At 63.4% G+C, this 55453-nt stretch carries 58 protein-coding genes (1 of these 58 cut by a window edge); 28 read left to right on the top strand and 30 right to left on the bottom strand.

What is annotated here, in order from left to right; translation table 11 throughout:
• Positions 1-4: 4 nt before the first annotated feature.
• On the bottom strand, positions 5-781 hold the full coding sequence (locus AB7008_RS24255; protein WP_304494073.1) for a class I SAM-dependent methyltransferase: 777 nt from the start codon (positions 779-781) through the stop codon (positions 5-7).
• A 348-nt stretch (positions 782-1129) separates the two neighbouring features.
• Between AB7008_RS24255 and AB7008_RS24250 the strand changes: the two genes are divergently transcribed.
• Entirely contained in the window at positions 1130-3346 is a 2217-nt protein-coding gene (locus AB7008_RS24250) for an alkaline phosphatase family protein (RefSeq protein WP_304494185.1), read from the top strand.
• A 118-nt stretch (positions 3347-3464) separates the two neighbouring features.
• Entirely contained in the window at positions 3465-3998 is a 534-nt protein-coding gene (locus AB7008_RS24245; protein ID WP_304494072.1) for an REP-associated tyrosine transposase, read from the top strand.
• A 166-nt stretch (positions 3999-4164) separates the two neighbouring features.
• Here AB7008_RS24245 and AB7008_RS24240 read toward each other — a convergent pair whose 3' ends face one another.
• Positions 4165-5787, bottom strand: coding sequence for an ABC-F family ATP-binding cassette domain-containing protein (locus AB7008_RS24240; protein ID WP_304494071.1), 1623 nt, complete (start codon positions 5785-5787; stop codon positions 4165-4167).
• Between the two features lie 393 nt (positions 5788-6180).
• Here AB7008_RS24240 and AB7008_RS24235 point away from each other — a divergent pair, with 393 nt between their 5' ends.
• Positions 6181-7164 (top strand): hypothetical protein, encoded by a 984-nt coding sequence (locus AB7008_RS24235; RefSeq protein ID WP_304494070.1) that lies wholly within the window; start codon positions 6181-6183, stop codon positions 7162-7164.
• Positions 7165-7344: 180 nt separating this feature from the next.
• Positions 7345-8694 carry an IS701 family transposase gene (locus AB7008_RS24230; protein ID WP_212477373.1) on the top strand — a complete coding sequence of 450 codons (1350 nt, stop codon included), beginning with the start codon at positions 7345-7347 and terminating at the stop codon, positions 8692-8694.
• Positions 8695-8831: 137 nt separating this feature from the next.
• Here the strand turns inward: AB7008_RS24230 and AB7008_RS24225 are convergent, their stop codons facing one another.
• A complete protein-coding gene (locus AB7008_RS24225; protein WP_028157469.1) occupies positions 8832-9209 on the bottom strand; it encodes a hypothetical protein in 378 nt (125 codons plus the stop codon).
• Between the two features lie 116 nt (positions 9210-9325).
• A complete protein-coding gene (locus AB7008_RS24220; protein ID WP_028157470.1) occupies positions 9326-9535 on the bottom strand; it encodes a hypothetical protein in 210 nt (69 codons plus the stop codon).
• Between the two features lie 186 nt (positions 9536-9721).
• On the opposite strand from AB7008_RS24220, the gene AB7008_RS24215 reads away from it, so the two are divergent.
• A complete protein-coding gene (locus tag AB7008_RS24215; protein WP_028157471.1) occupies positions 9722-10144 on the top strand; it encodes a hypothetical protein in 423 nt (140 codons plus the stop codon).
• Positions 10145-11024: 880 nt separating this feature from the next.
• Here the strand turns inward: AB7008_RS24215 and AB7008_RS24210 are convergent.
• Positions 11025-11405 carry a hypothetical protein gene (locus AB7008_RS24210; protein WP_304494069.1) on the bottom strand — a complete coding sequence of 127 codons (381 nt, stop codon included), beginning with the start codon at positions 11403-11405 and terminating at the stop codon, positions 11025-11027.
• A 445-nt stretch (positions 11406-11850) separates the two neighbouring features.
• Complete coding sequence (locus AB7008_RS24205; protein ID WP_231142003.1) at positions 11851-12276, bottom strand: hypothetical protein; 426 nt, start codon at positions 12274-12276, stop codon at positions 11851-11853.
• A gap of 353 nt (positions 12277-12629) precedes the next feature.
• On the opposite strand from AB7008_RS24205, the gene AB7008_RS24200 reads away from it, so the two are divergent.
• Positions 12630-12899, top strand: coding sequence for a DUF6894 family protein (locus tag AB7008_RS24200; RefSeq protein ID WP_439711313.1), 270 nt, complete (start codon positions 12630-12632; stop codon positions 12897-12899).
• A gap of 192 nt (positions 12900-13091) precedes the next feature.
• Here AB7008_RS24200 and AB7008_RS24195 read toward each other — a convergent pair whose 3' ends face one another.
• Entirely contained in the window at positions 13092-13796 is a 705-nt protein-coding gene (locus AB7008_RS24195) for a GrlR family regulatory protein (protein ID WP_441259655.1), read from the bottom strand.
• Positions 13797-13998: 202 nt separating this feature from the next.
• Between AB7008_RS24195 and AB7008_RS24190 the strand changes: the two genes are divergently transcribed.
• Positions 13999-14637, top strand: coding sequence for a hypothetical protein (locus AB7008_RS24190; RefSeq protein WP_304494068.1), 639 nt, complete (start codon positions 13999-14001; stop codon positions 14635-14637).
• A gap of 1 nt (position 14638) precedes the next feature.
• Here the strand turns inward: AB7008_RS24190 and AB7008_RS24185 are convergent, their stop codons facing one another.
• The 4 genes from AB7008_RS24185 to AB7008_RS24170 all read right to left on the bottom strand — a co-directional run bounded on the left by AB7008_RS24185 (position 14639) and on the right by AB7008_RS24170 (position 18126).
• On the bottom strand, positions 14639-15460 hold the full coding sequence (locus AB7008_RS24185; RefSeq protein WP_038931803.1) for a tetratricopeptide repeat protein: 822 nt from the start codon (positions 15458-15460) through the stop codon (positions 14639-14641).
• Between the two features lie 32 nt (positions 15461-15492).
• On the bottom strand, positions 15493-16176 hold the full coding sequence (locus tag AB7008_RS24180) for a substrate-binding domain-containing protein (RefSeq protein WP_304494067.1): 684 nt from the start codon (positions 16174-16176) through the stop codon (positions 15493-15495).
• An 18-nt stretch (positions 16177-16194) separates the two neighbouring features.
• Entirely contained in the window at positions 16195-16896 is a 702-nt protein-coding gene (locus AB7008_RS24175; protein ID WP_441259654.1) for a GrlR family regulatory protein, read from the bottom strand.
• Between the two features lie 195 nt (positions 16897-17091).
• A complete protein-coding gene (locus AB7008_RS24170; protein WP_014495704.1) occupies positions 17092-18126 on the bottom strand; it encodes a glutamine synthetase beta-grasp domain-containing protein in 1035 nt (344 codons plus the stop codon).
• Positions 18127-18662: 536 nt separating this feature from the next.
• Between AB7008_RS24170 and AB7008_RS24165 the strand changes: the two genes are divergently transcribed.
• On the top strand, positions 18663-18866 hold the full coding sequence (locus tag AB7008_RS24165) for a DUF2735 domain-containing protein (protein ID WP_028147811.1): 204 nt from the start codon (positions 18663-18665) through the stop codon (positions 18864-18866).
• 111 nt (positions 18867-18977) lie between these two features.
• On the opposite strand, the gene AB7008_RS24160 is transcribed toward AB7008_RS24165, so the two are convergent.
• Positions 18978-19304 (bottom strand): MliC family protein, encoded by a 327-nt coding sequence (locus AB7008_RS24160; RefSeq protein ID WP_041957874.1) that lies wholly within the window; start codon positions 19302-19304, stop codon positions 18978-18980.
• Between the two features lie 68 nt (positions 19305-19372).
• Here AB7008_RS24160 and AB7008_RS24155 point away from each other — a divergent pair, with 68 nt between their 5' ends.
• The 5 genes from AB7008_RS24155 (at position 19373) to AB7008_RS24135 (ending at position 22315) form a co-directional block, all read left to right on the top strand.
• Positions 19373-20116 (top strand): tyrosine-protein phosphatase, encoded by a 744-nt coding sequence (locus AB7008_RS24155; RefSeq protein ID WP_304494066.1) that lies wholly within the window; start codon positions 19373-19375, stop codon positions 20114-20116.
• Between the two features lie 23 nt (positions 20117-20139).
• Positions 20140-20820, top strand: a complete 681-nt coding sequence (locus tag AB7008_RS24150; RefSeq protein WP_304494065.1) for an SDR family oxidoreductase — start codon at positions 20140-20142, stop codon at positions 20818-20820.
• 92 nt (positions 20821-20912) lie between these two features.
• Complete coding sequence (locus tag AB7008_RS24145; protein ID WP_441259653.1) at positions 20913-21599, top strand: DUF2161 domain-containing phosphodiesterase; 687 nt, start codon at positions 20913-20915, stop codon at positions 21597-21599.
• Positions 21600-21624: 25 nt separating this feature from the next.
• Positions 21625-21924: a putative quinol monooxygenase gene (locus AB7008_RS24140; RefSeq protein ID WP_038931808.1), complete on the top strand. Its 300-nt coding sequence runs from the start codon at positions 21625-21627 to the stop codon at positions 21922-21924.
• 85 nt (positions 21925-22009) lie between these two features.
• Positions 22010-22315, top strand: coding sequence for a hypothetical protein (locus AB7008_RS24135; RefSeq protein ID WP_014495712.1), 306 nt, complete (start codon positions 22010-22012; stop codon positions 22313-22315).
• 78 nt (positions 22316-22393) lie between these two features.
• On the opposite strand, the gene AB7008_RS24130 is transcribed toward AB7008_RS24135, so the two are convergent.
• Positions 22394-23005 (bottom strand): GNAT family N-acetyltransferase, encoded by a 612-nt coding sequence (locus tag AB7008_RS24130; protein ID WP_028157490.1) that lies wholly within the window; start codon positions 23003-23005, stop codon positions 22394-22396.
• 150 nt (positions 23006-23155) lie between these two features.
• On the bottom strand, positions 23156-23557 hold the full coding sequence (locus AB7008_RS24125; protein WP_028157491.1) for a PaaI family thioesterase: 402 nt from the start codon (positions 23555-23557) through the stop codon (positions 23156-23158).
• Between the two features lie 119 nt (positions 23558-23676).
• Here AB7008_RS24125 and AB7008_RS24120 point away from each other — a divergent pair, with 119 nt between their 5' ends.
• Positions 23677-24489: a cobalamin-binding protein gene (locus AB7008_RS24120; RefSeq protein ID WP_441259652.1), complete on the top strand. Its 813-nt coding sequence runs from the start codon at positions 23677-23679 to the stop codon at positions 24487-24489.
• Between the two features lie 84 nt (positions 24490-24573).
• Here AB7008_RS24120 and kynU read toward each other — a convergent pair whose 3' ends face one another.
• The 5 genes from kynU to AB7008_RS24095 form a co-directional block, all read right to left on the bottom strand.
• Positions 24574-25776 (bottom strand): kynureninase, encoded by a 1203-nt coding sequence (kynU, locus tag AB7008_RS24115; RefSeq protein ID WP_441259651.1) that lies wholly within the window; start codon positions 25774-25776, stop codon positions 24574-24576.
• Positions 25777-25784: 8 nt separating this feature from the next.
• Positions 25785-26624: a tryptophan 2,3-dioxygenase gene (gene kynA, locus AB7008_RS24110; RefSeq protein ID WP_441259650.1), complete on the bottom strand. Its 840-nt coding sequence runs from the start codon at positions 26622-26624 to the stop codon at positions 25785-25787.
• 34 nt (positions 26625-26658) lie between these two features.
• Positions 26659-27468: an alpha/beta hydrolase gene (locus tag AB7008_RS24105; protein ID WP_441261242.1), complete on the bottom strand. Its 810-nt coding sequence runs from the start codon at positions 27466-27468 to the stop codon at positions 26659-26661.
• Positions 27469-27743: 275 nt separating this feature from the next.
• On the bottom strand, positions 27744-29021 hold the full coding sequence (locus AB7008_RS24100) for an ArgE/DapE family deacylase (protein ID WP_248883103.1): 1278 nt from the start codon (positions 29019-29021) through the stop codon (positions 27744-27746).
• A gap of 52 nt (positions 29022-29073) precedes the next feature.
• Positions 29074-29799 (bottom strand): pyridoxamine 5'-phosphate oxidase family protein, encoded by a 726-nt coding sequence (locus AB7008_RS24095; RefSeq protein WP_441259649.1) that lies wholly within the window; start codon positions 29797-29799, stop codon positions 29074-29076.
• Between the two features lie 75 nt (positions 29800-29874).
• Here AB7008_RS24095 and pdxR point away from each other — a divergent pair, with 75 nt between their 5' ends.
• On the top strand, positions 29875-31347 hold the full coding sequence (pdxR, locus tag AB7008_RS24090) for a MocR-like pyridoxine biosynthesis transcription factor PdxR (RefSeq protein ID WP_441259648.1): 1473 nt from the start codon (positions 29875-29877) through the stop codon (positions 31345-31347).
• A gap of 64 nt (positions 31348-31411) precedes the next feature.
• Positions 31412-31657 carry a DUF6719 family protein gene (locus AB7008_RS24085; RefSeq protein WP_028157498.1) on the top strand — a complete coding sequence of 82 codons (246 nt, stop codon included), beginning with the start codon at positions 31412-31414 and terminating at the stop codon, positions 31655-31657.
• Positions 31658-31660: 3 nt separating this feature from the next.
• Here AB7008_RS24085 and AB7008_RS24080 read toward each other — a convergent pair whose 3' ends face one another.
• Together AB7008_RS24080 and AB7008_RS24075 are read right to left on the bottom strand one after the other, a co-directional pair.
• The gene (locus AB7008_RS24080) at positions 31661-32026 is read right to left on the bottom strand and encodes a hypothetical protein (protein ID WP_014495723.1); all 366 of its coding nucleotides are present in this window, start codon (positions 32024-32026) and stop codon (positions 31661-31663) included.
• 48 nt (positions 32027-32074) lie between these two features.
• Positions 32075-32239: a hypothetical protein gene (locus tag AB7008_RS24075; protein ID WP_014495724.1), complete on the bottom strand. Its 165-nt coding sequence runs from the start codon at positions 32237-32239 to the stop codon at positions 32075-32077.
• Positions 32240-32656: 417 nt separating this feature from the next.
• On the opposite strand from AB7008_RS24075, the gene AB7008_RS24070 reads away from it, so the two are divergent.
• Positions 32657-32860: a hypothetical protein gene (locus AB7008_RS24070; RefSeq protein WP_441259647.1), complete on the top strand. Its 204-nt coding sequence runs from the start codon at positions 32657-32659 to the stop codon at positions 32858-32860.
• 33 nt (positions 32861-32893) lie between these two features.
• Here AB7008_RS24070 and AB7008_RS24065 read toward each other — a convergent pair whose 3' ends face one another.
• The gene (locus AB7008_RS24065) at positions 32894-33442 is read right to left on the bottom strand and encodes a CreA family protein (RefSeq protein WP_028157500.1); all 549 of its coding nucleotides are present in this window, start codon (positions 33440-33442) and stop codon (positions 32894-32896) included.
• Between the two features lie 208 nt (positions 33443-33650).
• On the opposite strand from AB7008_RS24065, the gene AB7008_RS24060 reads away from it, so the two are divergent.
• The 4 genes from AB7008_RS24060 to AB7008_RS24045 all read left to right on the top strand — a co-directional run bounded on the left by AB7008_RS24060 (position 33651) and on the right by AB7008_RS24045 (position 37667).
• A complete protein-coding gene (locus AB7008_RS24060; RefSeq protein WP_441259646.1) occupies positions 33651-35252 on the top strand; it encodes a L,D-transpeptidase in 1602 nt (533 codons plus the stop codon).
• A 110-nt stretch (positions 35253-35362) separates the two neighbouring features.
• Positions 35363-35929 (top strand): glutathione peroxidase, encoded by a 567-nt coding sequence (locus tag AB7008_RS24055; RefSeq protein WP_441259645.1) that lies wholly within the window; start codon positions 35363-35365, stop codon positions 35927-35929.
• A gap of 165 nt (positions 35930-36094) precedes the next feature.
• Complete coding sequence (locus tag AB7008_RS24050; protein WP_248883097.1) at positions 36095-37108, top strand: polysaccharide deacetylase family protein; 1014 nt, start codon at positions 36095-36097, stop codon at positions 37106-37108.
• 7 nt (positions 37109-37115) lie between these two features.
• Positions 37116-37667 (top strand): dihydrofolate reductase, encoded by a 552-nt coding sequence (locus AB7008_RS24045; protein WP_304494051.1) that lies wholly within the window; start codon positions 37116-37118, stop codon positions 37665-37667.
• Positions 37668-37682: 15 nt separating this feature from the next.
• Here AB7008_RS24045 and AB7008_RS24040 read toward each other — a convergent pair whose 3' ends face one another.
• The 3 genes from AB7008_RS24040 to AB7008_RS24030 all read right to left on the bottom strand — a co-directional run bounded on the left by AB7008_RS24040 (position 37683) and on the right by AB7008_RS24030 (position 40927).
• Positions 37683-37841, bottom strand: coding sequence for a hypothetical protein (locus AB7008_RS24040; RefSeq protein ID WP_304494050.1), 159 nt, complete (start codon positions 37839-37841; stop codon positions 37683-37685).
• Positions 37842-37876: 35 nt separating this feature from the next.
• Positions 37877-38329 carry a DoxX family protein gene (locus AB7008_RS24035; protein WP_248883095.1) on the bottom strand — a complete coding sequence of 151 codons (453 nt, stop codon included), beginning with the start codon at positions 38327-38329 and terminating at the stop codon, positions 37877-37879.
• Positions 38330-38617: 288 nt separating this feature from the next.
• Positions 38618-40927 carry an NADP-dependent malic enzyme gene (locus tag AB7008_RS24030; protein WP_028157506.1) on the bottom strand — a complete coding sequence of 770 codons (2310 nt, stop codon included), beginning with the start codon at positions 40925-40927 and terminating at the stop codon, positions 38618-38620.
• Positions 40928-41173: 246 nt separating this feature from the next.
• On the opposite strand from AB7008_RS24030, the gene AB7008_RS24025 reads away from it, so the two are divergent.
• Positions 41174-43144, top strand: coding sequence for a hypothetical protein (locus tag AB7008_RS24025; protein ID WP_304494049.1), 1971 nt, complete (start codon positions 41174-41176; stop codon positions 43142-43144).
• 167 nt (positions 43145-43311) lie between these two features.
• Here AB7008_RS24025 and aspS read toward each other — a convergent pair whose 3' ends face one another.
• Positions 43312-45084, bottom strand: a complete 1773-nt coding sequence (gene aspS, locus AB7008_RS24020; protein ID WP_304494048.1) for an aspartate--tRNA ligase — start codon at positions 45082-45084, stop codon at positions 43312-43314.
• A gap of 197 nt (positions 45085-45281) precedes the next feature.
• Between aspS and AB7008_RS24015 the strand changes: the two genes are divergently transcribed.
• The 5 genes from AB7008_RS24015 to AB7008_RS23995 all read left to right on the top strand — a co-directional run bounded on the left by AB7008_RS24015 (position 45282) and on the right by AB7008_RS23995 (position 51127).
• The gene (locus AB7008_RS24015; protein WP_304494047.1) at positions 45282-46754 is read left to right on the top strand and encodes a protein adenylyltransferase SelO; all 1473 of its coding nucleotides are present in this window, start codon (positions 45282-45284) and stop codon (positions 46752-46754) included.
• 360 nt (positions 46755-47114) lie between these two features.
• Positions 47115-47966 (top strand): phosphodiesterase, encoded by an 852-nt coding sequence (locus tag AB7008_RS24010; RefSeq protein ID WP_304494046.1) that lies wholly within the window; start codon positions 47115-47117, stop codon positions 47964-47966.
• Position 47967: 1 nt separating this feature from the next.
• Entirely contained in the window at positions 47968-48918 is a 951-nt protein-coding gene (locus tag AB7008_RS24005) for a carbohydrate ABC transporter permease (protein WP_304494045.1), read from the top strand.
• The gene (locus AB7008_RS24000) at positions 48915-49784 is read left to right on the top strand and encodes a carbohydrate ABC transporter permease (RefSeq protein WP_304494044.1); all 870 of its coding nucleotides are present in this window, start codon (positions 48915-48917) and stop codon (positions 49782-49784) included. Before AB7008_RS24005 ends, AB7008_RS24000 begins: the two co-directional genes overlap by 4 nt.
• An 11-nt stretch (positions 49785-49795) precedes the next feature.
• Positions 49796-51127 carry an ABC transporter substrate-binding protein gene (locus AB7008_RS23995; protein ID WP_304494043.1) on the top strand — a complete coding sequence of 444 codons (1332 nt, stop codon included), beginning with the start codon at positions 49796-49798 and terminating at the stop codon, positions 51125-51127.
• Positions 51128-51202: 75 nt separating this feature from the next.
• Here the strand turns inward: AB7008_RS23995 and AB7008_RS23990 are convergent, their stop codons facing one another.
• The 4 genes from AB7008_RS23990 to AB7008_RS23975 form a co-directional block, all read right to left on the bottom strand.
• Positions 51203-52024, bottom strand: a complete 822-nt coding sequence (locus AB7008_RS23990) for an ABC transporter permease (protein WP_014495741.1) — start codon at positions 52022-52024, stop codon at positions 51203-51205.
• A gap of 10 nt (positions 52025-52034) precedes the next feature.
• Positions 52035-52919: an ABC transporter permease gene (locus tag AB7008_RS23985; protein WP_041957855.1), complete on the bottom strand. Its 885-nt coding sequence runs from the start codon at positions 52917-52919 to the stop codon at positions 52035-52037.
• A 12-nt stretch (positions 52920-52931) separates the two neighbouring features.
• Positions 52932-53996, bottom strand: a complete 1065-nt coding sequence (locus AB7008_RS23980; protein WP_304494042.1) for an ABC transporter ATP-binding protein — start codon at positions 53994-53996, stop codon at positions 52932-52934.
• Between the two features lie 66 nt (positions 53997-54062).
• Positions 54063-55202 carry an ABC transporter substrate-binding protein gene (locus AB7008_RS23975; RefSeq protein ID WP_304494041.1) on the bottom strand — a complete coding sequence of 380 codons (1140 nt, stop codon included), beginning with the start codon at positions 55200-55202 and terminating at the stop codon, positions 54063-54065.
• Between AB7008_RS23975 and AB7008_RS23970 the strand changes: the two genes are divergently transcribed.
• Positions 55184-55453, top strand: partial view of a FadR/GntR family transcriptional regulator gene (locus AB7008_RS23970; RefSeq protein WP_304494040.1) — the beginning only. It continues 678 nt past the right edge of the window; only the first 270 of its 948 coding nucleotides appear in the window; its start codon is at positions 55184-55186; its stop codon lies beyond the right edge, outside the window. The two genes, AB7008_RS23975 and AB7008_RS23970, sit on opposite strands and share 19 nt — an antisense overlap.

Genomic DNA, 55453 nt, shown 5'->3' with positions numbered 1-55453 from the left:
CTGCTCAGGCCTGCTTCAGCAGATGCCGGGCAAACCCGGGCAGCGAGCGGAAGGCCATGTGCAGATTGTCGTTGAAGGAGGCAGTCAGATAGCCGTGGTTCTGCCAGGCACGGACAAGCGCTGCACGGCTGAAGATCGAGACGTGACCGTTGCGCGGGCCGACATACCACCAATTGACGCCGTGCGCCTCGAAATCAGGCGGCTGCAGCAGCGTGGAGAACAGCACGAGTCCGGACTCCTTTGTGCTCGAGACGATGGCGGCGATGCCGGCCGTCGGATCGGGCATGTGCTCCAGCGTCTCGAAGCAGGTGACGATATCGAATTTCCCCTGCGGCGGCCGCGAGAAATCGGCCACGAAGGGATCGAAGGTCTGCGCCTCCAGGAAGCCGGAACTGCGCAACGTCGTGCTCAGCAGGCCGCCCCCGCCGCCATAGTCAAGCACGCGCAACTCGGCCTTGCTGGCTCCAAACAGGTCTTGCACCAGTTTTGCGCAGCTGGTCGGCCGAGCCTCCCTGTAGTCGGGATCGACCTCGATGTAATCGTCGTTGTAGATCTCGGTCTTGAAGTTCGCCTCGCTCCAGTCGTCGAATGCATCGGTGAACAGGAATCCGCAGCCCTGGCAGCGGTGGTAATAGACAGGCTTCCCCAGCAGCGGCAGCCGCCTGCCGCGCGCTTCATTACAATGTTTGGCGAAGTCGACCACGCCGAACAGTGCGGCCTCTGCGCTGCAGATCTTGCACGGCAGAGGTGCCGTGGAAATCTCTTTCAGTTTGGTGATCATGCCCCGTTCCGCGACCTTCGCCCTGGAGCGGACCATCGCCCGTGAGGGTTGCGCGAAGCTTGCGCGGTCGCGACCGTTTCACAGTTGCGGATCGGTCACTTGCAATATCGGCAACCGATCGGGGCAATGCCGATTTCGCAGTGCTCAAGGCTCATATGCGCATGCATGTGCGGCCGGGACCTTGATTTCGGTGTGACGTGACCACAGCCACGCCGCGTTATCTCAACGACGCACACACGTCGCCGAGGCGTCACACGCGCGTCGTGGGCCACGCTCGATAATCCCCGCGTCATTCCAGGTCAAACCCGCGCAGGTTGCGCAGCAAGAAACATGGGGCACCACGTGGACATGAAAGCGTTCTTCTCCCTGATCTCGTCGATATCGCTCGCCGCATCGCTGGCCGGCACCGCAATTCCGGCGCACGCCGACCAGGACGACAACGGCCGCGACCGCGGCTTCGACAATTCCAGGGCTCGCGACCATGATCGGGACCAACATCACGGACACCGCTCACCGCCGGTAGTCGTCATCTCGCTCGACGGTGCAAAGCCCGATTTCATCCAGCAATTTATCGACGAAGGCGTACTGCCGCGCGACGGCGCTCTGGCGCGGCTGAGTCGCCATGGCGCGGTGGCGCAGCAAAACATCACGGCGTCGCCGTCACTTACCGCCGTCTCGCATATCGAGATCGCCACCGGCTCGACCGCCGTCCACAACGACATTCCCTCGAACACCTACCAGGCGATCGTCGGGCCGGTTACGTCGAGCCTCAGCGGTTTCGCCGCGCCGATCGGCGGCTATCGCGAGAGCCCGCTCGGGCCCTCGCCGCGTCCGACGGCATTGCCGCTGTGGGTGCAACTGCGCCAGCAAGGCCGGAAAGTCGTCACCGCGACGTGGCCGGGCGGCGACGGCGCCGACATCTCGATCAACGGCACGGTGGTGCAACCGGCCCAGCCGATCCGCATCACCGATTACACTGTGCCGTTCGGCGCATTCGGCGGCATCGGCGCCCAGGGCTTTTCGCTCACATCGGCGGACTTCGCCGCCGATCCGGCCGTGGCCACGGCCCTCCAGGCGGCTGGCCGCTTCTCGTTCAGCCCGGTGCTGGCAACCTCCGCGCCGATCGAGACATTCTCATGCGCATCCGCTCCGACCGCAACCTGCACCAATGCGGCTACCCAGGACATCAAATACGCGATCCGGGTTGCGGCGCTCGACACCACCAATGACAACCAGGTGAACTACGACACGCTCGTGTTCTTCGACGTCACGCGCGGCATCGCGGCTGGACCGTTCAAGCCCCCGGCGACCGGACCAGCCTATGCGAGGTTCGGTGGCGAGAACGCGCCGTTCTTCTTCGACGGCAGCGGCGCCAAGGTCGGTGCGGCCTACTTCGTCTCGCAGCTTGCGCCCGATCTCTCGGTGGTGCGCTTCGCCCGTTACGGCGCCAACTTCATTCCGCGCAACGCACCGGTCCTGACCGACGTCGACGACATCAACAACAATATCGGCTTCTGGCGTCCGCAGGCCGACTTCCGCATTCCGGAGCGGCTGAGCCCGGGCTTCACCAATTTCCCGGACATCGAGATCGAGGCGATGTTCGAGGACATGGTCAAGACATTCGTGCGCTATCAGGCGGATATCGGCGAGCGCGCCATCCTGAACAATCCCGACGCCGATCTCGTGATGGTCTATATCGAGCAACCCGACGGCTCCGAGCATCAGTTCCTGCTCACCGACCCGCGCCAGGGCACCAACCCGAAGGACCCGAACTCGATCGGGGCCAACCAGGACGCAGCCAAGGTCGCCCGCTACAAGTCCTACATTCGCTTCGCCTATCAGACCGCGGACAAGGCGGTGAAGCGGATCGCCGATGCCGCAGGGCCGGACAGCAACGTCATCGTCGTGTCGGACCACGGCTTTGCGCCGTTCCACACCTCGGTCAGCATGACCAATATCCTGAAGAACGCCGGCATCGACACCACCAAGGTGGCGATCCGCACCTCCGGTCCGGCGGCCAACATCTACGTCAACCTGCAACAGCGCGAACAGGGCGGCACCGTCGATCCTGCCACCTACAAGGCGCTGGTGACGCAGATCACCGAGGCCGTGAGGAATGCCGTCGATCCCAACCCCAAATTCAACAGTTCGCTCGAGGATGGGCGGCTGTTCACGGTGGTCGAGACCCGCCCGCTACAATGCGAGGCCGGGCTCGGACAGTGCACCAGCAAGACCATCGGTCAGGACTTTGGCGACGTGTTCGCGCTGATGGCCCCGGGGTACAATTTCGACGGCATCCAGAGCCCCGGCGTCGCCCGGCTCGGCGATGCTCCGTTCAATGCGGCGACGACCACGCTGTCGATGCCCAATTTCTACGGTGCCCACGGCCACGATCCCAAGCTGCCGGTGATGAGCGCGACCTTCATCGCCGCCGGCCCGCAGATCCGCAACAACGCCACGATCCGGCGCATGCACAATCTCGACGTCGCGCCGACCATCATGCAGATCCTGGGCGTCCGGCCGCACCAGGTCGATGGCGAGGTGCTGCGCGAGATCTTGCGATAGCGATTGACGGCCACAACGGATGAGCGCCGGCCGGCACCCATCCCGCGAGTTCATTGCAACTCTCTCGATTTAGTTGTAGCCCGGATGAAGCGAAGCGAAATCCGGGAAAGCCTATCGCATGGTGCGCTATCGGAGAAATTTCGTTCCCGGCGGCGCCTACTTCTTCACCGCGACGCTGGACGATCGAAGATCGTCCGCGTTGGTCGAACACGTCACGCAGCTGCGCGCAGCATTCAGGACCACCCGGATCGAAAAACCGTTCACGATCGACGCGATCGTGGTCCTGCCCGACCACCTGCACGTCATCATGACACTGCCGGATCATGACGCGGACTTCTCCGGCCGATGGCGTCGGATCAAGAGCATCTTCACGCATCGGCTCGTTGCTTCCGGCGTACCGGTCGTCCGCAATCATCGCGGCGAGTTCGGCCTGTGGCAGAGGCGTTTTTGGGAGCACACCCTACGAGACGACGCGGACTTCGAACGATGCGCGAACTACATCCACTTCAACCCGGTCAAGCACGGCTTGGTCGTGTCAGCCGCTGACTGGCCATACTCGTCGCTGCATCGCTACATTCATGCCGGCATCCTGCCCGCCGATTGGGGCGGCAGCGGCGAGATCACCGGCAATTTCGGTGAACGCGGAGAGTAATCCCGGATTACGCTTACGCTCCATCCGGGCTACGGAATCCCGTTGGCGCTCCTGTAGCCCGGATGAAGCGGAGCGTAATCCGGGGGCGGACCACCCACATCGCACGACCACTCCTGTGGCACGAATCCCGGATTGCGCTACGCTCCATCCGGGCTACGGATTGCGGCTACGACCGCAGCCCCGGCGCTTCCTGCCCGGTACGCGCGACATATTCCGTGTAGCCGCCGCCGAACTGATGGATGCCCTCCGGCGTCAGCTCCAGCACGCGGTTCGACAGCGTCGCCAGGAAGTGGCGGTCATGCGAGACGAACAGCATGGTGCCCTCGAAATCCGCCAGTGCCGTGATCAGCATCTCCTTGGTGGCGAGGTCGAGATGGTTGGTCGGCTCGTCCAGCACCAGGAAGTTCGGCGGGTCGAACAGCATCTTGGCCATCACGAGGCGCGCCTTCTCGCCGCCCGAAAGCACGCGGCAGCGCTTCTCGACGTCGTCGCCGGAGAAGCCGAAACAGCCGGCGAGCGCGCGCAACGAGCCCTGCCCCGCGGTCGGAAACTGGTCCTCGAGCGACTGGAACACGGTGCGCTCACCGTCGAGCAGGTCCATCGCGTGCTGGGCGAAATAGCCCATCTTGACGCTGCCGCCGACCGCCACCGTGCCCTCGTCCGGCTCGCTCGCACCGGCGATGAGCTTGAGCAGCGTCGACTTGCCGGCGCCGTTGACGCCCATCACGCACCAGCGCTCCCTGCGGCGGATCATGAAATCTAGGCCGTCATAGATGCGCTTGCTGCCGTAGCCCTTGTGGACGTTCTTCAGGGCGACGACGTCCTCGCCCGAGCGCGGCGCCGGCGGGAAGTCGAACGCGATGCTCTGGCGGCGGCGTGGCGGCTCGACCCGTTCGATCTTGTCGAGCTTCTTCACCCGGCTCTGCACCTGGGCGGCATGAGACGCGCGCGCCTTGAAACGCTCGATGAACTTGATCTCCTTGGCGAGCATGGCCTGCTGGCGCTCGAACTGCGCCTGCTGCTGCTTCTCGTTCTGCGCCCGCTGCTGCTCATAGAACTCGTAATCGCCGGTATAGGTTGTGAGCGAGCCGGAATCGATCTCGATCACCTTGGAGATCACGCGGTTGATGAACTCGCGATCATGCGAGGTCATCAGCAGAGTGCCTTCGAAATCGTGCAGGAATTTTTCCAGCCAGATCAGGCTTTCGAGATCGAGATGGTTGCTCGGCTCGTCGAGCAGCATGACGTCGGGGCGCATCAAGAGAATACGCGCCAGCGCCACGCGCATCTTCCAGCCGCCGGAAAGCTTGCCGACGTCGCCGTCCATCATCTCCTGGCTGAAGCCGAGGCCGGACAGCGCCTCGCGCGCGCGGCCGTCGAGCGCGTAGCCGTCGAGCTCCTCGAAGGCGTGCTGCACCTCGCCATAGCGCGCGATGATCTCGTCCATCTGGTCGGCCTTGTCGGGATCGGCCATCGCGGCTTCGAGCTCACGCAACTCGGCCGCGACCTCGCTCACGGGACCCGCGCCATTCATCACCTCGGCCACGGCGCTGCGGGCGCTCATCTCGCCGACATCCTGGTTGAAATAGCCGATGGTGATGCCGCGATCAGTCGAGACCTGCCCCTCGTCGGGCAGTTCCTCACCGGCGATCATCCGGAACAAAGTGGTCTTGCCCGCGCCGTTCGGGCCGACGAGGCCGATCTTCTCGCCCTTGTTGAGGGCGGCGGAGGCTTCGATGAACAGGATCTGGTGGCCGGCTTGCTTGCTGACGTTGTCGAGGCGGATCATGGGGTCTTTTTGGGGGGATTGTTGCGTTGCAGCGTCATAGGCCATACGGGCCGCCGGGGGAAGCCCGGCCGGGCCCGGATTCCACCCCACCAGACGCAAGCTCCTTAATTCGTCGCGACGTTCCGAGCGATGCTTCGCGCCCGCTCGACTGCCGGCCCGCCGACCGTGTCCGGCCTGAAGCACGCCGTCCGAGCCGGAAGGCGTGACTGCCCCGCGGCGGACTTGCCGCTGCCACCCGTCAGGCGTCGGCGTGTGCCCCTGAGTTGACTTTGCTCGGTCTCTTTTCCCGCATCGGCAAGTGCCCCCTTAGCGGAACCAGCTGCGGCTCTTCCACTGGTTGTTGAAAGCCTCGGGAGCAACCAATTTACGGATTGTTAGCAGATTCTATCGAAAATGGTTCAAGAAGATAACAACAACCAGACCGGGTTCCATTACCCGGCCAAATCCATGAATGCATCTGCTTTCCTGATCGCGACGGCCTTTGGCGCAGCATTCCTTGCCGTGGAGTACAAGTGGTACTACCAGCCCGACATGTTCAATCCGGATGTCGTGCTCAGCATCTTCTCCACCGAGCACAAGAAAGCTCGCGCAGCAGTTCGACATGTGCTGATCGATCCGGACTCGGCCAAATTCAGCGCATTGCGCTCAGTCGAGGCCGACGCGGCGCGATATGTCTGCGGCGCCGTCACGGCAAGAGACAAATCCGGCCAATCCATCGGTGCCGCTTTCGTCTACACTGTGGCCGTTGACTTTGCCCGCATCGACGACGACGGCCGGATCACGCAGCTGCGCTCGGGATTTCGGCCTTGCCCCACTGAAAATGACAAGGTCGCGCAGCAGAAGCCTGCTCTTTCGCCTGGCATGCTATCCGTTGCGCAAACCGTTCAGCAGGTCGCTCCGCAAGCCGGCACCTCAACTGTGTCAGGTCTGACGACGCGTGCACCTTCGGCAGGTGCAACGGCGTCCGGCGGGACCATGGAACAGCAGATCCGCGAGCTGGGCGCGCGGACCGTCCCGCCTGAATCGGCCAATGGAGCCCAGGCAACCCTGCCGGCAGGGCGCGGGACCGGCAAGGAGAGTGAATGGCGAGCCGATCAGCCTCCCGTCGCATGGCCCAAATTCCCGCCGGGTCACCCATTGGCGACGTCAACCCGGAAACGGAGCCCCTCCGAAGCAATCGCCTTGGCGAAAGGCGTCGAGGAACGCTGGAACCAGGCCAAGTCGTCCGGAAACGTCGCGATGCGTCCCTCGTCGGACGAGATCAAAGAGGCGTGTCGCGCCTTGCTTGGGATCGATCCCGCAGATAGCGAATATCGAAAAGCCTGGGCAACTTTCGTGCACCTGCAAGACATCGACCGCGATGTTGCGATGAAATGAAGCGCGAACGGTAGACGAACTGGCCTTCCCGCCTCTGGCCCAAGGACGACATTCGTCCAGACCACTTCGATGTCACATTTGGCACAAGCCGACGCGGATTCTATGAGTACACGCCCTAGCACTACTTTGGCAGATTTTTGATTTTGTCGCGTTTTATAGGATTCCCGAATCAATTTTTCAATGATTCATGGATGGTCGGCTCTTGGAGGGCTGACCATGCCGGGATGGGAAGACGAACTTGAACGCTGGCTGATGCCGTTCTTGGACCGGCTGGGTCATAAGACCCGGCAGCGGATGTGCCCTCTGTATGTTGCGGGACTGATAGGTCCTGGCGATCGCAAGAGCGTTCAGCCGATGGCGGAACGCCTTGCCATGAGCAACTACGACCAGTTGCACCATTTCATTGCGGACGGTGTCTGGGACGCGACGCCGCTGGAGACAGAGCTGCTCAACCAGGCGGACCGACTTGTCGGCGGCAGCGATGCGGTGCTGGTTATTGATGACACCTCACTGCCGAAGAAGGGTGAGCGCTCGGTCGGTGTTGCGGCTCAATACGCGTCGGCTCTCGGTAAAACGGCAAATTGCCAAACGCTGGTGTCTTTAACGCTTGCGCGCGGCGAAGTGCCAGTAATGGTCGCGTTACGTCTCTTTCTGCCTGACAGTTGGACAAGCGACATGTCTCGTTTGAAGCGCGCTCGCGTGCCAGTCGAACACCGAACGCCACGGTCCAAGCCGGAGATTGCTTTGGCCGAGATTGACCGCGCGATGGCAGCCAACGTGCGCTTTGGATGTGTGCTGGCGGATGCAGGATACGGCCTCAGCGCACCGTTTCGACAAGGGCTAACAGAGCGCGGGCTGGCCTGGGCTGTCGGCATCCCTCGGCACCTGAAAGTATATCCGGTCGATGTGAAGCTCATTTGGCCGATTACCAAAGTCCGCGGGAAACCACGAAAGCACCACGTGCCCGATATCTTATCGATTGCGGCAGAACAAATGTTGGCCAGCGCCAAATGGAAAACCGTGAGTTGGCGTAGCGGGACGAAAGGTCGGCTCAAAGCCCGATTTGCTGCTCTCCGTGTCCGGACCGCCGACGGCCCTCCGCAGCGGATATGGGATAAAGGTCAGCAGCATCTCCCAGGCGACGAAGCCTGGCTCATTGGCGAGCAACGCGCCTCGGGAGAGAAGAAATACTATCTCGCCAATCTTCCGGCGATGACGGATCTGCGCACGCTGGCAGCCACCATCAAGGCACGGTGGATTTGTGAGCAAGCGCATCAGCAGTTGAAGGAGGAGCTCGGACTTGATCACTTCGAAGGGCGATCATGGCGGGGTCTTCATCGCCACGCCCTGATGACAATGATCGCCTACGCCTTCCTGCAACATCGTCGCCTCGCACACGCGGGGCGGAAAAAAAAGAATCAACGGGCCTCCGCCCCAGCCAACCATGCCCGCCGTACGTCACGCCATCGTCGATCTCATCCTTCGGCCGCCGTCTCAGCAATGCCCATATTGCCGAAAGCAAATTCTTGAAAAACAGCGGCCAAAACACATTCTGCCAAAGTAGTGCTAGGGCGTGTACTCACAAGTCCGCGATTGTCCGCTTCCTGGGCTGGGGCAGACATGGCCCTGACCGGCCCGGAACGTCCGCAAATGCGACACGGGCAGGTTCAGCCGACTAGCTGGCAGTGCCCGCTGATGACAGTACCGTCGCGCTTATGCGCCTTAAGCGTGCCGTCGACGCGGTTGATGAAACCTTGCCAGACAGCGGTCGGGTCGAACAAATGTTGCCAAATGTTGCCGAGCGTAAGCGCCGTCTCAAAGAACAAGTGCGTATCCGTGACGTGGACGGCCAAATTGCTTCCGAATGTCCGAGAGTGCATCGTCCCCTCGTCCAGATTAACGGTGACCTGTTCCCCGTTTATGTAGACCGAGTTGCGCTCGTCGCCCGTACGGCCCCGCGCCCAGCATTTCAGATCGATCGTCTCGGCATGTGCAGCCGTTGCAGCTAGCAGCGCTACGACGATGATTGTTGCTTTCAGCTTCACAGTTATCTCGTCGCGTTGTGACGGCCCTGCCGGGGGGGCGGACGCGGCAGGACATTCGATGACTTTGCCGACATTTTCGGTGCCGCCTTCGAAGGATGTGCAGAGGACTCAGTCGTTCAGAGATGAGAACGCGGCAATAGCCATCCCATGATCTTCTGATACGGATCGCGACGACTGCGGACGAATGCGTTCTCGTTCTGCTGAGCGGCGGTCCTGGCGAACTCAGAAATCCCCTGCATAGACTGCCGTTTATCCTTCGGAAGCTTCGCCCATTGGCGAATGATCTTCCGGCGGGCTTCGCGTTGCTTTTCCCTTACGTCAGGCATCGGGACGCTCCTTGAAGAGGATTATTCCGGTCGACCTAGTATTGTTTGGGCTCACTAAAACTTCAACGTCCAATCAAATACCCTTAGCTCCTCTGATCGTGCAGCGCTATACAGGGGAGCTAGTCTCATATTGGCTTTGCAGGCCCACCGCCGCCCTAGAATTGCGGCGATCGCAGGACGGGCGAAATGCAGTATGTATGCGACGCGCCGAAGGGCAAGACCTGGTTCCGTATCGAGACGGAAGGTGAAGCGATGTATGAGTCGCGCCTGATGGGCCACACAGTTGAGAAATACTTCCGCCGCGAGCGGGAGAAGGCAGTCCAGTCCTGGCGCCCCGAGCGGCCCAACGCGATCGAGCGCGACATCGGCCTCGAGGCTCATGTACGGCGAGAGATGCCGCTTTTCCTCACGCTGCGCGACAGGGAGGGCAATGCACTAACTACAGCGATGCTGCCACCGGGTGGCAAAGATCGCGGCGGGTTCCGGATCATCATCGTTGGCGCATCCAATGCCGATCCTTATCCTCAGCAGGACGCGGCCATCGCTGCACTGGGAGCGCATTTCGGTCTCACGCTCGATCGCAACCGCTGCTTCCCCTACGGCCGCTAAGAAGCCTGACAAGTATCGCCGCTTGATTGGAGCGATGTCGGCTCATAGCCCGAAGGCGAACAACGCCGGGATCGTCGCAATGTCGGCTGTCCGGGGTAGATCGGACATGACTCGTGTTGGGCCGGATTTCCGAGTCTGACCCGAAGCGGACATCCTTAGCGTTCAGTAACGGCTGCACGAAAAATGCTCTGCCTTTGATTTTCGCTTCCTTGATCAGAGCGGTGCAGAGTGCCGCGTGGGCATATCGGCAACGACCCGGAAGATGAGAATAAAGGTCGCAATCTCAGTGTTTCTGATTTTTGGTGTGGTCGTTCTGGGCCATGCGTACCTTCGTGGCTACCCACCTTTAACCTCTCAATTTGTGCAAACGTGTGATAGAGCAATCAAAGAGCGGTTAGCGGTTCCGTCCACCTATGAACGGACTAGTGTAGACGAGTCTCGGAAGACGATCACGTTCGACGCGTTCTTCACGGACCCGCTACGGGCTGCGTCCGAAGCAACCAGGAAAGCCATGGTCCAAGTCGCACGAGTGTCGCCGGTTCAGTATGTCGCGCTCATCGACTACCAAGCTCAGGACGCCGCCGGTGCCATCATTCGCGAGAGGGCAACCTGCACTTTCAACTCACTTGATGGAAGCGACATGCCTGAACGTACATATTGGGTGCAGATCGACGGCGAACATAATATAGCGTGGGCTGCGAGGCAGCCGAACGCGGCCACCCTCCTGCGGCGCATAAACCAGTAGCTGGTCGTCGGCTACTGGCCCTTAGCCGAAGGTCGATTGAGCGCGTGTCGTGTCGGCTGTCAGGGGCAAACCGGACGCCGATCCAACTTGGCGACCACCGCTGCTTTTGACCCGAAGCGGACCAGAGGGACCGCCTTATTGGCGCGTTATTAGCGCGACAACGAACCCAAGCAGTGTGAGTAGAATGGTGAGGGGATAGAGCTGAACGAGCTTCGTCCTAAGCGGAATGGGTGTTTCGAAATTGTCGAGGTCGAACTTAAATGGGATTTCAGAGAAGTGTAGCCCGAAGTCCAGCTCGAATTTCCTGCAAGCATAAGCCAACAGGTCGTTTATGAGAAAATAGAACTCAATGAAGATGATCGTGGGCAGGAGGTACAGCCCTGTCGCAGAACTCAGTATTTGAAACGTCCTGCTCCATTGCATCCCCAAGATGCCAGCTAAGACGCTGGTCAAGAGCACAGTGGTCAGGATTGCGGCGGAGACCGCCACTAGAGCAATTTTGAGCAGCGTTCTCATGCGAACGTCCCTCATTCGAAGGGGCAGCATCTAACTGGCCTTGCGGGCTTCGTCTTCGAACCGCGGACGACTGAGATGCCTTGTGAGGCGCCCTTCTGCGCCCCATCCGTACCGTTTAGCCAGCGGGACAAACAGAAGACAGGCGAGGTTCAACGCAATCAGCCCGATCAACAGATAGAGGCCAAAGAACACGTAAATGCAGGACGTGCCCCCCGACGATGAGGACAAGCAAAACGGTGGAACGAATGCTGAAGCGAGACATGCTCGCGAGAGTAGCACAAGGCCCTCTCAGTCACCGACTCTCCGAGGATAAGGTTTGCGGACCGTTTAAGTCTGCAGTTGACCCTAAGTGGACATGCCTTTGTCCGCGCCTGATGTCCGATTTCGGGGCCTAACCGGGCATCACCTATCCTGCGTCGGGAGGGCCGATTTATGAGTACACGCCCTAGATTGCGAACGTCGTGCCAAGATTGAGGACCATCTTTACCATCCACTGGCCCTTGATCGTAAAGGTCGTAGGAGTGGGGTTGGGTATCTCGAAATTAAAAAAGACGCTTCCACTCTTGTTAAACGCTACGCCGGACAATGCATCTGGTAAAAATGACACGTTTTGCGTGACGTCACCGCGATGCCCCTTGATGTCCTTCAATGACCAGGGCCCGCTGATGTTGCGCATAAGTTGCGTATCAAGCTGGAAGTCCGTGTCCGAAACGCCGCTCCCAGAAAGTGGCCCGGAGCAACCTAGAAGTGCGGCGATGTTAGCTACTCTGCTGCCAATCTTAAACGATATCGATGCGGTGCCCGACGACGTGCGTATCCTCAGCACGTGCGCAGCAATAAACCAATCATCAGCTTTTGTGTCGGCGGACATGACCGCCTCCCACTGTAACTGGACCATCACTCTAGCGGCTGGAGATTAACGATCCTGATGTCATACCCATGTGAAGAGGGTCACACTCTAAGACTTTTTAGCGCTCACCCGTTGGCTCGTTCTCCGCATCGGTCGGGACGACTTTCGGTGCGAACGCGCGCCGCTAACTTTGTGACAAGCGTCCGTGCTTTCGAGTGCGCCTTCGATTCCTTGATGTCGGCGGCAGTCCACTTAGGCGGCAACCGCGACGCCGGTTGCTAGCGCAGCTGTCGCACGACCCTGTCGTTTTTGACAGGTGCAGACCTCCCGAACTGGGCGCATGAAGGCCGCTAAAGGATGGAGGGCCTGCGGCTATGCGACGTTATTACTTCCCGATCTTCCACAACGGCGAGACACAGGCGGACGAGGTTGGAGAACTATTTGGCTCTGCTGAACTGGCGGTCCAATACGGCGCCTGTGTCGCTCGGGATATCGCCAGCGATCCCGAATATGACCCTAGTGCGGGCACGGTTGTGATCGTGCTCGACGACTCCGGTGCAGAGATCGAGCGGCGGAAGCTGAGGGGCGGACGGAAGCGGTGGAGGTGGAGGTGGAGGTGGTTAACGAAAAACTCTGGGCTCTGAAGGGGAATTCCATGGCTGAAACCTCGATCAATTGCATATGGCGCGCGGCCCTAGCGCGTGCTCGCTCCAACGTTGCTTCCTTAGCTTTTAGGACGGCAAGGTCCGTTTCAAGCCTCTCGAAGAGCGGTAGATGGACTTCACCGTTCTGCGGTGCTCGGTGCATCTCATAGGCCAACCGGTCGAGGCATCGTTCTAGGCCCGCCGCATCAGTTTGAGCGAGGCTGCAAGGCGCAGGCTGCGCTTGCCGGCGAGCGCGATGCCTTCGATCTCGCCGCTCTCCGCCGTGCAGGTCCCGGAGAAGCCGATCCCGACCTCATAGCCGCCAAACACGGGGTTTTCGCCCTTCGCCGGCGTATGCTCCTGGTTCAGCATCTCGCCCTTCCAGCGGCCGTCCACCGAGGAATAGGAGCCGAGATAGTAGAAGAACGCATCGCCGCCGAGGATGCGGCCGTCGATCAGGAGCATCACGCCCGATAATCCGGCATCGACACCATCAAGCGCGCGCAGGCTCATCCCATAGAGTCCGTTGGCAATGCCGCCCGGACCGACCGCACCACTCGGAGGCAGCCCCTCGTCGTCGAGCCGGGTGAGATTGGCCCAGAATTTTGCACCCGGCATGGTGTCCGCGCCACCCTCGAGACGGATTTGGTTGCCGGTGAGCCGCCCGCGCGCACCGATCGAGGCGATATCGGCTCCCATCAGCGGCTTGTAATTGGGATCCTCGTTGTGCCGTTCGGTGATCACCTCGGCGACGATCTCGCCGTCGCGCTCGGCATAGGTTCCAAGGTGCGCGAAGGCCGAATTGCCGCCCAGCATCTTACCGTCGTGCAGGCACATGATGCTGCGGCCGAACGCATCGTTGACGCCGTATTCAACCTTGTAGAGTCCGTCCAGCAATTCAATAAGTCCACAAAATCAGAAAAAGAATCGCGGGCTACCTAGCACTGTCGCCGCACCGAGGCCATCCGGCTTTTCCGCGCAGGGCCGGGAGCGGAGCCCACTCGCCGAATGATGCCATCATGCCCCTGTTTTGCCCGACGGGTCAATTGATTTTTCGCAAAATACGAAATCAACGATTTCAACGACTTGGCGACCGTGCATGGGGTTGTTTTTCGACTTTTTTGTCTGCCCTGTCCGGAGCGGCCTACCTCACACGCTAATGACGCTTGAAATACTGTGGTGGGACCTCCCGCTCGTTGTGATTCAACGGCCCGTGCCGGAGCAGGTTTCTCCTGGAGGCTCCTTCGAACCGGCCGGAGCGAGCCCGCGACAAAGCGGCATGAACCAGATAGAACCATCAGCCGCGGAACTGATCGCAGCTATCGTCGCCAGCGCGGCGAAGCAGCCGCTGCTTGATGCAGCCTTCGAACTCTGGCGCTGGCGCTACCGCTTGGATTCGATCAAGGGGCGTCCGAGCGCCGAAGAGGTCCGCGTCAATCGCACGCTCGCGCCGGAGCAGTTCCGCGCGAAGTACCGCTACGACCGCGACCACGCCCATGAAGGGCCGATGTTCGACTATGTGAAACGCGCCCATCCGCGAGCCAGTGACGACGCAATCCGGCAGGCCATCATCACAGCTGTGAAGTTCGAAGATGCCACCTTCGAGCACTTCAACTGGAACGGCGATTTCTGGGACTGCGTTGTGCGCGCCGTCGCGCGCGCGGCCGCTCAATATCCGGACTTTCTCGAGACGACCTATCGCGACGCCCGCAACAACGTCGCCTACTACTACAAGTGAGCTAGAAGCACAGCGTGGTGACGAGCTTGCCCTGCTTGTCCTTGATCGCATAGGGACAGCGGATCCGCTCCAGCGCCTTCTTGGCGTCCTCGTCGCCAAGCGCGGCAGCGCGCTCGTAATAGGCCTTTGCGGCATCCTTGTCCTTGGCGCCGCCGCGGCCTTCCTGCGCGAAGGCGCCCATCCGCTCCAGCGCGCCGGGATGGTTTTGCGCAGCCGCCTTCTCGAACATCGCGCGCGCCGCGACGTCGTCTCTCTCGCCGCCGTTGCCGTTGGAGAGCATCAGGCCGAGCTGGTACTGCGCCTCCGCGTTGGTCTCGGCCGCCCTGCCGAGCAGCGCGCGCGCCTGTGCGGGGTCGGCCGGCGCAGCACCGCCGGCGCCGCCGAGCGCGGCAAGATTGCTGACACCGCGAGGATTGCCGGCCTGCGCCGCCCGCTCGAACAGCTTGCGCGCTTGTGCTTCGTCTTTCGCGACACCGGAGCCGGTGCCGTAGGCGACGCCGAGCTCGACCATCGCCGCGCTCGATCCCTTGTCGGCCGCCTTGCGCCAGGCGGCGATCGCCTCCGCCGTCTGCCGGTTGGCGGCATAGGCGCGGCCGAGCGCGAACATTGCGCGCCGCGACGACGGTGCGGCCTGCTTGCAGAATTTGACGGCGGTCGCAATGTCGGATGCGGCAAGCTCGGTCACGCCCTTCACATCGGCCGGCTTGTCGGGATCGCTGGGATCGGCGGCCAGCCGGTCGCACAGGACGAGATCGGCCGATTGGGCATGCGCCGATAACGGCGCTGCAAGCGCGAGGAGGATGGCAAGGAGGCAAGTCCGCATGGCCATTACGTTGCGTCTCTGCTCCGGCAAATTCAAGGCTCGAGTCCCGATTGGCGCAGCACCGGGACGACCTCCGGCGATGCCAGATAGCGCAGCAGCCGATCGGCCGCTTCGGCATGTCTGGCGTTGGCCATGCGGCCGGCAGAAAACACGGCCGGTGTCTGCAAATCGTGCGGGATCGGGCCGACGACCTCGATGCGCTCGACCTGCTTCAGCTCGCTGACCTGCTGCACGGCGAGGTCGGCCTCGCCGCTGACGAGCCGCTCCGCCGTAAAGCCCTGCTCGACGATGGTGGCCTTGGCGTTGATCTCGGCCGCGATACCCCATCGCTGGATCAGCTGGGCGAAATAGACACCGCTCGCGCCCAGCCGCGAATAGGCGACGGACCGTGCCGCGAGCAGCGACTTGCGCAATGCAGCTTCGCTGGAGATATCGGGATGCGCCTGCCCTGCCCGAACGGCAATGCCGACGAAGGAGCGCGCCAGATCGGCCGCGCTACCTGCGGCCACACGGCCCTCGCCGATCATCTCGTCGAGCCCCTCACGGGTCAGGATCACGAGATCGGCGGCCTCGCCGTCGCGTAGCCGTTTCAGCAATGCCAGGGTCGGCGCGAAGTCGGCATCGACATGGATGCCGCTGGCGGCCTCGAAGGCGGAGGACAGGCTGCGCATCGCGCCCATCAGGCCGAGCGTCGAGAGCATGCGAATGTTTTCCATGGGCTATTCCTGTCACGATCAGGCGCGGTGCATCAGCTTGAGCGCGGCGGTCAGGCGCAGGCTGCGCTTGCCGGCGAGCGCCGTTGCCTCCAGCACCGCCTGCTCCGCGTCATAGGTGCCGGAGAAACCGATGCCGACCTCGTGGCCGCCGAAGATCGGATCGTCCTTGGCCGGCGTGTGCTCCTGGTTGAGGATCTGGCCCTTCCAGCGGCCATTCGCAGCAGTGTAGCTGCCGAGATAGTAGAACGAGGCGTCGCCGCCGAGGATGCGGCCCTGGTTGAGCAGCATCACGCCGGTCAGGCCGCCATCAACGCCGTCGAGCATGCGCAGGTGCACGGAATAGAGCCCGTCGGCGATGCCGGCCTCGCCGACGCCGCCCGCGATCGGCACCTCGTCTTCGGTGATCGGCGTCATCACCGACTGGAACGGCACGCCGGGCAGCTCCTTCAGCTCGCCCTTGAAGCGATAGAGATCGCCGTCCGCCCAGCCCTTCGCAAGCAAGGTCGCATCGTCGGTGCCGGCCATGGCGCGGTAGTTCGGGTCCGGGTTGTGGCGGACCGTATTGATGACGATGTCGACGCCGGCTTCGGTCCTCTCATAGGTGCCGATATGAGCGAAGGCCGAATTGCCGCCGAGCATCTTGCCATTGCCGACATGCATCACGCTCCGGCCGACCGCGTCGCCGAGCTGAAATCGCACCTTGTAGAAGCCTTCAAACACCAGCCGTGTCCCCGGCCCCGCGCATCCCGGGCCATTCTATCCCGGTTTCGCCGGCGATGGACAGACTTCAAGCCGGCATGGCCGGCAGACCCACAACAACGGCTGTCACCCGAATGCAAAAATCCGCCGGAACTTTGCAGCTCCGGCGGATTGAAGACCAACCCGGGCCAGCCCCCCGGCCCGGGCCGGGGGATCTTAGGCCGCGGCCTTCTTGTCGGCCGGCACGGACGCGATCGTCTTCAGGATCTGCGAAGCGATCTGGTATGGGTCGCCCTGCGAGTTCGGACGGCGGTCTTCCAGATAGCCCTTGTAGCCGTTGTTGACGAAGGAGTGCGGAACGCGGATCGAGGCGCCGCGATCGGCAACGCCGTAGCTGAACTTGTTCCACGGCGCGGTCTCGTGCTTGCCGGTCAGACGCTTGTCGTTGTCCGGGCCGTACACGGCGATGTGGTCCATCAGGTTCTTGTCGAAGGCCGCCATCAGCGCCTCGAAGTACTCCTTGCCGCCGACCGTACGCATGTACTCGGTGGAGAAGTTGGCGTGCATGCCGGAGCCGTTCCAGTCGGTGTCGCCGAGCGGCTTGCAGTGGAACTCGATGTCGATGCCGTACTTCTCGGTGAGGCGCAGCATCAGGTAGCGGGCCATCCACATTTCGTCAGCGGCCTTCTTGGAGCCCTTGCCGAAGATCTGGAATTCCCACTGACCCTTCGCGACTTCCGCGTTGATGCCTTCATGGTTGATGCCGGCAGCGAGGCAGAGGTCGAGATGCTCTTCGACGATCTTGCGGGCGACGTCGCCGACGTTCGAGAAACCGACGCCGGTGTAGTACGGGCCCTGCGGGGCCGGATAGCCGGACGACGGGAAGCCGAGCGGACGGCCGTCCTTGTAGAAGAAGTATTCCTGCTCGAAGCCGAACCATGCGCCGGCGTCATCGAGGATGGTGGCGCGCTTGTTGGACGCGTGCGGGGTCTTGCCATCGGGCATCATGACTTCGCACATCACGAGCACGCCGTTGGTGCGCGCGGCGTCCGGGAACACGGCGACCGGCTTCAGCACGCAATCGGAGCTGTGGCCTTCGGCCTGCTGGGTGGAGGAGCCATCGAAGCCCCAGAGCGGAAGCTGCTCGAGCGTCGGGAACGACGCGAATTCCTTGATCTGTGTTTTGCCGCGCAAGTTCGGAGTCGGCGTATATCCGTCGAGCCAAATGTACTCGAGCTTATACTTGGTCATTGAGCCTCTCTGTAGATGATGCGAAAGGTGGGGTTGAGAGCCCCCGCACGTTTGTACCCGGCCATCATCGGCCGCCCCTCTACAAGCATTTTGCGTGCCAAAAGGCCGCAGCGCGGGAGGTTTTCCACCGCCGTCGGGATCGGCCCGCGAACGGCAAACCGTCCCCGGCAACGTGCGTCATAGCCGCGCACCTTCCCGTGAAGCTGCACTGCAAAAATCCCGCGGAAAACGCCTGATTCTGGAGCAGACGCACCGTTGCCGGAGGTTGCCGATGAAACGCGCATCAACGTCCAGCAACTTTCGCAAAGTCCTTAGCCTCTGCCTAGCAACCTTTGGAATGGCCCAGGCGTTAGCCACCGACATGGTGCCTTATGGGATGCAGAGGGTCACATGCCCACAGATTAGGCAGCAACTGATTTCCTTTTCAGCACTTTCCAATTCGGGATGCGCGGCCGATATGGGGAATCCAGTAACCACAATCGAACGAGTCGGGCGCACCATGGAGGCCAAGGCGCTTCGACCCAGGAGCAATCGCAATGATGAATAATGGTCTGAATCACGGATCTGCAACGATCTACCAATTCCCTGTCGGGGGCCGCGCCGCTCTCGCTGGACGCCGCTATGGCGACACCCGCCTTCCCGCCGATCACGCTTCGCTTCCCGCGAACGTCTCGATCTGCAGCGACAGCTGGTACCACCAGGATGCGGTCGACGAAGCAAAGCCCAAATGGGAACGCTAATGTTTGTGTTTGGTATGATACCGCCGCGCTCGCGCAAGCGTCCGACGGAAGTTTGAAAAAGGGTCGAAACAACGAGGTTTCGGCCCTTTTTGATTCCTGGTGGACTCCCGGCTAGAGCGCGGGCTTTTCGATCACCGCACAGGACGTGACCGGCCGCTTCAGATGCTTGACCGTGGTCGCTCCGGTCTTGCCGATCCTCAGCGTGATCCCTGCCCCCGAATAGCGCGTGCCAGAAAGCGCCAGTCGCTTCTTCAGCGTGACGGGTTCGCCGTCGATCTGGAGGAAGGCACGGTTGTCGTCGTCATAAAATCCCACGATGAACTGCGTACCATCGACGCAGCGATAGGTCCGGAACGTCTGCGCGTCCGCCTGTCCCGCACCGATAATTCCGCCCGACAGCATGGTGATCGCCAAAACAATGGCCTTGTGCCGGCCCATGATTGCCCCCTGAATGCACTCAAGGACGCCGTAGTGCGTCCAGTGGAAACATAACCCAAGCTGATCTCATGCCAGATTCCTTTGCCCGCCACCTCGCCCTGCAAGGTGCCAGCAATTTTCGCGACCTCGGCGGCTATCCGACCACCGATGGCCGCACCACGCGCTGGCGCCACATCTTCCGCTCCAACCATCTCGGCCAGCTCACGGCCGCCGACGTCGAGATCGTCCGCGCGCTGGGCGTGCGCAGCGCCTTCGATTTTCGCGGCGTCGAGGAGCGCGCGGCCGGCGTCTGCGTCGTGAACGAGATCACGGTGCATTCGCTGCCGATCGAGCCAACTGTCGTAGCCGCGCTGCGCGCCGAGCTTGCCAAGGGCAGGCTCACCGCCCCGGTCGCGCTCGAGCTCATGCGGGAGTCCTACCGCAACTATGTCCGCCACAACACGCACAGTTTCCGCATGCTGTTCGGCCATCTCCTGGAAGACCGCGCGCCGCTGGTGATCCACTGCACCGCCGGCAAGGACCGCACGGGCTTTGCAAGCGCGCTGATCCTGCATGCGCTCGGCGTGGCCGACGAGGTCATTGCCGAGGACTACCTGTTGACCAACCAGCACTACAGGCGCGACGCATCGAACGCTTCCGATCTTCCCGCCGACGTCCTCGATGCGATCGGCAGTGTCGAGGCCTCATACCTTGCTGCTGCCTTCGAGGCGGTCGGCAACGAATATGGCGATCTCGAAACCTACTTGCGCGACGGCCTCAAGCTCGGCACACCGGAGCAAACCGCGCTGAAGGCGCGCTATCTGCAATCGTAGGCGGCCGCGCCGGGAGAACGACGATGCAAGGCAAGGTTCTGATCGTGACGGGCGCGCTCGGCGCACTTGGCAAGGTTGTCGCCGAGACAGCGTCAGCGCGCGGCGCGCGTGTGGCCGGCATCGACCACGCGCCCTCGCAGGTGTCGGCAACGCCCGAACGCATCGAGATCGGCGGCGTCGATCTGTCCGACCCAGCGCAAGCGAAGACGGCGGTCGAGGCGGCGGCAAAGCACTTCGGCAGGCTGGATGCGCTGATCAACATCGCCGGCGGCTTCGCGTTCGAGACCGTGGGCGACGGCGACATCAAGACGTGGCAGCGCATGTATGCGCTCAACGTGCTGACGGCCCTCAACACCTCGCGCGCGGCGCTGCCGCATCTCGCCGCGTCTGGGGCCGGCCGCATCGTCAATATCGGCGCCACGGGCGCGCTTCAGGCAGGTTCCGGCATGGGCCCCTATGCGGCGTCGAAAGCCGGCGTGCATCGCCTCACCGAGGCGCTTGCCAACGAGTGGAAGGGCAAGGTGACCGTGAACGCGGTGCTGCCGTCGATCATCGACACCAAGGCCAACCGCGCCGACATGCCGAAAGCGGATTTCTCGAAATGGGTGACACCGCAGGAACTCGCGGAGGTCATCCTGTTCCTTGTCAGCGATGCTGCAAGTGGCATCACCGGCGCGTTGATCCCGGTCGGCGGGCGGGTGTAGTCGCAGTTCTGGTCTGATGAGCCCCGCTCCGATTCAATCGGAGCCGGGAAGGCTCTAGACTGCCCGTAACTGATTCTCCGATCGGACTTCCCGTGGAAACCGCGCTTTATCTCCCCGTCAAACGCTTCCTCGAAGAGCTCGGCTTCACAGTCAAGGGCGAGATCGGCGGCTGCGACCTCGTCGGCCTCAGCGCCGGTGATCCGCCTGTCGTGGTGATCGGAGAGCTCAAGCTCGCCTTCAATCTCGAACTGATCCTCCAGGCGGTCGATCGCGCGCCCGCCGGCGACGAGGTCTGGATCGCCGCAAAGATGTCGATCCGCGGCAAGGGACGCGAGAGCGATGCGCGTTATCGCAACCTCTGCCGCCGCCTCGGCTTCGGTATGCTTGGGGTGACCGACCGCGGCCAGGTCGAGGTGCTGGTGAAGCCACCGACGGCAGCGCTGCGCCGCGAGCCGAAAGTCCGTTCGCGCCTGGTCGCCGAACATCTGCGCCGCCAAGGCGATCCCGTGCTCGGTGGCAGCACCCGCGCGCCGATCATGACGGCCTATCGCCAGCAGGCGCTGGCCTGTGCGTCGGAACTCGTCGGTGGGCCACGAAAGGTGCGCGAATTGCGCGAACGCTGTCCTGATGCCGGCAAGATCTTGCTTAACAATGTGTATGGCTGGTTCGAACGCGCTGACCGGGGAATCTACGGGCTGACCGAGGCCGGACACGCGGCGCTGAAACGCTGGCCGCAGGCACCGATGAAAGAAGCGCCCCGCGAGGCATCGCCGCCCTAGCGGAAATCACGTCGGGAGACATCGCATGATCGTTGTGACTGGCAGCGTAACGGTCCGCACCGAGACGTTCGACGAGGCGCGCCGCCTGAGCCTCGAGCATGTTCATCGGTCGCGACAGGAACCCGGCTGCATCTCCCACGGAGTGCATGTCGACTGCGAGAATCCGCTCAGGCTGGTGTTCTTCGAGCAATGGGCCGACCGCGCCGCGCTCGCCGCCCACTTTGCGGTACCTGCATCCGGCGAGTTCGTGCGCACCTTGCGCTCGCTGGCCACGGGGCCGACCACGCTCGATCTCTATGAGGCCGACAGGCTCGAAAAGCTGTGAGCGCATAGCTGTGATGCCACACCAAATTCATATTGCAATGCAACATCTCCGGCACTAGGTATCCCGGCATCAAACCGAGGCCGTTATGAGCGCAGACTGGAATACCAAATATGGCACGCGGCGCGTGCGCCACGACCCGCCGACCCTGGACGAGGCGATCTTTGCCGCCGTCGGCATCACCGACGATCAGGAGCAGCAGGCGGAGATCGCGGCGGCGCTGATGGGGATGCCGATCGAAATCGTGCAGGCCGAGGTGAAGAAGCAAGCCCGCACCAACGGCCGCATCACCGCCACGCGCGTGATCGCAGGCGAACAGGGTGCGCAGCGCTCGGTGGTGGTCGAACGCCGTGTCGTCCGCCGCTTCGGCAACGACAAGCGCACCGGCACCTGAGCGCTCAATTCCCTATCCCCAATACGAAAGCGGACCGGTTTTGCCGGTCCGCTTTTTGATTCCAGTCCGCGTTTCGATTTAGGCGGCGCGATTGCCGTACATGCTGGAGATGATCTTCCAGCAGGTCGAGTTGAAGCTGAGAAGCGCGTGTCCGGCCGTGAAGGGCGAGGCCGCCAGTTCAGCGAGCTCGGCCTCGGGCGTCTTGGCGAGATCGATCGTGCCGGTCGATTCGCCATGGCGGAATTGCAGGTTCGCCCCGAACTTCCTGGCGAGCGCCCGCATGGCGTGATTCTCGGCGCCGGTCGTGATGCGCAGGCGCTTGTAGCCTTTCCAGCGCGCTTCCGCGATCAGCCGGCTGAACAGGATGGTGCCGACGTTCTGGCGCCGTGCCGAGGCTTCCACGCTGAAGGCGACCTCGGGCAGCGAATCGTCCTCCGGCGGATGCAGCTCGGCCGCACCGCGAACCACGCCGTCGACGATGTAGGCGACAATCACTGTTCCGTCCTCGGCGCAGCGGGCGGCGTAACGCTCGATGAAGCTGTCGTCGAGAAAGCCGTTGAAACGGTCGTGCCGGCTTGCGGAATCAAGCCGCAGAAGGTGATCGCGCAGAAGCGGCAATTCTTCCTGCTGGCTCAAGGTCCGCACATAGCCCGGAACGGACTTCGTGCGGGTCGTGTCTTCAAGTACCACGTCAAAACTCCTCTTGGTGTCCCTCGAGGAGGCGTTCGAATCCCTAGGCCCCCAATATTGTGCGACGCAGCATGTTTTTCAAGACGGGAACCTGCCCAAGTTTCAGGCATCAAAAGCGACCAATTCGTTAATAAAATCAAGCCCCCGTAGTCATACGAGGACCAGCTGAGTCTGGGTCACCACGGCAACCAGCTTACCGTCCTCGGTCTCCAGCCGGGTGCTCCAGACCTGGGTCCGCCGTCCCCGATGGACCGGGGTAGCCGTGGCGATAACCGTGGTTCCCTCCTTCGCCCCGCCGATGAAGTTGGTCTTGCTCTCGAGCGTCGTGGTGCCCTTGGCATCCTCCGGCAGATTGATCACGGTCGCGGCCGCACCGACGGAATCGGCGAGCGCCATCACGGCGCCGCCGTGGATGGTGTGGTGGAGCGTGCAGAGGTCGGGCCTGACCGTCATCCGTGCCACCACGCGGTCTTTCTCGGCCTCGACGAATTCGACGCCCTTGAGCTCGGCAAACGGCATCTTCATCGCTTTAAGTTTCTCGAGCGGCGTCATCGGATCTCCTCCCAATTCATTGTTGTTTCAGCGTGAATTGCTTCGGGCGGCAAAGCAATGACGTCCGAGGTAATGGCCCTGCTGACATCGGCGACGGCATTTGCGCATATGCTCTTCCCATGCGCCACTTCCCACCCCGCCGCATCGTCTGCCTGACCGAAGAGACGGTTGAAACGCTGTACCTGCTCGGCGAGCAGGACCGCATCGTCGGCGTCTCCGGCTACGCCGTCCGCCCGCCCCAGGTGCGGCGGGAGAAGCCGCGGGTGTCGGCCTTCGTCTCCGCGGACATCCCGAAGATCCTGGCGCTGGAGCCGGAGCTGGTGCTGGCCTTCTCCGACCTCCAGGCCGGCATCGTCGCCGATCTCGTGCGCGCGGGCGTCGACGTCCACGTTTTCAATCAGCGCGACATCGCCGGGATTTTGGCGATGATCCGCACACTTGGTGCGCTGGTGGGCGCGGCGGAGTCTGCCGAAGTGCTCGCTGACGGGCTTGAACGGCGCCTCGCCGAGATAGCGGCAACATCCCGCCCCTCGCCGCGGCCAAAGGTCTATTTCGAGGAATGGGACGATCCGCTGATCTCCGGCATCGGCTGGGTCTCCGAGTTGATCGAGATCGCCGGCGGTGAGGATGTGTTTCCGGAATTGCGACATCAGCAGGCAGCAAAGGATCGCATCGTCTCGGCGGAGGCGGTGCGCGAGGCGGCGCCCGACGTGATCCTTGCCTCCTGGTGCGGCAAGAAAGTCGTCCCTGCCCGCATCCGCGCGCGCGATTGCTGGAACGAGATCCCCGCCGTGCGCGACGACCGCATCGTCGAGATCAAGTCGCCGATCATCCTGCAGCCGGGGCCGGCAGCGCTGACGGATGGGCTGGATGCGATCGTGACAGCGTTGTGGGGCGAGCACAGCTCTCTCATCCCGTCATTGCGAGCGTAGCGAAGCAATCCAGAATCTTTCCACGGAGACAACCTGGATTGCTTCGCTTCGCTCGCAAATGACGCTTGGGGCGGCATTTGGGCCTTACGTCACCGCGTTCACGACCTGATATTCCGGCCGACGCCAGACCTCGCCCGCGATCACCTCCTCGATGATCTCGGCTGCTCGCATGATCTCGCTCTCCCCAATGTAGAGCGGTGTAATCCCGAACCGCATGATGTCAGGCGCGCGGAAATCGCCGATGAGGCCACGGGCGATCAGGGCCTGCATGGCGGCATAGCCGCCCCCGAAGGCGAAGGAGACTTGTGAGCCGCGGCGCTCGTGCGCGCGCGGGGTGACGAGCTTGAGCTCCGGGCAGCGGCGTTCGACCTCGGCGATCAGGAGATCGCCAAGTGCCAGCGAACGCGCACGGACCTCACGAATGTCGACCCTGTCCCAGATGTCGAGCGAGGCCTCCAGCGCCGCCATTGCGAGCACCGGCGGGGTGCCGACGCGCATGCGCTCGACGCCGCCGGCCGCCGCGTAGCCAAGCTCGAACGCAAACGGCTTTGCGTGGCCCATCCAACCCGACAGCGCGGCGCGCACGCCGTCGGCGTGGCGCGGCGCGACGTAGAGGAAGGCCGGCGCCCCGGGGCCGGCGTTGATGTATTTGTAGGTGCAGCCGGCGGCGAAATCGGCGCCGCAGCCAGCGAGATCGACCGGCAGCGCGCCGGCCGAATGCGCGAGGTCCCAAACGGTGACGATGCCGAGTGCATGCGCTCTCGCCGTCAGCTTCGCCATGTCGTGGCGGCGGCCGGTGCGATAGTCGACCTCGGTGATGTAGAGGACCGCAATCTCCTCCGACAACGCGGCCTCGATCTCCTCCGGCGCCACCAGGCGCAATTGATGGCCGCGGCCGAGCGTCGCGATCAGGCCCTCGGCCATGTAGAGATCGGTCGGAAAGTTTCCGGTGTCCGATAGCACGACCTTGCGCGAGGCGTTCATGTCGAGCGCGGCCGCGAGAGCCTGGTAGACCTTGAGCGACAGCGTGTCTCCGACCATCACGGAGCCGGCTTCCGCACCGACCAATCGCGCGATGCGATCGCCGACATGGCGCGGCTGGGCATACCAGCCCGCACTGTTCCAGGCGCGGATCAGCTCGTTGCCCCACTCGGTCGTGATGACGTTGCCGACGCGCTCGGCAACACCCAGCGGCAGCGCGCCGAGCGAATTGCCGTCGAGATAGATCACGCCGTCAGGCAAATGGAACAAGGCCCTGGTGTCGTCATAGACGCGAAGCTTGTTCATGGTGATCTCTACAGAATCGTGCGGACGCGCCAGAGCTCGGGAAACAGCTCGACTTCCAGCATGCGCTTGAGATAGCTGACGCCGCCGGTCCCGCCGGTGCCGCGCTTGAAGCCGATGACGCGCTCGACCGTCGTGACATGGTTGAAGCGCCAGCGCCGGAAGTAGTCCTCGAAATCGACCAGCTTCTCGGCAAGCTCGTAGAGCATCCAATGCGTTTCCGGCGCTTCGTAGACGATCCGCCAGGCCTGGAGCACGCCCTCGTTGAAGCTGTGGGTCTCGCGAACGTCGCGCGCCAGCACGGACGCGGGCATCTTGAGCCCGTTGCGGTCGGCGAGCCGCAACACCTCGTCGTACAGGCTCGGCGTGGAAAGCTCGCCTTCGAGCAGCCTGGTCGTCTCCACATCGTGCGCGTGCGGCTTGAGCATGGCGTGGTTGCGGTTGCCGACCAGAAATTCGATCAGCCGGTACTGACGCGACTGGAAGCCCGAGGACTGGCCAAGCTGCGAGCGGAAACGCGTATACTCGCTGGGAGTCATGGTGCGCAGTACGTCCCAGGCGCCGTTGAGCTGCTCGAAGATGCGCGACATCCGCGCCAGCATTTTCATCGCGGGCTGCACCTCGTCCCTGGCGATGGCGCGGCGCGCGGCGCTGAGCTCGTGGATGGCAAGCCGCATCCACAGCTCCGTGGTCTGATGCTGGATGATGAACAGCATCTCGTCATGGGCTTCCGAGAGCGGATGCTGGGCGCCGAGGATCGCATCCAGCGCAAGATAGTCGCCGTAGGACATGCGCCGGGCGAAATCGGTCTCGGCGCCTTCGCTCGTGGGATCGTAATCGCTGGACGTCATGGCAGGCCCTTTCGATCGATCGATCCTCGCCGCGTCAGTCGAGGCCGATCAGGCGCGCGGTGATCGGGGACGACGGATCCTTCAGTCCGTCGATCACCGTAAAATGGTTGAGCCCGGGATCGACGACGAGGCGCGTCGGCACGTCGAAGCCGGTCCAGACATTGGCGATCAGATCGGACTGCCGCATGAATTCGGGCCGCTCGCCGCCGCCGACCCAGGCGGTGACCGGCGAATGTCCCCGCGGCAGGTGCAGCGCCGCGCTTTCAAGCGTCGCCTCCTCCATGGTCATGCGCAGCGTCTCGTTCATCTTCGTCTTGAGCAGCGGTCGCAGATCATGCAGCCCGCTGATCGAGAGCGTGCCGGCGATGCGGTTGTAGACGGCGGGCTCGAGCCGGCTGTCGTTGCACAGCATGCGCGTGACGAGATGGCCGCCGGCGGAATGGCCGGCGAGCCGGATCGGGCCCGAGACGAGCGATGCCGCCTTGGCGATCGCGGCGGTGATCTCTGCGGTGATGTCGGAGATGCGGGCGGCCGGCGTCAGCGTGTAGCTCGGCAGCGCCACCGTCCAGCCGTGATGCCGCGCGCCTTCGGCAAGATCGGTCCAGGTCGACTTGTCGAAGCGCATCCAGTAGCCGCCGTGCACGAAGACGACGAGGCCCTTGCTGTCGCTGTCGGGCAGGATCAGGTCGAGGCGCTGGCGCTCGCCCGGGCCGTAGGAGACGTCCGCGCGAAAGTCCTTCAGGCCGGCGCGGTAAGCCGCCGCCCGCTCCGCCCATTGGGCCGGCATCTTGTCCGAGCCCGGGATATGGGCCGAATTGGCATAAGCATCATCCCAATCGCGCATCGTGACACCCAAGGATTCGGCCATCGAACTGGGCGCCAGTCTGCCACCAGTCAGGACGGCGTCCTAGTCTTTCTTTTAAGCTTAAAGCATTTGGGCGCGCCCGTGTTTCGGGCAGCGGTCGCCCCGACCGAGATGGCGTAGGGTGGGCAAAGCGACTTGTCCGCCGTAGCTCGAAGAGCGAAGGCGGAAGCGTGCCCGCCCTTTCATGCAAGATCGAAGAGAGTTGATGGGCACGGCGCAAGAGCGCCTTTGCCCACCCTGCGAGATCTCGACCGCTACGCCTTCTCCACCCCGCACCAATCCGCGATGAACAGGGCCATCGCCTTGGTCGACTTCTTCAGCGATTCCAGGTCGACGAATTCGTTGAAGCCGTGCATCTCGCCGCCGCTCGCGCCGAAGCAAAGGCTCGGGATACCGTGATTGAGACCGTAGAATCGGGTGTCGGTGAGCGCGGTGAAGACGAGGTCCTGGATTTCGCCGCCATAGACGGTGTTGAAGGCCTTGCCGAACGCGGCCTCGGGCGCCGCGGCGTCGGTCAGTTCATAACCCTCCGACAGGAAGCCCGACCATTCGACCTCCGGCGGATTGTTGGCGAGGAAGCGGTGGTTGCGCGCGGCAGCCGCAACGCAGGCCATGATCTCCTTCTGGTGATCGGCGATCGACCAGCCCGGCAGGACCGCGATACGGCAATCGACGTCGCACCATGCCGGCACGCTGGAGGCCCAGTCGCCCCCCTTGATGATGCCGGGGTTGAAGTTGATGGGATGGTTCAGCGTCTTGAAGTGCCGATCGGCTTTCGCGCGCTCGTTCCACTCGATCTCGAGTTTCTGCAGCGCCTGGATCAAATGATAGGCCGCCATGATTGCGTTGGCGCCGGAGCCGGCGAAGGCAACGTGGGTCGGATGGCCCTTCACGCGCAGGCGAAACCAGATCACGCCGACCTGCGAGCGCACCATCTTGCCGCCGGTCGGCTCCGGGATGAAGCAGGCGTCGGCACGATAGCCGCGCTGCAATGTCGAGAGCGCGCCGACGCCGGTGCTCTCCTCCTCGATCACGGACTGGAAGTGGATCCGCGCCGTCGGCCTGAAACCCGCCGCCTTGATCGCATCCAGCGCGTAGAGCGCGCCGATCGTGCCCGACTTCATGTCGCAGGCGCCGCGGCCGAACATCTTGCCGTCCTTGATGACGGGCGAGAATGGCGGCGTGTCCCACAGTTCCAGCGGCCCCGCGGGCACCACGTCGCAGTGCCCCTGGAGGATCAGCGATTTGCCGCCATTCGTTTGCGGACGGTAGGTGCCCACCACCGTGCGCGCCTTGGAGAAATCGTGCTCGATCGGGCCGAAGCCGCGCAGGTCCTTGAGGTCATCGACATCGATGTGCCAGTCGTCAACCTCGTAGCCGCGCGCGCGCAGGAGGTCGCCGATCATGTCCTGGCACGGCCCCTCCGCCCCGCGGGTCGACGGGATCGCGACGAAATCGCTTGTGGTCGCAAGCTGGGCTTCGAAGCCGGCATCGACGGCGTCAAGAATCCTCTGCTGCGTTTCGGCATTCATCAGGCAACTCCGGGCATCCAATTGGTCAATGGTGCGCGCAGGCTAGCCGATTTCAGCCGTTCGGGTACTCCACAAAATAAGCATCCCGCAATGCATCTTCGAGCAGCCGGCCTTCCGAATAGCCATTCAGCGTCGCAGGCCGGGTTACGCCATCCAGCAGGCGCGGGCACGGCTCCGGCGCGCCGAGCACGGTACGGACCGGAATGCGCTCGGCATAGATCGGCAATTCGTAGTCCTCGTCATCGTCAGCCACACCCTTGGCGCGGACTTTGGCCGAGGCCTCCTCGATCTCCATCGCGATGAAGGACGTCGCCTTGATCTCCTGCGTGTTGCTCTGACGCAGGCTCGCGGTGCGGTCCGGGAAAAAACGGTCGACCATGGCGATCACTGCCCGCTCCTTCTCCTCGGGGTCGGTGACGAGATAGGCGGTGCCGAATGCCATCACCGCGCGGTAGTCGGCGGAATGGTTGAAGCCGCAACGCGCCAGCACGAGGCTGTCGAGATGGGCGACCGTGAGGCACACACGTTCGCCCCTGGTCTGGTTGCGCAGCATGCGGCTGGCGCTCGAGCCGTGCCAATAGAGTTTTGTCCCTTCGCGCCAGAAGAAGGTCGGCGTGCAATAGGGCTGGCCGTCGATGACATAGGAGACGTGACAGAGCATCGAGGAATCCAGGATGCGGTGAACCGTGTCGTGATCGTAGAAGCCGCGGTCGTGACGGCGCTTGACCTGATTGCGCGCTGACGTCGGATAGGAATTCTGGCTTTCAGTCTGGCTCACGGCCGCTCCTGTCGGGCTTGGAACAATTCCAGGAGAGTTGTAGCCGCAGATTTGGTCTGCGATAGTGCCAATTCCATGCGAAAAATTCCGACCAATTTTGTCCCCTCGCCGGCCAAGGCCGAACTGCCGCTCGACCTGACCGGCCCGCATATCACCGCGGGCGCGTCATCGGCGCACCGGCTGTACCAGGCGTTGTGCGACATGATCGTCTCTGGCCTCGTCAAACCCGGCGAACCGCTGCCGCCGTCGCGGACGCTGGCGAAGCAAGCCGGCTTCCGCCGCAACGCCGTCGTCACTGCCTATGAACGGCTGATCGCCGACGGTTTTGCCGACGCGACCGTCGGCTCCGGCACGTTCGTCGCCGCGCGCATTCCGGCGCCTGCGGCCGGGCCGAAGAAGCCGAAGGCCATGGTCGAAGCACCGCGGCAGGGCGCGTTCTCGCTCGGCTGCACCCATATCGACGAGCGCGCAGTGCAGCGCTTCCGTGCCTTCGTCGGACGGCGCATGCGCGCGTTCGGGCCCGAGCATCTGCACTATGGCGATCCGCGCGGCAGCCGCGAGCTGCGCGCAGCGATCGCCGATCATCTGCTGTCGGCGCGTGGCCTGCGCTGCGATCCCGATCAGATCATGCTGACATCGGGTACGCTGCACGCGTTGCGCATCGTGCTGAGCGCGATCCTGAAGCCCAACGACCAGGTCTGGTGCGAGGACCCGGGCTACCCCGCCGCGCGAAAAACCATTTTGCATTGCGGTTATCGCGCCGTGCCCGTTCCCGTCGACGAGCACGGGATACGTGTCGCCAAGGGCCGCACCGCCGCTTCGTCCGCACGCGCGGCCTATGTGACGCCATCGCACCAGTTTCCACTGGGCGTGCAGATGTCGATGCCGCGACGGCTGGAGCTGCTGGATTGGGCGAGGCAGGCCGGCGCCTTCGTGCTGGAGGACGATTACGACAGCGAGTTCCGCTATGACGGCGCGCCGTTGATGTCGCTTGCCGGCATCGATCATCTCCAGCGCGTGATCTACATGGGCACGTTCGCCAAGACGCTGTTTCCGGGCCTGCGCATCGGCTATTGCGCGCTGCCCGAGCGGCTGATCGCGGACGTCACGGCCGCGCGCGCCGCGCTCGACCGCTTTCCCGGCACGCTGATGGAGGGCGCGGTGGCCGACATGCTCAATTCCGGCGCGTTCGCCGCCAACCTGAAGCGGGTGCGCAAGCTTTATCGCGAGGCGCGCGATGCGCTGGCCGAGACGCTGGAAGCAGCATCCGACGGTGCGCTGTCGGTACCGGTGCCGTCGCAAGGGCTGCACCTCGTCGCCCGGTTCGATCCGTCGGTCGAGCTTACGGTCGCGGCGCAGGCGAAGCAGGCCGCGGGCGCGGAAGGCTGGCTGCTGGCCGACACCTATTCGCGCGCGCGTCCCCTGCCCGGGTTCGTGCTGGGATTTTCCGGCCACGCGGTTCCGCAACTCGTGGCCTCCGCCGAACGGCTCGCGCTGGAGTCGCGCGGCGCCTTGCGCGCGAGGAGCAAATCGGCCCGGCGGGCGTGACGAACGTTCACTATGAGAATCGGCTGCCGCTCCCTACATTGCGGCATCGATGCCAGGACCTCACATGATGCTGCGCCGCGCGACCTGCCTCTCGCTGCTGATCTCGGTCGCCCTCGCGACGGCGGCACACGCCGTCACCGTCGGACGTGAACAGGACATCACCGATCTCAAGCTCGGCCAGCGCGTGCAAGTGGACGACGGAACCTGCCCCGCTGGGCAGGTCAAGGAAGTGCGCGGCACGAGAATGACCGACAAGGGCGTGGCGCGGACCAGCGCCTGCGTGCCGCGCTACGGTCCGAAATCGAAGTGATGGTTACGACTTCGCCGGGTCGAACATGCACTGCAAGGTCGGTTTGGCGATCTTGGTGAAGGTCGAGCCGATCTCGCCCTGCTTGGACGCCGGCACCCAATCAGTCTCGATCGTTGGCACGCCGGTCTCGCTGATGCCGCGCAGCAGCGCCTCGCGCAGATCACGGTCCTCGACGGCCGCAGCGGCGTGATCATGCAGGCAGCCGCAGACCTCCTCGGGATGCTCCCAGCGCCCGAGCATCCGCGGCGCACACTGACGGACGAACTCGCTGCGGGGATCCGGTAGCCTAGAGGGAGCGCGCACCTGCGCGTGGGCAGCGCTGATCGTCATAAGCGAAACGAACGCTGTGGCGCAGAACCGGACAATCATGATGGCCTTTATCGGCTGGTTTTTCTTGTAGCTTTTCTTGGCTATCGATCAGAAACGCGCAGCGACCATGATCGGTTGCGGCGCCGAGGTGGTGACCGGCGAGCCGCTGTACTGGAAGGTGCCGACACCCGGGAGATTGCCGTCCGGCGCCCCCGCAAACGAAGAGCCGGCGAGCACGAAAGCGAAGGCAAGAATGAAGCTGAGTGTGCGCATGATCTCGTGTCCCAGTTCCGTGGCCGGCGATGCGCCGTCGTTGTTGCGAAGCTGATAACCATGCGTCGTTTCGCGCGTGATGCGCCAAAAGCGGAAAATGGTTTCGTCTTTGTGAGAATTGTTTCGTCGCGCCCCGGGCGACGAAACATTGGGCGGAAAACCCCAGTCTTTTCAGAGGGGCGGCGCCGCGTCTGAAAGTGGCCCTGCAGGCTCTGTCCGCGCCTGGAAGCAGACTCACGCTGCGCGCCGTCACACGCGCGCCTTCCGCACTTCACATGCATTTTACGTTTTTCTGCTGAAGAGAAGCCCGAACGAGGGCTGGGTTCCGTCGAACCGGGGGTGATTCGACTGCGACCCAAGCCATCGAAACCGAGAAGCCCGGAACCACCGGGGCGCGTTCAGTTGAGGGATGCCATCATGACGGCGCAAGATCGCGCAACGCCGCGCGACGCAGACCTGCGGACGGACCGCGCCGACCGGCAACCCAGCCGCGTCGCTGTAATCGGGGCAATGTCGCTGCAGTCGGGCCGCGGCCACGAGGCCGCACCACAAGCATTCGTGCGGCTGACGGGCTCGCATCTCGCAAGGCCGCGCACCAGCCGCACGCTCGTCACTGAGTGAACGCAACCGCGTCACCGAGTGAACGCCAGCGCGTCACTGAGTGAAGAACTCGCCGCACTTCTGGACGTTTGCGTCAGCCGGTCCCCACGGCATGACCGGTACCGTCGAGGTCGAGTTCTTCGGCGAGCCCTCGATCAACCGGTCCGAATAGACCATGTAGACCAGCACATTGCGCTTGGCGTCACAGCCGCGCACAATTTGCATCTTCTTGAAGAACAGCGAGCGGCGCTGGCGGAACATGTCGTCGCCCTGCTCCATCTTGTTCTTGAACTTGATCGGACCGACCTGGCGGCAGGCCAGCGAGATATCCGAGACCTCCTCGGCAAGACCGAGCCAGCCCTTGAAACCGCCCTTTTCCGGGACCGTAAAATGGCAGGCCACGCCCTCGACTTCAGGGTCGTCGAGACCATAGGTCGCGAGCTTGTCATTCGGGCTCATCCATTTGAACACGGTTGAGCGGCGGAAGATCAGATCCGGCTCGTCGGCGGCGATTGCAGAGCTCGCTGGGACAGCCAGCAACAGGAGGAATAAAGCAAGGCCTTTCAAGCGGATGCCGGAAAGACCGGGGAAACGAGATGACATGAAGTTCTCCGGTAACAAGTCCCGGCAATGTAGGCATGCGACAGCCGGTCAGGAAGACGACCAACGACCGTCACAGCCGGCGTTTACCGCTCCGTGAGGCTTTTTTGCTACGCCATGGACAAAAGTCGCTGGCGGCAGAACTGCCGTGCTAGTGAACGCGTATCCCCTTTGCGAGACTAATTTCTGAGTTGGATTGTGGATTCGAGGAATGAATAGCGTGAACGGGGTCAGTTTTTCAGCCAGGCCGGTCCGGCTGTGGCAGGTCGCCATTTTGACGGCGGCGGGTGCGATTGGCTTGACCAGCCAGGCGGACGCGGCGTTCTATTACTGGAGCGACTACTCCGACGGATCCTACGTCGCCCGGCAGGAGCGCTATCCCGACATTCCCCGGCAGAAGCCTCAGAAGCGCAGTATGGCCGGCAAGAAAGCGGTCGTCGCCGAGAAGGAAGCCGGCACCAAGCCGCAAGGTCCGCTCGTGATCGTCGTGTCGATCGATCGGCAGAAGGTGACGGTCTACGACACCAACGGCGTGTTCGCGGAATCCCCGGTGTCGACAGGCATGAAGGGCCACTCGACGCCGATGGGCGTGTTCAGCGTGATCCAGAAGCACAAATTCCACCAGTCCAACATCTATAGCGGCGCGCCGATGCCGTACATGCAGCGGATCACCTGGTCCGGCATTGCCATGCATGCCGGCGTGCTGCCGGGCTATCCGGCCTCGCACGGTTGCATCCGCATGCCGATGGCGTTCGCGGTGAAGATGTGGAACTGGACCAGAATGGGCGCGCGCGTGATCGTCTCGCCCGGCCAGATGTCGCCGCAGAATTTCTCGCATCCCCTGCTCGCCTCGGTGCGCGTGCCGCCGCAGCCCGCCGTCAGCCTGGAGCCGCAGACCAATGTCGGCGACAAGGCCGACAAGGGCGCCGCAGCAACCAAAGTCAGCGAAGCAAGACCCGTCGAGACGAAGACCGCCAGCGCGGAGAGCGCGCTCGATCTGCGTTCGTCGGTCGGCCATGCCGTGATGTCGGATGTGACCACCGGCAATGCACCGGCGCGCGAGGAAGCAGCCGCTCCAGCCGACAAGGTTGAGGCCAAGTCTGAAAAGAGCGCCGAGGCATCTGACCTGGTCAAGCCGCAGTCGGAAGAAGCCGCCAAGCCGGCAAGCACCGACGCAAAGCCCGTCGAGGCTGCAGAAGCGCCCAAGGCCGAAGCCGCCGAGCCCGCGAAGAAACCCGATGCGCCCGCCGCCGCACCGGCGCTCGCCGCCTCGCCCGACGCCAAGAAGGATGAGACCCGCGTCGCCGATCCTGCGCCTGCCGCGAAGCCGGAGACGCCCAAACGGGCCGGCCAGATCGCGGTGTTCGTCAGCCGCAAGGATTCCAAGCTCTACGTGCGGCAGAACTTTGCGCCACTGTTCGAGGTTCCCGTCACGATCGCTACGAGCGACCGGCCGCTCGGCACCCACGTCTTCACCGCTGAGGTCGACAAGACCAACACCAACGCGTTGCGTTGGTCGGTGGTATCGCTGCCGGTCTCCGCCCGCGCCGCCGCGCGCGAGGATGACAGCCGCGTGACACTCCGCCAGCGTGGCGCCGCCGTGATCCCCGTCGCCGCCAAGCCCGTTACAGCCAAGCCCGTGGTCATGCCGGACAGCCCGGCCGAGGCACTCGACCGTATCTCGATCCCTGCGGACACTATGGCGAAGATCAACGAGATGCTGACATCGGGCGGCTCGATCATCGTCTCCGACCAGGGCATCAACCAGGGCGAGACCGGCGAAGGCACCGACTTCATCGTCCGCCTGTACTAGAGCGCTTTCGAGCGAAGTGGCGCCTTGCCGCGTCCGATAACGCGGTGTTGACCAAGCGCGTCGCGCCGACGCAGTAAGGTGCGTCCCGGATCACGTCGGGGGACGTTGCCATGCTGAACCGCAGGACCATGCTCGCCGCGCTTGTCGCGACGACCGCGTCTGCTGGACGCAGCCGTGCCGATGGCGGCATGAGCCGGATTTCGGCCTATGCCTTCTCTTTCCCTGCATTATCAGGCGACGACATCCGTCTTGCCGCGTTCACGGGCAAGCCGCTGCTGGTCGTCAACACCGCTTCGCTCTGCGGCTACACTCCGCAATACGCCGGCCTGCAGGAAATCTGGAGCGAGTTTCGCGAGCGCGGGCTCACCGTGATCGGTGTGCCCTCCAACGATTTCGGCGGCCAGGAGCCCGGCGGCACCAGCGAGATCACGGAGACCGCGCACCACCAATACGGCGTTACCTTCCCGATCGCGGCCAAGGCCGTGGTGGTCGGCGCCAAAGCGCATCCGTTCTACAGATGGGCGGCCGAAGCGCGTCCACGCGACATTCCGCGCTGGAACTTCCACAAATACCTGATCGGGCGGGACGGCTACATTGCCGAGGTGTATCCGTCTGCGGTCGATCCGACGGACACGCGAGTCAAGACGGCGATTGCGAAGGCGCTGGCCGACAGCTGACACCCGCAGCCCCAATCCGGTTGGGCACAATTGTGGCGGGGTGCCAAACAGCCGTTGCAATGACGAGGGCCCACCATCTAGGCTAGGACGATCAAGGGGCAGGATGGTTTTGCCAGAGGCGAAAAGCTGCGGCGGAACAACGGGATCAATCTCGAGGACAACACCATGCGTGTGGCGGCAGGACTGATTTTGGCAAGCGCGATGTCGGTTGCGATGGCAGGCGCAGCGTGGTCGCAGACCCCGGCCGCAAAGCCCGCAGCCGCCACCCAGGCGGCACCGGCTGCAGCCCCCGCCGCAGCACCGGCGCCCGCTCCCGCGGCGACAGCCGCTGCGCCGACGCAAGCGGCCTTCCCGCCCCCGCCGAAACAGGCGCCCCAGCCCGCCCGCGCGGCCTGCAACACGCCCGGCGCGCTCGGGGTCGCCCGCACCGTCGAGATCGACACCACGGGTGGTCCGGGCTTCGGCTTCGAGCATTTCAAGGAGCTCGACTTCCTGCGCGACAAGGAGGTCGTGCTGACCTTCGACGACGGCCCCTGGCCGAAGAACACGCCCGCCGTGTTGAAGGCGCTCGCCGACGAATGCACCACCGGCATCTTCTTCTCGATCGGCAAGCACGCGACCTATGAGCCGGAGATCCTGAAGCAGGTCTATGCGGCCGGCCACACCGTCGGTGCCCACACCTGGTCGCACGCCAACCTCAACAACAAGAAGCTCACGGAAGCGCAGCGCAAGGAAGAAATCGAGAAGGGATTCTCGGCGGTGAAGTGGGCGCTCGGCGGCATCTCGCCCTCGCCGTTCTTCCGCTTCCCGGCGCTGCAGCACCCGCCGGAGATGGTCACCTATCTCGGCAACCGCAACGTCGCGATCTTCTCCTGCGACATCGACTCCTTCGACTTCAAGGCGTCGAAGCCCGAGAAGGTGATCGAGACCGTCATGAAGAAGCTCGACAGCAAGGGCAAGGGCATCATCCTGATGCACGACTTCCAGAAGCACACGGCGGAAGCCCTGCCTGAGCTGCTCAAGCGCCTGAAGGCCGGCGGCTACAAGGTGGTGGCGATGCGCGCCAAATTCCCGGCCTCGACGCTGCCGGAATACGACCAGGAGCTGCTCAAGGACGTCAAGCTGCCGACGGTGAGCACGCGCCCGGTCAACAGCGTCGTGACGACGGTCTCGGAATAGACCGCAATTGTCTTTCCGGTTTGAAGGTTACGTCATCATATCGGCGGACGGCATGCTTGCCGATCCGTCGCACATCATGCCCCCAACGCTGGTGTTCGAAGGCGACAAGCGGTTCTTCGAGCAGGCGCTGGATCGTGCCGCGATCATCGTGCACGGCGGGCACTCGCACGAGCAGCAGCCGAATTCGCCGAAGCGCAAGCGGCTGATCCTCACCCGCAAGATCAAGGCGCTCACCGTCGACCCGGAAATGCCGAACGCGACGCTGTGGAATCCCGAGCATACGAGCTTCGAGGAGGCCTGCGCTTTCGCCGATGTCGCCTCCGGCACGGTCGCAATCATCGGCGGCCCCGTCGTGTTCGACATGTTCATGGACCGCTACGACACGTTCTGGCTGTCGGAAGCCCCGCATGTGCGGCTGCCCGGCGGCGAAGGCTGTTTCGTCGGCGTGCCGGAGCAGACGCCGCATGAGGTGCTGGCGTCACACGGGATGAAACCGGGGGCACCGTACCTGCTCGACGCGGCGCATCACGTCACGGTGACGCCGTGGCGTCGGGTCTAGCGCAGGCGATCTGCGCTACGGCGTCGGAAGGTGATAAGCCAGCACACCACGTAGCGTGTGCACCGTGCCGCCCGCGCTCAGACTGGCCATGAAATCAGACGCCAGATCATCTCGCGCCGCGAGATGCGTGACGCGATATTCGGCTGGAACCATAATCTGTGAATGATGGTTCATGCACGCGTCGCAAACAGGCGAGCCATCAACTTGCTTTACACGTCCCCGTAGGCCGTCTCGGCCGAGCGCGTAGCGCGGCCATAGCCCATGATCATGAACAGCGCGCCGATGATCGAGAGATTCTTCAGCGCATCGACCACCATCTTGGCGTTGTCGGGCGCGGCCTGATTCCAGAAATCGGAGAACAGGACGGTCGAGCCCGCGATGTAGATGATCATGAGCAATGCGAAAAAGCGCGCGCCGAAGTTCAGCGCAATCATCAGGCCTGCAATGATCTCGAGCCCGCCGACCGCGATCGCCAGCAGTTGCGGCGTGGTCATGGCGGTCGCCGTCTCGATCTGCTTGGCGTAAGGCTCGATGACATCAGGCACCACCACCTTGGTGGCGATGAAATCGGCCGTCGCCTGGAGGGCAAAGAGCTTGGTCGCGCCCGTGTAGATGAACAGCACGGCGAACAGGATTCGCCCGAAAGTCACGAACGCTGGCATGATCGGCCTCTTGGCTCAGGCTTTTTGAAAAAGGCGTCTTGACGAGAGTACCGGGCGATTATGAAGAGTCGTGCGCCGGTTTACAAACGGGGAAATGGCGAACTGCGAGCAATTCAAAGTTGGCGGCAAGATGGCGCTCCCTAGCGGAATCGAACCGGGAGCGGCGACCACAACGCTCTCGGCGTCATGGCCGGGCTTGACCGGCCATCCACGACTTACCTCGCCGCACAAAGAACGTGGATGCCCGGGACAAGCCCGGGCATGACGAGTTCGCGGAAGGATCGATCCCTACGTAAACAGCGTCGGCTGCTGCCGTGCAGCGCGCTCCTGCGCTTCCACAACCGCAACTGCCGTCATGTTGAGGATGCCTCGCGCCGTCACCGAGGGCGTGAGGATATGGGCGGGGCGCGCCGGGCCGATCAGGATCGGGCCGACGGGGAGCGCATCCGCCAGCGACTTGATCATCTGATAGGCGACGTTGGCGGTGTCGAGGCTCGGCATGATCATGATGTTGGCCTCGCCCTCGAGCTTGGAGTGCGGCAGCACCATTTTCCGCGCAGCAGCTGAAAGCGCGGTGTCGCCCTGCATCTCGCCGTCGGCCTCGATCTCCGGGTGCTTCTCCTTCAACAGCTGGGTCGCCCGGCGCATCTTGCGCGAGGACTCGGTGTCGTAGCTGCCGAAATCCGAGTGCGAGACGAAGGCGATCTTCGGCTTGATGTTGAAGCGCTGGACGTGGACCGCCGCCAGTGAGGCGATCTCGGCGAGCTCCTCGGCGCTCGGATTGGGCCGAACCTGCGTGTCGGCGATGAAGAAGGCGCCCTTGCTGGTGATCAGCAGCGCCAGCGCCGCATAGTCGATGATCCCCGCGGAGAAGCCGATGATCTCGCGGACATGGCGGAGGTGGTGCATGTAGCGGCCTTCGACGCCGCAGAGCATGGCATCCGCCTCCCCGCGCGTGACCGCGAGCGCGGCGATCACAGTGTTGTTGGTGCGCACCACCGTGCGCGCCGCATCCGGCGTCACGCCGCGGCGGCCGGCGACCTCGACATAGGATTGGACATAGGAGCGATAGCGCGGATCGTCCTCGGGATTGACGAGGTCGAAATCCTTGCCTGCCTTGATCGACAGGCCGAAGCGCTTGATGCGCGCCTCGACGACCGACGGACGCCCGACCAGGATCGGCGTCGCCAGCTTCTCCTCCAGCACCACTTGCGTGGCGCGCAGCACGCGCTCGTCCTCGCCTTCGGCGTAGATCACGCGCACCGGCTGGGTCTTGGCCTTGGCGAACATCGGCTTCATGACGAGGCCGGAGCGGAAGGCAAAGCGCTCGAGCAGCGCGGTGTATTCGTCAAAATTGGTGATGGGGCGCGTCGCGACGCCCGACTCCATTGCCGCCTTGGCGACAGCGGGCGCGATGCGCAGAATCAACCTGGGGTCAAAGGGGCTCGGGATCAGCGAGCCCGGGCCAAAGCCCTGCGTTTCGCCGGTGTCAAAGCCCTGCGCCACTGCATCCGACGGCGCCTCGCGCGCGAGCTGCGCGATGGCCTCGACGGCGGCGTGCTTCATCTCCTCGTTGATGGCGCTGGCGCCGACGTCGAGCGCGCCGCGGAAGATGAAGGGGAAGCAGAGGACGTTGTTGACCTGGTTCGGATAGTCGGAGCGGCCGGTGCAGATCATGGCGTCGGGGCGCACCTTCCGCGCCTCCTCCGGCATGATCTCCGGGGTCGGATTGGCGAGCGCCATGATCAGGGGCTTGTCGCCCATCGCCTTGGCCATCTCCGGCTTGAGCACGCCGGGTGCCGAGAGACCGATGAAGATGTCGGCGCCGCCGATGACGTCGCCCAGCGTGCGCTTGTCGGTCTTCTGCGCGTAGACCGCCTTCCAGCGGTCCATCGTGGTGTTGCGGCCCTCATGCACGAGGCCGTCGATGTCGCAGACCCAGATGTTCTTGCGCTGCGCGCCCATCGACACCAGGAGGTTGAGCGTCGCGATCGCGGCGGCCCCTGCCCCCGACGCCACGATCTTGACGTCGGACAGCTTCTTGCCGTTCAGCCTGAGGCCATTGGTGATGGCGGCGGCGACGATGATGGCGGTACCGTGCTGATCGTCATGGAAGACCGGGATCTTCATGCGCTCCTTCAGCTGCGCCTCGATCTCGAAGCATTCCGGTCCGCGGATGTCCTCGAGATTGATGCCGCCGAAAGTCGGCTCGAGCGCGGCCACAGTCTCGACCACGCGCTCGATGGTGTCGGCGGCGATCTCGATGTCGAACACGTCGATACCGGCGAACTTCTTGAACAGGACCGCCTTGCCCTCCATCACCGGCTTCGAGGCCAGCGGGCCGATATTGCCAAGGCCGAGCACCGCGGTGCCGTTCGAGACCACCGCGACCAGATTGGCGCGGGTGGTGAGCGTGGCGGCCTCCGCCGGGTTCTTGGCGATCTCGGTGCAGGCGGCGGCAACGCCCGGAGAATAGGCAAGCGCGAGGTCGCGCTGGTTGGCGAGCGGCTTGCTCGCCTGGATCTCGAGCTTTCCGGGGCGCGGCAGACGGTGATAGGCCAGCGCCGCTTGGTGGAGATCATCAGAATAAGACGACATGCGGTGTCTCGCCTCGCGTTACCGGCTTCAAAATGCCTCATCCCGAGCCGCCGCCCAAGCGGACGGTATTTCCGGGTCATGGAAACGGGATGAAGCACGGCGGGCGCCCCGGTGGCAACATCCGATTGCGGCCCCATCAACAGGGCGCATGGTCAAATATCTGATAGCGTTAGCTTTCCCTAGACCGCGCGGCATTTCCCGAATATGGCAGGTTGCGCAGTGCAAAACGGGCAACTGGAGCTGGGAATGAAGCGGATCCTGATCGGCCTGATCGTGGCAGCCGTGCTTGCCGCGGGCGGATGGTTCGGCTTCGACCTCTACGTCCAGCACCGGGCCACTAGCGAGGTCGAGGCGGCCTTCGAGCAGATGCGCTCAGGCGGCGGCAAGGCGAGCCACGGCAAGATCACGTTCGAGCTCACGACCCGGACACTGACGATCGAGAACATCAATGTCGAGCCCGCCCAGCCGGAGCTGGCCAACGTCAAGATCGCAAAGGTCACAGCCGTCGGTGTACGACAGCCAGATCAAGCCCATTTCGCGGCCGACGGCATTGAGGTGTCGGGGGTCGAGGTCGCCTTCCTCTACACCGAGCGGACGAAGCTGAAAGCGAACTACAAGATCCCGCAGATCACTGCTCGCGACTTTTTCGGTCCTACCCGTGCGGCCAGCGCTCAGCTGTCGGGCTCGATCATCGACATGTACCGCTTCATGCTCGCGCAATACGCAACTGTCTCGGCGTCCTCGATCGTGGCGCCGGCCATCACGGTCAATGTTGATGCGGGCACCGGCAATCCCGGCAGCGGAGACTTCGTCTATTCCGGTCTTGCGGTCCAGAACGTCAATCGCGGCAAGATCGAAACGGCGAAGACGGACCGTATCACCTTCTCGCTCGACGTGGCCCAGCCAGGCAAGCCTTCGAAAATGACCGGCGAGCTGTCCGGTCTGGCCGCCTACGATTTCGACGCGAGCGCGGTGATGGCCGCGCTCGATCCGCAAGGGTCGAGCGACGACGGTTTCCACAAGATCTATCGACGCATCTCGGCCAATTCATACACGGTGACAATGGCTCCGGGCGTGCGCGTGCAATTCGACAATTTCGCCATCGACGACATTGCGATCCGGCCCTCGAAATTCCGCTTGGCCGAAATCATGGCGTTAATGCCTGCTGACGGTTCGATCCCGACGCCGGCGCAGTCGCGTGACATGATCGAGAAGGTAGCCGACTTCTTCGAGGGCTTTCAGATCGGCAAGGCCGAAATCGGCAAACAAACGGTCGAGACGCCGCAAGGGACGGGAAAGCTGAACGCCGTCAAATACGATCAAGACAAAATATCGCTGGAAGGCCTCGATCTGCCGATGCCGCAGGGGCAGCTCAAGATGGAGCGCTTCGCGCTGAAATCCTTCAGCGCGGCCAATCTGATGCGCTGGGCGGCAAGCCTCCGCCCCCCCGGGCAGCCCCCCTCACCCGATCAAATGCTGGGCCTGTTCCGAGTGCTCGAAGGTGCCGAGATCAAAGGCGTGGTCTCGCCCTACAAGAACACGCGGCAACTCATCACCATCGACACGATCAGCCTCAACTGGGGCCAGCTGGTCGGATCGATCCCGAGCAAGGCCAATCTGGTCGTGAAGATGGTCACGCCCACCGATCCCACCAATCCGACGCAGCGGCCGCTGATCATGGGGGGCGTGGACAAGCTCGCGATCGACCTCGATCTCGGTGCCGCCTGGACGGAGTCGTCGGGCGCCTTCGTGCTTGCGCCGGCCACGATCGATCTCGGCAATCTCGCCAAGGCACAGGCCCGATTCTCACTCGCCAATGTGCCGCGCGGCCTGTTCACCACGACCGACCCGATGGAAGCTATGAGTGAGATGGCGCAGGTCGAGACCGGCGCGATCGAGCTCTCCCTGCGCGACAGCGGCGTCGTCGATCTGATCGTGGCGCAGTTCTCGCGCATGCAGAATGTCAGCCGCGACGCCGCCCGCAGCGCCATCGCCGAGATGATCCGGGCGCAGGGCGAGAAGGTCACCGCCGCCAATCTCGATGCCAAAGCGGCGGTCGATGCGCTCGCCGGCTTCGTCGAGACCTCAGGTCAGACGCTCACCATCAAGCTCACGCCGCTCGGCAAGGTGCCGGTGCTTCAGCTCATGGACGCGCTGAGCAGCGAGCCGATCGTCGCGCTGGCGCAGTTCAGGATCGAGGCGTCGACGGGGCTGTAGCTAGAGACAGTCTCGTGTCCCGGACGCGCTGCAGCGTGTAACGCTGCTGCGCAGATCCGGGACCCAGAAAGGCCGCGGTTCACCGAGACATGGGCCCCGGCTCTGCAGCGCACCGCTGAAGTCGCGCTGCGCTGCGTCCGGGGCACGAGACCGAAAACCGCCGCAGCTCACTTCTGCGGCAGGTTCACCCGCACGTGCAGCTCGCGGAGCTGCTTGGTGCTGGGTTCGGACGGCGCGCCCATCAGCAGATCCATGGCCTGCTGGTTCATCGGGAACAGCGAGATCTCGCGCAGATTGTTGGTGCCGCACAGAAGCATCACGATGCGGTCGACGCCCGCGGCCATGCCGCCATGCGGCGGCGCGCCGTACTGGAAGGCGCGGTACATGCCGCCGAAGCGGTCGACCACTTCCTGCTCGCCATAGCCCGCGATCTCGAACGCCTTCACCATCGCTTCCGGCACGTGGTTGCGGATGCCGCCCGAGGCGATCTCGTAGCCGTTGCAGGTGATGTCGTACTGGAACGCCTTGATGGTCAGCGGGTCCTGGCCCTTCAGCGCGTCGAGACCGCCCTGCGGCATCGAGAACGGGTTGTGCGAGAAGTCGACCTTCTTGTCGTCCTCGTTGTACTCGTACATCGGGAAGTCGACGATCCAGGCGAGCTCGAACCGCTCCTTGTCGGTGAGGTTCAATTCCTCGCCGACCTTGTTGCGGGCAAGACCTGAGAATTTCCAGAACTTGTCGGGGTCTCCGGCGACGAAGAAGGCGGCATCGCCTTCCTTGGTGCCGATCTGCGCGCGGATCGCAGCGGTGCGCTCAGGCCCGATGTTGTTGGCAAGCGGACCGGCACCCTCGCCGCCCTCGCGCCACATGATGTAGCCGAGGCCGGGCTGGCCCTCACCCTGCGCCCACGAGTTCATGCGGTCGCAGAAGGCGCGGCTGCCGCCGCCCGGTGCCGGAATCGCCCAGACCTGGTTCTTGGGATCTTCGAGCATGCGCGCGAACACCTTGAAGCCGGAGCCGCGGAAATGCTCGGAGACGTCCTGCATCTCGATCGGGTTGCGCAGGTCCGGCTTGTCGCTGCCGTATTTGCGCAGCGCTTCGGCGAACGGGATGCGCCGCCAGTTCTTGCTCACCGGCTTGCCCTTGGCGAACTCCTCGAACACGCCGGTGATCACAGGTTCCATCGCCGCGAAGACGTCTTCCTGCGTGACGAAGCTCATCTCGACGTCGAGCTGGTAGAACTCGCCCGGCAAACGGTCGGCGCGCGGGTCCTCGTCGCGGAAGCACGGCGCGATCTGGAAGTAGCGGTCGAAGCCCGACATCATCAGCAGCTGCTTGTACTGCTGCGGCGCCTGCGGCAGTGCATAGAACTTGCCGGGATGGATGCGCGACGGCACCAGGAAGTCGCGCGCGCCTTCCGGCGAGGACGCGGTCAGGATCGGGGTGTTGAACTCGAAGAAGCCCTGCCCCTCCATGCGCCGGCGCATCGACTTGATGATGTCGACGCGCGTCATGATGTTCTGGTGCAGCTTCTCGCGACGCAAATCGAGGAAGCGGTACTTCAGGCGGATGTCTTCAGGATAGTCCTGATCGCCGAACACCGGCAGCGGCAGGTCGCCGGCCGGACCGAGCACCTCGATCTCGCTGACATAGATCTCGATCTTGCCGGTCGGCAGATCGTCATTGTCGGTCCCCTCGGGGCGGCGGCGGACCTTGCCGTCCATCTTGACCACGAATTCCGAGCGGAGCTTTTCGGCCAGCGCGAACGCCGGCGAGTCCGGATCGACCACGCACTGGGTCAGGCCGTAATGGTCGCGCAGGTCGATGAACAGCACGCCGCCATGGTCGCGAACGCGATGGACCCAGCCCGAGAGGCGAACTGTTTCGCCGATGTTGCTCTCGCGGAGCGCGCCGCATGTATGTGACCGGTAGCGATGCATGGTCGTCCCAAAATCAATGTCGGAGGGGTCGAATCGGACGGCCTGAAACGACCGGTCCGAAGTTGCGGCAGGGTTTACCCGACGAGGCCGGAGGCGGCAACCAAGGGAACGGGCTGTTTTGGGGCCGAAGCGCCCATTTTTGGCCGATTGGGCCTCAAGCCTTTGCCATCAGGCGTTCCCCGCCTATCTTTACCTCCATGACCGTCCATTTCCCCTTCCAGAACTCGTATTCGGCGCTGCCGGACAGCTTCTTTGCCCGGGTCGCGCCGACCCCTGTGGCCGCCCCCCGGCTGATCAAGCTGAACCGCCCGCTGGCGGTCCAGCTCGGGCTCGACCCGGATCTGCTGGAGACCCCCGAGGGGGCCGAAATCCTGGCCGGGAAAACGGTTCCCGCCGGCGCCGATCCAATCGCCATGGCCTATGCCGGCCACCAGTTCGGGCAATTCGTGCCCCAGCTCGGCGACGGCCGGGCGATCCTGCTCGGCGAGGTTATCGACAGAGACGGCGTCCGCCGCGACATCCAGCTCAAGGGCTCGGGTCCAACCCCATTCTCCCGCCGCGGCGACGGCCGCGCCGCGCTCGGGCCCGTGCTGCGCGAATACATCGTCAGCGAAGCCATGTTCGCGCTCGGCATCCCGACCACGCGGTCGCTCGCCGCGGTCATCACCGGCGAGCACGTCATGCGCGAGACCGTGCTGCCCGGCGCGGTGCTGACCCGGGTCGCCGCGAGCCACATCCGCGTCGGCACCTTCCAGTTCTTCGCCGTCCGCCGCGACACCGGCGCGATCCGCCGGCTCGCCGACCACGTCATCGCCCGCCACTATCCGGACCTGCTCCATGCCGAGCGCCCCTATCACGCGCTGCTCGCCGGCGTCGTCGCGCGCCAGGCCGATCTCATCGCGCGCTGGCTGCTGGTCGGCTTCATCCACGGCGTGATGAACACCGACAACAGCTCCATCTCCGGCGAGACCATCGATTACGGCCCCTGCGCCTTCATGGACGCCTACAACCCCGCGCAGGTGTTTTCGTCGATCGACGAGATGGGCCGCTACGCCTATGCCAACCAGCCACGCATCGCGCTGTGGAATCTGACCCGGCTCGCCGAATGTCTGCTGCCGCTATTCTCCGACGACCAGGAAAAGGCAGTCGCCGAAGCCCAGGACATTCTCGGCGCGTTCGCCGAGACCTTCAGCAACGCCTATCAAGCAGGTCTGCGCAAGAAGGTCGGCCTGTTCACGGAACGCGACGGCGACGAGGCGCTGATCCAGGACCTGCTGGACGCCATGGCGAAGAACCAGGCCGACTTCACCCTCACCTTCCGCAAGCTCGGGGACGCCGCACGTGATGACGGCGCCGATGTGCGCGCGCAGTTCATGGAGCCCGCAGCCTTCGACGAGTGGGCCGGGCGCTGGCGCGAACGCATCGCCCTGGAGCCGCAGACCGCGGCCGAGCGGCAGGCCGCCATGCACGCCGTCAACCCGATCTTCATCCCGCGCAACCATCGCGTCGAGGCCGTGATCCAGGCCGCCGTCAACAACGACGATTACGCGCCGTTCGAGGAGCTGGTGAAGGTGCTGGCCAGGCCGTTCGAGGAGCAGCCGGACTATGCTGCCTATGCCGATCCGCCGCTGCCGAATCAGCGGGTGTTGCAGACGTTCTGCGGGACGTAGCTCGGTGCGTAGGGTGGATTAGCCGAAGGCGTAATCCACCCTACGCAGCTTCTTACTTCGTCGCCTTCCTGACGCCGCCGAACGACGCCGCGTCGAACTTCTGCGGATCGACGGGATCGTAGCGGGACCACTCCCATGAGCGAACCACGACCGCATCTTCGCGGCAAGGTAGATCGTAACTTGCGCCTCAATCGTGGGAGGTCATTCGGCCCCAGGGTACGCTCGCCCGGTCGCCCAAGCATGTCCACACCTTCCACGCGCCGTAGGAACCGCTGTCATCAAACTGAAACACTGGCGCTCTAACGGCCTGTCAGGGACGTCCTGCCGGAGGCGCCCATCCTCCAACAGTCCTGACGCGCCATGCCCTTCAAATTCATCCACATCACCGACACGCATCTCGCGAACCCCGGACTGAAGCTCTATGGCCTCGATCCGCGCGCCCGGCTGGACGCGGCGGTTGCCGACATCAACAAGCACCAGTCCGATGCTGCCTTCGCGGTCGTGACCGGCGACCTCACCCATTGGGGCGAGCCTGAATCCTATGCCAATTTCGCCGAGGCGATGGCCGCGCTGAATATCCCGTACATTGCCATGGTCGGCAATCACGACAAGCGCGTGGCCTGCCTCGACGGCCTGAAGGCCGCGCCGCGCGACCCGAACGGCTTCGTGCAGGGCACGCGCACCACCGAGCACGGCCTGTTCGTGTTCCTGGACACGCTGGACGAGACCAGCCACGCCGGCGAGATGTGCGCCAAGCGCCTCGACTGGCTCGCAAGCACGCTGGCGGCCGCGCCCGCCGACATGCCGTTCGTCGTCTTCATGCATCATCCACCCTTCCCGGTCGGCGTCCACGCGATGGACGAGATCGCGCTGAAGCAGAGCGCGGAGTTCGCCGAAGTGATCGCGCCCTACCGCTCGCGCATCCGCCATCTCTTCTTCGGCCATGTGCACCGGCCGATCTTCGGCAGCTACGGCAAGATCCCGTTCTCGACGCTCCGCGGCACCAACCACCAGGTCTGGTTCGAGCTTGACGCTGCCGCGACCGACCATCTCGCCAGTCATGAGCCGCCGGCCTATGGCGTGGTGCTGATCGACGGCGAGAACCTAGTCGTGCACAGCCACGACTTCCTCGACACAAGTCTGCGCTTTCCATTCGCCGCACCGACGGGAATGACCGACCGCGACTATGCGCTCAACTTCCCGGCGCGATGAGATGAGTCTCGCTGAACCCGCGGCTCTCCCGGTCGCGACTTCGGCGGCACCGCGTCTGCACGTCCTGAAGCGGTTTCTTGGCCGATTCAAAGCCTCGCTGCCCGCCTATCTGCTGCTGTTGCCCTCGCTGGTCTTCCTCGCGCTGTTTACCTACGGCGCGATGGGGCGCGTGCTCATCGACGCGCTCTACCAGCGCGCCACGCCGAAGGCGCCGGTCCGCTTCGTCGGCCTCGACAATGTCAGTGCGGTGCTTGCCGATCCCGCCTTCACCGGCGCGGTCGTCAACAATCTCCTCTACGCCATCGGCACGGCGATCCCGAGCATCGGACTTGCACTGCTGTTCGCGCTGGCGCTGTCGCGCACCAATGCGGTGAGCAGCGCGCTGCGCGCGGCGCTGTTCCTGCCGGTGCTGATCCCGATGGTCGCGGCCTCCGCGCTGTTCCTGTTCATCTTCCTGCCCAATGTCGGCCTGCTCGACTATTACATCGGACGCCTGCTTCCGGTGGTGCCGAACTGGCTCGGCGACCCCGACATCGCGCTCTATGCGATCATGGTGATCACCATCTGGAAGAACGCCGGCTACTACATGCTGTTCTTCCTCGCCGGCCTCCAGGCTGTGCCCGAGGATGTCATGGAAGCCGCGCATCTCGATGGCGCCGGCCCGTTCATGCGGCTGCGCTACATCATCCTGCCGGAGCTCAAGCCCACCTTCCTGTTCGTCATCGTCATCGCCACGCTCAACGCCGTCACGCAGGTCGACCACGTCTTCGTCATGACCAAGGGCGGGCCGTCCAACTCGACCAATCTCGTGCTGTTCTACATCTACCAGCAGGCGGTCGAGCATTACGACATCGGCAAGGCCTCGGCGGCGACGCTGCTGACGCTTGCGGCGCTGATGGGCCTCACCGCGCTCTCCTTCCGGACGATGGCAAGCCGCGAGGGCGGGCCATGACGCTGATCGACCGCCTGCTCAAGGATGCCCCACTCGCCACCCGCCGCGAGATCACGCCCAAGCTCGGCTTCGTGTTGACGATCCTGCTCGCCATCGTCTGGCTGATCCCGTTCCTGTGGATGGGCGTGGCGACGCTGCGCCCGGCGTCCGACGGCATCAACCTGATGGCCGAGCTGATCCCGAGCCTCAAGCCCACGCTCGACAATGTCAGGGATGCCTGGGAGATCGGCGATTTCCCGCGCTACACCCTCAATACCACGATCATCTGCACCGGCATCCTGATGGTGCAGTTCGTCACGATTACGCTGGCGGGCTTTGCCTTTGCCCGGCTCGAATTCGCCGGCAAGACGCTGATCTTCTACCTGTTCCTGATGCAGCTGATGCTGGTGCCGGTGCTGCTGATCGTGCCGAATTTGAGCCTGGTGGCGCAGCTCGGGCTCTACGACACGCTCGCAGGCGTGATGATGCCGTTCTTCGCCTCGGCCTTCGGCACCTTCCTGATGCGGCAGGCTTTCGAAGCCATTCCGACCGAGCTGGAAGACGCCGCCCTGATCGACGGCGCCAGCCTTCTCCAGCGCATCCGCCACATCTACGTGCCGTTGTCGATGCCGAGCTTCTCGGCTTTCGCCATCATCTCCGTCACCAGCCACTGGAACGACTTCCTGTGGCCGCTGATGGTGATCAATTCGCCGGACAAGCGGCCGCTCACCGTCGGTCTGTCCGTCTTCACCGCGACGGCCGAAGGCACGCAGGCCTGGGGCACGATTGCCGCCGGCACGCTGATGGTGATCGCACCGCTGCTCATCACCTTCCTGATCTTCCAGAAGCGCTTCATCAGTTCTTTCGTCACCTCAGGCATCAAATAGGAGATTTTTCGATGCTGTTTACCCGCAGGCTCATGCTTGGCCTCGCCATGGCAGGCTCTATGGCCGGCGCCCTCGCCGTCCCGGCGATGGCCGAAGGTCCGACCGAGATCGACCTGTTCTTCCCCGTTCCCGTCGACGGCAAGCTCGCCCGCGACATGGGCACCTTGATCAAGGAGTTCAACGAGACCCATCCCGCCATCAAGGCCACCGCCGTCTATACCGGCTCCTATGACGACACGCTGATCAAGACGCGCGCGTCGATCAAGGCCGGCAAGCCGCCGGCCGCCGTGATCATGTCGGCGAACTTCCTGCTCGACATGCAGATCGAGAACGAGCTCACCAATCTCGATCCCCTGATCGCCGCCGACGGCACCACCAAGGACCAGTTCCTCGGCCAATTCTTCCCGGCGCTGCAGGGCAACGCGGTGATCAACCGCTCGGTCTACGGCGTGCCCTTCCACAATTCGACGCCGCTGCTCTACATCAATGCCGACAAGGCCAAGGAAGCCGGCCTCGATCCGAGCAAGCCGCCGCAGACCTGGGCCGAGCTCACCGACTGGGCCAAGAAGCTCACCAAGCGCGAAGGCGACAAGGTGACCCAATGGGGCATCGCGATCCCCTGCGCCTATGACTATTGCGGCTGGATGATGGAAACGCTCACCATGACCAATGGCGGGCGCTACTACAATGAGGAGTTCGGCGGCGAGGTCTATTACGACACGCCCTCGATGCTCGGCGCGCTGACCTGGTGGAACGACCTCGTCTACAAGCACAAGGTTCATGCGCCCGGCGCGACACCGGGACCTGCTGTCAGCACCTCCTTCATCTCCGGCAATGCCGCGATGATGATGCTCTCGACGGGCTCGCTGACCTATGTGCGCGACAACGCTAAGTTCAACTATAAGGTCGCATTCATCCCGCGCAACGTCCGCAACGCCGTGCCGATCGGCGGCGCCTCGCTGATCGTTCCGGCCGGCCTCGAAGCCGACAAGCAGAAGGCCGCCTGGACCCTGATCAAGTGGATGACCTCGCCCGAGAAGAGCGCCTGGTGGAGCCGCGCCACCGGCTATTTCGCGCCGAACATGGCGGCCTACAAGACGCCTGACATGGTCGACTTCCTCAACAAGAACCCGGACGCCAAGACCGCTGTCGAGCAGCTCGACGTCGCCAAGCCGTGGTTTGCGACCTACAAGACCGTCCCAGTCCGCAAGAACCTCGAGGACGAGGTGATGCTGGTCCTCAACGGCAAGAAGCAGCCGAAGGAGGCGCTGGTCGCCGCCCAGAAGGCCGCCGACGAGACGCTGAAGCCGTACAACGCGGAGACGTCGCTGAAGCTGCCGTAAGGCCGACGATCAGCCAAACAAGCTCGGCGCTCCACGGTGTGGGGCGCCGAAATCATTTCAGGGGCCGTGATCGCATCAGTTGCGTCGGCCATCGAGCCTGAACACCATCTGCGTCGGACGCACGAACCGCAATGCGACCAGCAGCACGGCCATGACGGTACACATGTAGATGACAGCCATCGCATCGATCGAATAGACCGGCCGCACACCGCCAGCGAAGACGTTGTAATACAGCGCCACGACCAGGGTCTGAGATCCCCCGCCCGCGAGCAGAAACGCCAGCTCGAAGTTCGAGATCGTATTCACGAGTACCAGCAGGCCCGCTGTCAAAATGCCGGGCAGCATCAGCGGCAACAGGATGCGGCGGAATATCTGCAGCCGGCTCGCGCCGAGCATCTGCGCCGACCATTCAAGGTTCAAGCTGATCTGCTCGAAGAACGGTAACAGGATGAAGACCGCAAGAGGAACCATGGGGACGAGCACGGCGAGAATGACGCCAATGACCGTGCCGCCGACACCAAACCCATAAAGCGTCGTGGCAAGCGGAATGCCGTAGGTCATCTGAGGGATCAGCAGCGGCAGGAAGTAGAGCAGCAGCAGCACCGGCTTGGCGTTGAAATTCCGCCGCGCCAGCACGTAGGCCGCCGGAAATCCGATCGCGAGCGCGATGAAGACCACGGCCAGCGCGATGAACAGCGTGATGAAGAGAACATGGGAGAGCTCGAACTCCCGCCAGGCGTAGGTAAACCAATCCGTCGTGAACGCCGGCGGCAACGGCTTGCCGAACCAGCGTTTGGCGAACGAGCTGACCACGACATGCGTCACGATTCCGAGCAGGTTCAGGATGAACCCCAGCAGGAACAGGTAGATCGCCAATTTCCACATCCGTCCGCGCATCTGCTTCCCCTCAGCGTTTGCCGACGCCCATGGTTGTTGCAATCGTCATACGACGCCGCACCAGCACGATGACCACCAGCGCCACGAGCTGGCAGAGCCCCATGATGACCGCGATCGCGGACGCGTAGGACATGTCATATTGCTCGAAGGCCTGCTGGTAGGCCGCGATCGAGATCGTCCGCGTCGAACCGGCCGGCTGGCCAACCATCACCGCGGATGGAAACACGGCAAAGCTCATCACGAAGACGAGGGCAAACGCGATGATCAGGCCCGGTGCGATCAAAGGGAACATGACGCGCCGGAAGATGGTCCAGGGCCCGGCGCCCAGCATGCGGGCGGAGCTTTCCAGGCTCGGGTCGATACCGGAGATGTAACCGAGCAACATCAGGAAGCAGAACGGAAAGTTCTGCATGAACAGCGAGAAGATGACGCCGATCGAATTATGCGTCAGCTCGAGCGGGTTCTGGATCAATCCGACCGCAAGCAGCAACTGGTTGAGCCAGCCATTGTGGCCATAGAAGCCGAGGATCCCTTCCGAAAGGAAGACGACACCGAGCGAGATCGGAAGCACGAGAATGGTCGTGATGGTGCGCTCGAACCAGATGCCACGCCGCATGCCGTATGCGAGGAACAGCGCAACCAGCACGACCGCGATCGTGGTCGGCAACGCCAACATGAAGGTCGTCTTGATCGTGTTGTACTGGTAGGCGTCGTTGAAGAACGCGACATAGTTCGAGAACATTCCGACGTCGCGCTTCTTCGGCTGCAAGCTGATGTAGATCCCGTAGAGGAACGGGTAGACGAACATCGCGAGCACGTAGAGCAGCGACGGCGTAAGACAGAGGATCGCGACGAGGTCCAGTTCGCTGCGGGAATCAGAGCGGATGCGAGCCACGATCTGTCCCCCTCACTCGCGACGCAGCAGGACGAATTTGTCCGCCGGCAAGGTCAGATCCAGCATCTCGCCCAATACGATCTTCTCGTGCGAGCGGACCCAGAGCCTTGCGCCGCCATCGAGCGCGATCTCGGCCTCCTGCTCGCGTCCGAGATATTCGACCAGCTCGACCTTGCCGCGCAGCACATTGACGCCATCACCAGACTGGCCGAGACGCACATCTTCCGGCCGGACAGCCAGAACGGCGTGCTCGCCCGGGTGGAAGCTATCCCTGGCCCTGGCCTGCAAGATTTGCCCCTTGAAGCCGGCTTCGATCATACCGCCCGCTTCCTTGCCGAGTGTCACATCGAGGAAGTTTCGAAAGCCCATAAAATCCGCCACGAAGACGTTCTTGGGACGGTCGTGGATTTCCTGCGGCGTCCCGACCTGCATGAGCACGCCTTCACGCAGCACGACGATGCGGTCGGAGAGCGAGAGAGCTTCGGCCTGGTCGTGGGTGACGTAGATCGAGGTCAGGCCAAGCCGCGTATGCAGCTGCTTGATCTCGGCGCGCATCTCGACGCGGAGCTTTGCGTCGAGGTTGGACAACGGCTCGTCGAACAGCATCAACCGAGGATGCAGCACAAGAGCCCGCGCAATGGCGACACGCTGCTGCTGTCCGCCCGAGAGCTGACCGGGATAGCGGTCTTCATAGCCCGCAAGACGAACCAGACCCAGCATTTCCCGGACGCGCTTGTCGATCTCCTCCGACGAGCGCTTCTGTAGCGAGAGGCCGAACGCGACATTGCCGAACACTGTCAGGTGCGGAAACAGCGCGTAGTTCTGGAACACCATGCCGAAACCGCGCTTCTCGGGCGGCACGTCATCGATCCGTCGTCCGTTGAGGTGGATCTCGCCGTCGCTCGGCGGCACCAGGCCCGCGATGATGCCGAGCGCCGTGGACTTTCCGCAGCCGCTCGGCCCGAGGAAGGTGACAAACTCGCGGCCGCCGACCTCCAGCGGAAATTGGTCGAGCACCACCTTGCCGCCATAACGCTTGGTGATCGACATCTGCAGCTTATCGATAGAGTCGGCCATTCCCCGCCCCGCATACGCGCGCGAGGGCCGCACCTGCGCGCCCTCGCGTCTTGGTCCCGGTTGTTGTTATTTCTTGACCTGATCGGCGCCGACCTCACGGTCCCACCGTTCCATCGCGTAGCTCAGCTCGGTCACGCCCAGCGGAGGCGACACTTTCCATTTGGTCCCGATCTGATCATATTCAGGACGCCAGAACTCCTTCACCTCGTCCTGGATGTCCTTGGGCGCCGACGCCAGGGCTGCGGCCTTCACGACCGGCCCGATGAAGGCCTTCCAGGTGAGCGCCTGCTGCTCCGGCTTCCACATGAACTTCATGAGGTCGACGATGACATCGACCTGTTCCTGCGGAACGCCCTTCGGGATGCACCAATAGTGACCGTCCACCACGAAGGTGGTGTTCTCCAAGATTGCGATCTTCGAGTCCGGCGGGATCACGCTCTGCGCGCGCGGCTTCATGTCCCATTCCATGATCCCGGCGATCATCCAGCGCTGCCCCTGCGCGAACTCCTTCAACGTGATCGCGGTACCGGTCGGATAATATTCAACGGACTTGCCGAGTTCTTTCAGGAAATTCCAGCTCTTGTCCCAGCCCTTTTCGGGGTCGAGCGGCTTTGAATCCCCGAGAATGAAGGCAAAGCCCTGGAGGATTGCGCGGCCCGGCCCGCTGTTCGCGGGACGCGCATACATGAACTTGCCCGGGTTCGCCTTCACCCAGGTCAGCAATTCCTGCGCGGTCTTCGGCGGGCTCGGCACCTTCGCCGGATTGTAGATCAGCACCGGTCCACCGGCATTGCCGACTGACGGAATGAGGACGCCCTTGCCCTCGTCGTAAAGCGCCTTGCCTGCGTCCGTGAGACCATCGCGCGGAAAGGTCTTCTGATAATCGGGGATGGCGATGAGCTGGCCGTTCTGGGCCAGCAGCGCGCCGCCATCCTGACCGGTCAGCACCAGATTGATATCGAGGCGTCCGGCATCCTGCTGCGCCTTGATCTTGGCCGGAAGCTCCGGCGCGGGTGCGCGCTGGATCTTGATCTCGCTGACCTTGTCCGGATTCGCCTTCTTGTAGTTCTCGATGATGGTCTGCACCGAGGCCAGGTCACCGCCGGTATCGATGATCGAAAGACTGATCGGAGCGGCCAGGGCTCCGCTGCAAAGACACACCCCCACCAGGGCCGCGACCATTGGGGTTGCTGACCTCGTTTTCATTCTCGCCTCCCAAGCGCTTTATTTTTTGCGCAACTTGTTATTTATTTGTAAGGCAAGCATCGACGAAATCTTCGCTGGTTGTCAAGCGGTCTGTTCTGCAGCTGTTTCGAACTGCCGGCCGCAGCGCCTCGTGCACGAACCGAAATGTCAAAAACTTGTTTGGAAGCCGAACGCAAAACCGGGCGGAGCCGGACTTGAAAAAGCCTGCGATGAAATCCGCGGAGTTGCCGCTCTCGTCCTCAACGGGACGA

Source organism: Bradyrhizobium sp. 521_C7_N1_3 (assembly GCF_052075975.1).
Classification (GTDB): domain Bacteria; phylum Pseudomonadota; class Alphaproteobacteria; order Rhizobiales; family Xanthobacteraceae; genus Bradyrhizobium; species Bradyrhizobium japonicum.
This window is presented reverse-complemented; position numbering and strand designations above follow the sequence as displayed.

Coding starts and splice junctions, on each gene's coding strand:
- AB7008_RS24255 (WP_304494073.1), bottom strand. CDS start 781: ATGATCACCAAACTGAAAGAGATTTCCACGGCACCTCTGCCGTGCAAG.
- AB7008_RS24250 (WP_304494185.1), top strand. CDS start 1,130: ATGAAAGCGTTCTTCTCCCTGATCTCGTCGATATCGCTCGCCGCATCG.
- AB7008_RS24245 (WP_304494072.1), top strand. CDS start 3,465: ATGGTGCGCTATCGGAGAAATTTCGTTCCCGGCGGCGCCTACTTCTTC.
- AB7008_RS24240 (WP_304494071.1), bottom strand. CDS start 5,787: ATGATCCGCCTCGACAACGTCAGCAAGCAAGCCGGCCACCAGATCCTG.
- AB7008_RS24235 (WP_304494070.1), top strand. CDS start 6,181: ATGGTTCAAGAAGATAACAACAACCAGACCGGGTTCCATTACCCGGCC.
- AB7008_RS24230 (WP_212477373.1), top strand. CDS start 7,345: ATGATTCATGGATGGTCGGCTCTTGGAGGGCTGACCATGCCGGGATGG.
- AB7008_RS24220 (WP_028157470.1), bottom strand. CDS start 9,535: ATGCCTGACGTAAGGGAAAAGCAACGCGAAGCCCGCCGGAAGATCATT.
- AB7008_RS24215 (WP_028157471.1), top strand. CDS start 9,722: ATGCAGTATGTATGCGACGCGCCGAAGGGCAAGACCTGGTTCCGTATC.
- AB7008_RS24210 (WP_304494069.1), bottom strand. CDS start 11,405: ATGAGAACGCTGCTCAAAATTGCTCTAGTGGCGGTCTCCGCCGCAATC.
- AB7008_RS24205 (WP_231142003.1), bottom strand. CDS start 12,276: ATGTCCGCCGACACAAAAGCTGATGATTGGTTTATTGCTGCGCACGTG.
- AB7008_RS24200 (WP_439711313.1), top strand. CDS start 12,630: ATGCGACGTTATTACTTCCCGATCTTCCACAACGGCGAGACACAGGCG.
- AB7008_RS24190 (WP_304494068.1), top strand. CDS start 13,999: ATGGGGTTGTTTTTCGACTTTTTTGTCTGCCCTGTCCGGAGCGGCCTA.
- AB7008_RS24185 (WP_038931803.1), bottom strand. CDS start 15,460: ATGCGGACTTGCCTCCTTGCCATCCTCCTCGCGCTTGCAGCGCCGTTA.
- AB7008_RS24180 (WP_304494067.1), bottom strand. CDS start 16,176: ATGGAAAACATTCGCATGCTCTCGACGCTCGGCCTGATGGGCGCGATG.
- AB7008_RS24170 (WP_014495704.1), bottom strand. CDS start 18,126: ATGACCAAGTATAAGCTCGAGTACATTTGGCTCGACGGATATACGCCG.
- AB7008_RS24165 (WP_028147811.1), top strand. CDS start 18,663: ATGATGAATAATGGTCTGAATCACGGATCTGCAACGATCTACCAATTC.
- AB7008_RS24160 (WP_041957874.1), bottom strand. CDS start 19,304: ATGGGCCGGCACAAGGCCATTGTTTTGGCGATCACCATGCTGTCGGGC.
- AB7008_RS24155 (WP_304494066.1), top strand. CDS start 19,373: ATGCCAGATTCCTTTGCCCGCCACCTCGCCCTGCAAGGTGCCAGCAAT.
- AB7008_RS24150 (WP_304494065.1), top strand. CDS start 20,140: ATGCAAGGCAAGGTTCTGATCGTGACGGGCGCGCTCGGCGCACTTGGC.
- AB7008_RS24140 (WP_038931808.1), top strand. CDS start 21,625: ATGATCGTTGTGACTGGCAGCGTAACGGTCCGCACCGAGACGTTCGAC.
- AB7008_RS24135 (WP_014495712.1), top strand. CDS start 22,010: ATGAGCGCAGACTGGAATACCAAATATGGCACGCGGCGCGTGCGCCAC.
- AB7008_RS24125 (WP_028157491.1), bottom strand. CDS start 23,557: ATGACGCCGCTCGAGAAACTTAAAGCGATGAAGATGCCGTTTGCCGAG.
- AB7008_RS24120 (WP_441259652.1), top strand. CDS start 23,677: ATGCGCCACTTCCCACCCCGCCGCATCGTCTGCCTGACCGAAGAGACG.
- kynU (WP_441259651.1), bottom strand. CDS start 25,776: ATGAACAAGCTTCGCGTCTATGACGACACCAGGGCCTTGTTCCATTTG.
- kynA (WP_441259650.1), bottom strand. CDS start 26,624: ATGACGTCCAGCGATTACGATCCCACGAGCGAAGGCGCCGAGACCGAT.
- AB7008_RS24105 (WP_441261242.1), bottom strand. CDS start 27,468: ATGCGCGATTGGGATGATGCTTATGCCAATTCGGCCCATATCCCGGGC.
- AB7008_RS24100 (WP_248883103.1), bottom strand. CDS start 29,021: ATGAATGCCGAAACGCAGCAGAGGATTCTTGACGCCGTCGATGCCGGC.
- pdxR (WP_441259648.1), top strand. CDS start 29,875: ATGCGAAAAATTCCGACCAATTTTGTCCCCTCGCCGGCCAAGGCCGAA.
- AB7008_RS24085 (WP_028157498.1), top strand. CDS start 31,412: ATGATGCTGCGCCGCGCGACCTGCCTCTCGCTGCTGATCTCGGTCGCC.
- AB7008_RS24080 (WP_014495723.1), bottom strand. CDS start 32,026: ATGATTGTCCGGTTCTGCGCCACAGCGTTCGTTTCGCTTATGACGATC.
- AB7008_RS24075 (WP_014495724.1), bottom strand. CDS start 32,239: ATGCGCACACTCAGCTTCATTCTTGCCTTCGCTTTCGTGCTCGCCGGC.
- AB7008_RS24070 (WP_441259647.1), top strand. CDS start 32,657: ATGACGGCGCAAGATCGCGCAACGCCGCGCGACGCAGACCTGCGGACG.
- AB7008_RS24065 (WP_028157500.1), bottom strand. CDS start 33,442: ATGTCATCTCGTTTCCCCGGTCTTTCCGGCATCCGCTTGAAAGGCCTT.
- AB7008_RS24060 (WP_441259646.1), top strand. CDS start 33,651: ATGAATAGCGTGAACGGGGTCAGTTTTTCAGCCAGGCCGGTCCGGCTG.
- AB7008_RS24055 (WP_441259645.1), top strand. CDS start 35,363: ATGCTGAACCGCAGGACCATGCTCGCCGCGCTTGTCGCGACGACCGCG.
- AB7008_RS24050 (WP_248883097.1), top strand. CDS start 36,095: ATGCGTGTGGCGGCAGGACTGATTTTGGCAAGCGCGATGTCGGTTGCG.
- AB7008_RS24040 (WP_304494050.1), bottom strand. CDS start 37,841: ATGAACCATCATTCACAGATTATGGTTCCAGCCGAATATCGCGTCACG.
- AB7008_RS24035 (WP_248883095.1), bottom strand. CDS start 38,329: ATGCCAGCGTTCGTGACTTTCGGGCGAATCCTGTTCGCCGTGCTGTTC.
- AB7008_RS24030 (WP_028157506.1), bottom strand. CDS start 40,927: ATGTCGTCTTATTCTGATGATCTCCACCAAGCGGCGCTGGCCTATCAC.
- AB7008_RS24025 (WP_304494049.1), top strand. CDS start 41,174: ATGAAGCGGATCCTGATCGGCCTGATCGTGGCAGCCGTGCTTGCCGCG.
- aspS (WP_304494048.1), bottom strand. CDS start 45,084: ATGCATCGCTACCGGTCACATACATGCGGCGCGCTCCGCGAGAGCAAC.
- AB7008_RS24015 (WP_304494047.1), top strand. CDS start 45,282: ATGACCGTCCATTTCCCCTTCCAGAACTCGTATTCGGCGCTGCCGGAC.
- AB7008_RS24010 (WP_304494046.1), top strand. CDS start 47,115: ATGCCCTTCAAATTCATCCACATCACCGACACGCATCTCGCGAACCCC.
- AB7008_RS24005 (WP_304494045.1), top strand. CDS start 47,968: ATGAGTCTCGCTGAACCCGCGGCTCTCCCGGTCGCGACTTCGGCGGCA.
- AB7008_RS24000 (WP_304494044.1), top strand. CDS start 48,915: ATGACGCTGATCGACCGCCTGCTCAAGGATGCCCCACTCGCCACCCGC.
- AB7008_RS23995 (WP_304494043.1), top strand. CDS start 49,796: ATGCTGTTTACCCGCAGGCTCATGCTTGGCCTCGCCATGGCAGGCTCT.
- AB7008_RS23990 (WP_014495741.1), bottom strand. CDS start 52,024: ATGCGCGGACGGATGTGGAAATTGGCGATCTACCTGTTCCTGCTGGGG.
- AB7008_RS23980 (WP_304494042.1), bottom strand. CDS start 53,996: ATGGCCGACTCTATCGATAAGCTGCAGATGTCGATCACCAAGCGTTAT.
- AB7008_RS23975 (WP_304494041.1), bottom strand. CDS start 55,202: ATGAAAACGAGGTCAGCAACCCCAATGGTCGCGGCCCTGGTGGGGGTG.